A 54835-nucleotide genomic window follows, 5' to 3' on the forward strand; every position below is an offset into this window, starting at 1 on the left:
ACTGGTCGCGCGCCTCCGATACGCCGATCCGAAGTCAGGTGAGCCTGTCCGCGTCTGTCGACGCCTCGGTCACCGCCAATGAGCCAGCGCTGCAAAAGCTTGCGGCGGCATATACGATGCTCAGCGATCTCGGGACCGGAAATCTCGCCAAGGACAGTTACGGCGCGCTGCTGAAATCAGCGATGGTGACGATCGACTCCGGCATTCGCGCCCTGACGAAAACCCAGGCCAGGCTCGGCGTCATCCAGAGCACGGTCAAAAGCGCGAGTGAAACGATGACGATTCAGTCGAGCACGCTGGAGTCGCAGTTGAATGGTCTCGAATCCGTCGATCCCGCCGAAGCCAGCACGCGCGTTCATGGTCTCATGACGCAGATCGAAACCGCCTATGCGCTGACAGCGAGGATCAGCCAGTTGAGCCTGATCAAATATCTGTGAGATCGAGCCTGATGTATCATCAACGTTACGCACAAATCGCCAGCGATTCCTCTCAGTCCGCAAGGGTGCGGGAAAAGGAGGCGCTCGAGAAAGCCATCTCGAAACTCGCGACGGCGAAGTTGAAGGGCCCGCTGACCGCTGAGTCCTTCGAGGCGACGGATTTCGTTCGTCGCCTGTGGTCGGTCTTCATCTCGGATCTGTGCAATGAGGAGAATGGGCTCCCCGCGGAACTGCGCGCCTCGCTGATCTCGATCGGCTTCTGGGTGCGGCGCGAGGCGGACGCGATCGATCGCGGCGATTCCGCCAATTTCGACGGCATCATCGACATCAACCGGATCATCGCCGACGGGCTGGCATGAAATGAACATTTCCCTGCGGCGCGGCGAGCGCATCTTCATCAACGGCGCGGTTCTCAAGGTTGACCGCAAGGTCTGCCTGGAGCTTCTCAACGACGTGACGTTCCTTCTGGAAAGCCATGTCATGCAGGCGGAGGCGGCGACGACGCCGCTCAAGCGCCTCTACTTCGTCATCCAGACGATGCTCATGTCGCCGCAGGATTGCGAGACGGCCCTTCAGCTTTGCCGGGAGATGTTCATCTCGCTCAGCGGCTCGGCGCGTGACCCCCGCGTGATGGACGGCCTTCGCGCCGCCGTGCGCAACATCGAAGACAAGAAAATGTTCGAAGCGCTGAAGAGCGTGCGCGCGCTTTTTCCAATCGAAGCGGAATTGATGGCCGCCGAAACCGAAGGCGCGCGCGAAGTCGCCTGAAGGAGGTGCTATGACCGTGACCCCCGTGCAAGCGAGCCTTCTGAGCTCGAAGACGACCGCAAGCGCCGACGCGACCAAAGCCGCTGGCGATTACAAGATGTTTCTCCAGCTCCTCCTGACCGAGCTGAAGAATCAGGACCCGACCAAACCCGTCGATCCGACCCAGACGGTCACCCAACTCGCGACGTTCTCCTCGCTGGAGCAGGCGGTCAAGACAAACGATCTGCTGACCTCGCTGAACATGGCGGAAAGCCTGACGCAGGGAAGCGCCTTGATCGGAAGAACAATCGTCTCGGCGGACGGCGCCACGAGCGGCGCGGTGACGTCCGTCAAACTCACCGACAGCGGCCTCGTCGCCAATCTCTCCGACGGCCGCCAATTGCCGCTCGGCTCCGGCGTGTCCATCGCCTGACCATGAATGAAGCCGACGCGCTCGAGATTGTCCAGCGCACCATTCTGACAATTCTGATGGTTTCCGGCCCGCTTGTCGGCGCCGCCATGGCGGTCGGCGTCATCGTCGCGCTGCTGCAGGCGCTGACGCAAGTGCAGGAAATGACTCTCACCTTCGTTCCCAAGATCGTGGCGATGATCGCCGTCCTCGGCCTGGCTGCGCCTTACATCGGGTCGAGAATCAACATGCTTGCGCAGTTCGCCTATTCGAAGATCGAAAAAGGCTACTGAAAGCCGCGAGGGAGCGCGTGAATGACGGACGTCGCCGGCGCCAGGTCGAAGCCGCAGGCGGAAGGGAGCTCGAAAGACATCGGCTTCGCCATGTCGATCGTCTTCATCCTCTGCGTTTTTTTCCTGCCGATTCCGCCCTTCCTGCTCGACGCCGGACTGGCCTTCTCCATCGGCCTCTCCGTCCTCATTCTCATGGTGGCGCTCTGGATTCAGAAGCCGCTCGAATTCTCATCCTTCCCGACGGTCCTCCTCGTCGCGACCATTCTGCGCCTGTCGCTCAACATCGCCACGACGCGTCTCATTCTCTCGCACGGTTCCGAAGGGTCGACCGCGGCCGGTTACATCATCAGCGGCTTTTCGCGTCTGGTGATGAGCGGCGACTTCGTCATTGGTCTCACGGTCTTCGCCATCATCGTCACCGTGAATTTTCTGGTGATCACCAAGGGCGCCACGCGTATCGCCGAAGTGGGCGCGCGCTTCACGCTCGACGCGATCCCCGGCAAGCAGATGGCCATCGACGCCGACCTTTCGGCCGGATTGATCGACGAGCGTGAAGCGCAGGTGCGCCGGCGCGAGCTCGAAGAAGAGAGCGCCTTTTTCGGCTCCATGGACGGCGCGTCGAAATTCGTGCGCGGCGACGCCATCGCGGGTTTGATCATTCTCGCCGTCAACATCTTCGGCGGCATCATCATTGGCGTCACGCGCCATGGCATGACTCTGTCCGCGGCCGCCGACGTTTACACCAAACTGTCCGTCGGCGACGGCCTCGTGTCGCAGATCCCGGCGCTCATTGTCTCGCTGTCGGCCGGCCTTCTCGTCTCGAAGGGCGGCATGCGCGGTTCGGCGGAGCAGAATATCCTCCGCCAGCTGGGCATGTATCCGCGAGCGCTTTTCGTCGCCGCCTCGCTCATGTTCGTTCTGGCGTTGATGCCCGGCCTTCCGCTCACGCCCTTCGGCGCGCTGGGCGGCGTGATGGCCTTTGTCGCCTGGCTGATCCCGAAACAAGCCGAAAAGGCGCGCCTGCTCAAGGATGAGAGCGATCGCTCCGCCGAGCGCCAAGCCAAGCAGGACGGCAAGGATTCCGCGCGCGAGCTGCTGCGCATTCCGCCCGTCGAACTGTCGCTGGGCAAGCAGCTCTGGGCGGGTCTTCTCCCCTATCAGGCCGAACTCGGGCAGCGCGTTCTGAGAATGCGGCGAAACTTCGCGCGGGATTACGGCTTCGTCTTCCCGGACATCAAATTGTCCGACGATCTCGACGTGCGGCCGAAACATTATCAAATTCGCATCCAGGGCGCGCTGGTCGCGACCAATGAAGTTCAGTTGAAGCGCCATCTCGTCATTCTCGGGCGAGGATCGGCTCCCAATCTCGCGGGCGAGGAAACGACCGATCCCGCCTTCGGCATGCGCGCCATGTGGATTCCGGACGCAATGATCGAGGAGGCCAAGCGTCTGGGCTATATGCCGATCGACCCTGTCTCGGCCCTGCTCACCCATCTTTCCGAAACGCTGCGAAACAATCTCGCGCAGCTCCTCACCTACAAGGACATGCGTGCGCTGATCGAACGGCTGGAGCCGGAATATCGGCGGTTGGTCGACGACATGGCGCCCAGTCTCATCACGCACTCGACCCTGCAGAGAGTTCTCAAGCTGCTGCTGACCGAACGCGTATCCATCCGCAATCTGGAGCTCATCCTCGAAGCGGTCGCCGAGATCGCGCCTTTCGCCAGACGCGCGGAGGCGATCGTCGAACATGTGCGCATGCGGCTCGGCTCGCAAATCTGCAGCGACCTCGCCGTTGAAGGCGTGCTCGGCGTGCTGCGGCTCGGTCCGCGCTGGGACTTGTTTTTTCATGAAAGGATGAAGCGCGACGCGAAAGGCGAGATCATCGGCTTCGACGCCGATCCGGCGCAGATCGAAAAATTCTCGCAGGAGGCCGGCGCCTCCATCCGGGAGCGCATGGAGCGCGGTGAGGCCTTCGTGGTGCTGACAACGCCGGAAGCGCGGCCCTATGTGCGGCTGCTGCTGAGCAGACCCTTTCCCTCGCAGGCGGTTCTCTCGCACATGGAGGTCGGCGGCGGCGTGCAGGTGAAATCCGTGGGCTCGATTTCCTGAATGGATATCCCCAATCCCGTCTTTCCCACAGCCATTCTGTTCTGCCGCGTCGGCGGCTGTCTGATGACGGCGCCAGGCTTTTCGAGCGAACGTGTTCCCGTGCAGTTCCGCCTTTATCTCGCGCTCGCCGTCACGCTCGTGCTGGCGCCGGCGTTTCTGGAGGCGTTCAACGGCGCGTTCGCGGCCGCGCAGCCTTATCGGCTTATCACGGCGATTTTCGGCGAACTCCTGATCGGCGTTTCGCTTGGGCTCCTGGCGCGCTTCTATTTTTTCGCGCTGGAGACGCTCGCCACAAGCGTCGCGATGACGACCGGGCTCGGCAACGTCTTCGGGGCCGTGGTGACCGAAGAGGAGCCGACGACGACCTTCTCGGCCTTCGTGACCCTCGCCGCGCTCGCGCTGATCTTCGCGACGGATTTGCATCTGGAAATCATCCGGGCGATCTCTCTTTCTTACGAAACGGCGCCCGTCTTCGCCGATCCCCGCATCGATGCGCTGATGGAGGAAATCGCGCGGGTCCTGACGCAATCGCATCTGCTCGCGCTGCGCATCTGCAGTCCTTTCCTGCTGTTTGGGCTTGTCGTGAACGTCGCGCTCGGCGTTCTCGCGCGCCTCACGCCGCAATTGCAGATTTTCTTCGTTTCCGGCCCGCTCGTCATCTTCCTCGGCCTTTCAGCCTTTTTCGCGCTGGGCTGGGACTTCTTCGCCGCGTTCGTTTCTGCTTTCGGCGCCTGGCTGCAGAAGGGCTAGAACATGACGAACCGTCGCGACCGGCTCGCGCGCGCGCTCGAGATCAACGATCAGCTCTGGCGGCTCCAGCAGACGCGCCTTGCGCAGGCCGAGAACGCGGTCTCCGCGCTGCGCGAGGCCGAAGCGGCGGCGTTCCGCTCGCTCGGAGACATAGAGCCGACGATCGTGCTGCCCTACATCGCCAATCTCCTCAGAGACCGTCTCGCCGCGGAGACCGCTCTCGCACAGGCGCGCGCGCGCGCGAGCGAATCCGGCCGGCGCATGAAGCTCACCGAGAAATTGCACACGACAGCGGCCGACCTGGCGAGGCGCGATGAACAGGCAAAGGAACTGCGGGCGACTCTCGCGATCGGCGACGTCAGCGCCCGGTAAGTTCGTCGCATTAGCATTTCGACGTTCCAAGGAGACGCCATGTCGATCTTTCCTGCAACCGACATTGTTTCGGACGTCGCGCGCGCCGCTGATCCCGGGAAGGTCAGGGTGGCGATCCAGCGTCTCGAGGCGCTCAGCGGAGACAAGGTTGGAGAACCCGCAGGGACCTTCGCGCTCGCCAGGGCGGCGTTGGCGCCGATGCGGCCACAGGCGCCGGCGATCATGAGCGACTCGGCGGCGCCCACGGGGGCGCGCATGACGCCGATCGAACCGACGCAAAAGTTTGAAGCGTTTCTGCTCCAAAGCTGGCTCGAGGTTCTGCTGCCGAAACAGGAGAGCGGCGTCTTCGGCGCCGGCCCGGGCGCGGACATCTGGAGATCCATGATGGCCGAACATCTCGCGACGGATGTCGTCCGCGCCGGCGGCGTCGGCCTGCAAAAGCTGCTGGATCACAAGAACAGCTCCGTCTCCGTCCAAAGAAGCTGAAGAGCCCTGACGTGATGAATTTTTTCCGAGTGGCGACCCCCGCGGGTCCGGTCGCCGGGGCGGAAGAGTCGCAGGACGCCCTCACCCGCTGCATCGACCGGCTGCGCGAGATCATCGAGGCGGAGACGCGCATCCTGAAGCAGGGCGGGCATGTCGATTTCGACGCGCTCAATCAGCGCAAGACGCACGCGCTCCTGGAGTTCCTCCAGGTTTCGAGAACCGCGCCGCCACAGAGCGCTTCCCTTGTGGCGGAGCGCGTGCAGTCTCTCAGACGGCTGTTGTCCGAAAACGCGCAACTGCTCGAGCGCCGGTTGCAAGCCACGCAGGAAATCACGGATCTCATCGTCCATCATATTCGCGAGAGCGAGTCGGACGGCACCTATTCCGTCCGCTCATCCGGAGTGACGCGCAAATGAACCAGACGCTCATCGTGGGAATTTGGGCCTGCGTCGTCACGCTCGCCGGCGCCTATGGCGGCGTCTACTTTCGTCAGCAGTCCAGCGCCAGCGCCAATGTCGCGCATGAGGAGAAGCTGGAGGCGCGCAAGATCAAACCGATCACTGTGCCGATCATCGCCGACGGCATGCTGAGGGGTTATATCTCGGCCGAGTTCAGCCTGATGACTCCCAAGAGCGACCCGCATGGCCACGGGCCGAGCCTCGATCCCGAGGGATATGTCATGGATGAAGCGTTTCGGCTGATCTACAGCGAGAACAAGGTCGATTTTTCCAACATGCAGAAATCCGATCTTGCCCAGCTCACGAGCCAGATCACCGCCAACGTCAACAAGCGGCTCGGCTCGGACCTCATCAGGGAAACGCTCGTCAAGAACTTCGCCTTCATTCCGCGTGAAGAGCTTCCCAAATGAGCGCGCGCGGCTGAGGGCCGCGCGCCGCTCTCTCACGCCACGCGATGGACTGGCAGATAGCTCGCGTTTTTCACGATGGACGCGGGCGCCGTCTCGCCCTTCAGGTGATTTTCGATCGCCTGGGCGATTTTCCGGTTGGGTTCGTCGATCTCGACGCCGAGCGCAGCTTCGGGCGCGTTTTCATAGATCGACGATATATCCGCGATGAAGCGCTCCATGGCTTTCAACGCGCGGTATTGCGGATTATGCGTGAGCTCCTCCGCCATCTGGCGACGAAGCTGGTCGAGTTGCGGGATGGGATTCATCGGATCGCCTCTTCACATTCAATGAACGAAGCCTAGGACGTCAAGCTGTCTCCCGACTTGCGCCAATTAAATGTTTCTTTACCGCGCACGCCCGTAAATTCAGTCTCGCGCAAAATGATCTGGCTACTCTGTCGCAGTCATGTCGAGTTGCGGAGACATCATGCGCGCGCCGCAGTTGCCAAAGATCGATCTTTCGGACGCAGGACTGAAGCTGACCGGCGTTGCGCTGGCGGGCGGCAGCGTCGCGCTCGCCGCGCATATGATGTCGCGGTCCGGCGATCCGCCCCGCATCACCGGCCTCGAACACCTCGCCATCTACGCCCGGCCGTCCAACCACATGCGCGGAGCGCCGTCGTCCTCCGCGCCGTCGGCGCCGCGCCAGGGCATCGACGACATGCCTGTCGGCTCCATCGGAAAGAGTTCGACGAGCGCCGTGCTGGCCGGCTATGAAATTCTCGACGCGGCGCCGGAATGGGCGCTGCTGCGCCTTCCCGGGGGGCGGATTGCGCGCGTGCCCCGCGGCGGCCGCATCGTGGGGCTGGGCGCCGTTCTCGATATTGAAAGAAGAAGCGGCAAATGGACGCTCGTGACGCAGAATGGCGTTATCCGCGCCCCTTAGACGACCGCCCCAGGGCCGCGTCGATCGCGGCGTTGACTTCGGCCATCGCGCCGGAATCGCGGTCCGGATCCCGGTCGGGATGCAGCCGCCAGGCAAGCTGGCGGCGAAGCGCTTTCAACCGCTGCGGCGATTGCATGGCGCCGGCGACGAGACTGGAAACGGGCGCGGGTGTTGGCTTCTGCGGTGGAGGCGGCTGTTCGGCGCGCGCCTCGCGTTGAAAGAGCCTGTAAGCGGCGACGGCATGCGCCGTCGTCACGCTGTCTTCCGCCGGGTGATCATAGGCCTGCGCGAGGCCGATCGTGAACGGCTTCGCGCTCCGCCCGGCCTCCCGGGCGCGGACTTGCACTTCATCGAGGACTTTTACAAACGCAGACATGACGAGCTTCGCGACTGACAGCTTCAAGCAGCCTAAGCCCGCGACGCTAAGAAGACGTTATGATCCGCAGCGTCACCCTGCGGCGCGTAAATCCGTCCGCTCCATCTCGTCGGACGACGGCGCGACGAGGAGGTAACCCAGAAAACGCTGTGAATCGATTGGGTCGTATCCCAGACGGGCGCGCAGCTTCTTGCGCAGCTTGCTGATGTGACTCTCGATGACGTTCTCTTCGACGTCATCGTCGAAAAGACCATAGACCGCGTTGAAGATCTGCGACTTCGTCAGGCGGCGGCCGCGATTGACGAGGAGATATTCGAGGATGCGCCGCTCGCGGCGCGGCAAGGCCAGCACTTCTCCGTTCACGATCGGATCGCTGCCGTTGAAGAACACCTGAATGCCGCCGACCGTGGCCCAATCCTGCCGCGCCTCGGCCCGGCGGCGAATCGCGTGAACGCGCGCCAGGATCTCGCGCACATGCACCGGCTTGCGCACCACGTCGTCGACGCCCGCGCTGAACAGGCCGAGCGTCTGCTCAAGCGACGGCGTATCGTTCATCGCGATCACGGGCGCCTGCGACCGCCGGCGAATGAGACGCGGGATTTCCTCGCGCTCCGGGCACTCGCCGATCAGGAACGCCTCGATCGCCTGCACGTCGCCCTCGACGGCGGTGGCGACCCAGTCCCGGAACTGACCGGGCCGGAATCCGGTGGACGCAATGCCCTCCTGACCAAATCGACAGGCGTATCCATTCGTTACGAGATCACGCTCGTCGACGATAATGAACATCTTCTGCCTCCTGAGTGGAATTGCGCGTCACGGCGTCGATTCGCCCTATGAATCCAGTTAAAGTCCAGGAGTCGTTTGGGTCAACTGAATAGTAATAGTAAACCTTGATGCGTTTGTCTGTTGTTCCTTATTTAGAACAGTCGATTGTCAACGTTTAACGCTTTATTAACCGTTCAAAACCTCGCGCGCGTCTGTAAAAGACAGATGATGCGTGGCGGCGACCGGCGCGGAAACAACGACGCCCGCAGCCATCTCGAGCCCCGCGCGCAGATACGGATCATCGCGCAAGGCGGCGCGCCAGCCCTTGTTGGCGAGCGCGAGAACGAAGGGCAGCGTGGCGTTGTTGAGCGCGAAAGTGGACGTGCGCGGCACGACCCCCGGCATGTTGGTGACGCAATAGTGAACGACGCCGTCGATAGTGTAGACCGGGTCGGAGTGGCTCGTCGGCCGCGACGTTTCGCAGCAGCCGCCCTGGTCGATGGCGACGTCGACGATCACCGCGCCGCGCTTCATCGTCGCCAGCATGTCGCGCGTGATGAGGATGGGCGCGCGCGCGCCGGGCGTCAGCGCCGCGCAGATGACGAGATCGGCGCGGCGCACGCATTCGGCGATTGCGGCGCGCGTCGCATAGATCGTCCGCACCGACGGGCCGAGCGTGGCGGAGAGTCGGCGCAGCGCGTCTGTATTGCGGTCCGCGACGAGCACATTCGCGCCCATGCCCATCGCGATCGCCGCCGCCTGCTGGCCGACGCTGCCGGCGCCCAGGATCAGCACATCGGCCGGCGGCACGCCGGGGGCGCCGGACAGCAGCACGCCCATGCCGCCTTCCTGCCGCTCGAGAAAGCGCGCGCCCATTTGCGGCGCGAGGCGACCGGCGATCTCCGACATGGGCGCCAGCAGCGGCAGGCCGCCGCCCGGCGACGTCACGGTCTCATAGGCGATGCAGCAGGCCCCCGACGCCATCAGCGCGCGCGTCAGATTGGCGTCCGCCGCGAGGTGAAGATAGGTGAAGAGAATCTGCGACGGCCGCAGCAGGGCGACTTCACGCGGCTGCGGCTCCTTGACCTTCACGATGAGATCGGCGCTGGCGAAGAGTTCGTCGGCTGTCTCCACGAGTCGCGCGCCCGCGGCCGCATAGCGCTCGTCCGTCAGTCCCGCGCCCTGACCCGCTCCGGCTTCGATCAGAACTTCATGACCGTCCTGCGCCAGTTCGGCGACCGACGAGGGCGTGAGGCCGACGCGATATTCATTGTCCTTGATTTCCCTTGGCGCGCCGACCCGCATGTGCCGCTCCGAATTTGTCGCTCCTGCGATGTGTCGAACACTTCGCAAGCTGTCCGTTCCAGATATATGAAAAGAGCGGCCACGCCGGACAAGGCGCGCGGCGCAGCCAAAGATCGCAGCGAGGACACGCCCATGCCGACCATCAATACGGACAAGGTTTGTTTCATCGTCGTGAAAGCGCGCGAGCTCGAGAGCGAGGACGAAGGCGTCGACGCCGACGCCTCCAATCCGACCGACGACCGCTTCGTCAGTGTGCTGACGGAGGACGCCTTCGACACGGTCCGCGCGGAAATCACGGCCTTCATCGAGGCCATGGATGAAGAAGAGCAGGCGGAACTCGTCGCGCTGGCCTGGCTCGGTCGCGGCGACTTCGAGGCCGATGAATGGGACACGGCATTGACCGAAGCGCGAGCGCGACATGAAGGGCCAACGTCAGCCTATCTGCTCGGCATGCCCCTGCTCGCCTCCCATCTCGAGAGCGGTCTCGGCGAGTTTGGCGAAAGCTGCGCGCTTTACGCGTCGGATCGGCAGTAAATCAGCGACACGCGCAGCCGTGGCTCTGGAATCCATGTTCACCGCGCACCATATGGCATCTGCGGCTACTTTCTTCGAGGAGATTGACCCATGAACCGCCGAGTTGTCGCTCTCGCCCTTTCCCTGGGCGTCGGCCTTCTTTTCGCTCCCGGGCTGGCGCTTGCGGAAAACCACGTTTCCGAAGCGATTGCGCATACGAAACAGGCCATTGAACATGGCAAGATGGGCCATGCCGACGTGCTGGTGACCCACGCCGAAGAGGCCCTCAAACACGCCAAGGCCGCGGAAGCGGAAAAGGCCAATCCGCACGTCAAGGAAGGCATCACGCATCTCGATGCGGCGATCGAGCATGGCAAGATGAAACATGCCGACGTCGCGACGCAACACGCCGAAGAGGCGCTCAAGCATCTCGAGATGGCCAAGTAAGACTTACATCCTCGCGCTCCCGCGCGGCAGCGATCCAGAGCCTCCAGCGGCTCTGGATCGCTTTGTTCCGGCTACACGGACTGCGCGCGAAGCAACCCACGCGCGACGTCGAGCCAGACGTCCTCCGCCTTGGAGGAGAAATGCAGGCCGTCCGGCGTCATGTCCGGCTTGCGGACGCCTTCGCGCGCGATGGCTGGATTGAGGTCGATCACCGCATAGCCGCGCTCGGCGCAAAGCTGTGAGAGGATGGCGTTCGCGGCCGAGATCCGCCCACTCTGCTCGGGGTCCGCGACGTAAGGCATCAGCGTGACGGCCACCTTGCGGCCCGTGTCCACGCGGCGAAACAGGGCGCGATAATCGGCTTCGATCCGCTCGGGCGTCGCCGCGTCGAACAGAAGATCATTCAGACCACCGTTGATCAGCAGCCAGGGCGCCGGAATGGCGCGCGCGCGATAGACCTGCCCGGCGATTTCCTTGATGGTCGCGCCGCCCTCCGCGAGATTGAGCGTCGCGAAGGGGCTGCGAAACAGTTTCCTCCATGGACAGGCGGCGGCGAGGCTGTCGCCGACGACAATGGCGTCAGGCGTGAAAGGCGCGCCGAAACGTTTGGCCAGCGCGACCCGAAAGGCGCGTCGTATTCCACCGTCCGTCAAAGAAAGACCGATCGCCGCGCAGGCAGGGACGGCAAGGACGGCAAGGGCGAGAGCGAGCGCGCACAGAACCATTCAGGATCATTCCCAAGATCAGGCTGGCCTCATGACATTTTGCTTCGGCGGCTTCATGCCGTCGGCGAAGGATGATCTTAGCTCTGGCGAAGGTTGAGACAACTGGAGCAAAGATCATGAAGACCTTTCAACGCGCTGTCTTGTTGAGCCTCGCGGCGTCGGCGGCGCTGGCGGGCTTTGGCGCGGCGCCGGCGGCCGCCTTCACTCATGAGGGCCACGGCACGGGCTGCTTCGTCACCACCTCGCCGACGCACAACACAAAAGGCGTCCGGCATTGGCGCAGCCCCTGCCCGCATCACGAGCGCAAACATCTCAACCCCTACCATCCGGGCCACCACCGGCCGGATGTCCCGCACCCCGCGCCGCACTGACGGAAGAGGAGCGCCGCGGCGCCGTTAATGTTTTGTATACCATCACAGCCAAAGCTCGGCCATACGTACACAACGGCATGATTCGGGGCGCCTGGCGATGACGGAAGCAGCAAGACGGCTTTGGGAGGACGCGGACCACACGGACATTTCGCCAAACCGATTCACGGACCATTTCGCCCGCCGCACGCCGGCGCAGGCGCGGCTCGACATGATGCTGATCTCGGGCGGCGACGAGCGCATCTGGCTGGATCCGGTGACGCGCCGGGACCGCTATGGCGCGCCCGCGTCGCCCGCGCCGGAGGAGCTGTGGTTCTCCCATGGCGCGGTGGCCGCCATCTCGCCGCGCGGCTATGCCGCCGCGACACGGGCGTTCTACGCCCATGCGCGCATGGGCGCCGATCCGGCGGCCCTCTTCGACGACATCCGAACGCGGATCGCGCGCCTGATCGGCCTGCCCGGGATCGAGGTGGCGCTCACCCCGTCCGGCGCCGACGCGGAATATGCGGCGCTCGCCATTGCGACGACGCTGCTCGGCCCCTCGATCGTCAACATCGTCATCGCCCCGGACGAGATCAGCGAGGGGGCCGCGACCGCCGCGTCCGGCGCCCATTTCGGCGACACGGCGGCCTTCGCGCCCCATGTCGAACGCGGCGCGCCGCTGGCCGGCTGGCCGGCGGATACGGCGCTGCTGCGCCGCGTCGCCATCCGCGACGCAAGGGGGCGGCCGCTGTCGTCCTTCGAGATCGACCGCGCGGCGGCGCGCGAGGCGGCGGCGGCGTTGCAGACCGGCCGCGCGCCCCTGCTGCATGTGCTCGACGCCTCGAAGACCGGCCGCGCCGGGCTGAGCCGGAAGACCGCGCGCGATATTCTGGAGTGCACGGGCGATCGCGCGCTGGCGGTCGTCGACGCCTGTCAGCTCCGTTGCTCCTTCGAGCAGATTCGCGCCGACCTCGAGGCCGGCTTCCTCGTGATGATCACCGGCTCCAAATTCGTCGGCGGACCGGCCTTCTGCGGCGCCCTGCTGATTCCGCCCGCCATCGCCGGCCGGCTGCGGGGCATGACGCTTCCCGCCGGGCTCGCCGCCTATATGGCCCGGCTCGATTGGCCGGCGGACCTCGCGGGGGCCTTTTCGTCTGGTTCTTTCGTGGCCGCCAATCTGGGCCTCGCGCTGCGCTGGACGGCCGCGCTGGCGGAGATGGAGGCCTATGCGGGGACGCCGCCGTCGCTGCGCGACGCCATTCACGCCCGCTTCGCCGAGACCGTGCGGCGCGCCGTCGCGGGCAATGCGGAGCTCGATTTCCTGGACGCCGAGTGCTGGGGCCTCGGCGCGCCCGCCACGCTCTATCCGATCATCACCCGCGACGGCGATCCGGCGCAGGCGCGGCGCCTGCATGATTTGCTGGCCGCGCCGATCGGCGCGTACGACGCCCCCGATCTCGACCGCGCCTGCCATCTCGGCCAGCCGATCGTCATCGGCGGCCGGGCGGCCCTCTCGGTCAGTCTGGGCATGCCGCATATCAACGCGGTGGCGGAGCGCGTGGCGCAGAACAGGGATCTCGACGCCGCCTTCCTGCCCCTGCAAAGGGACCTCGAACTTCTGTTCCGCAAGTGGAGCGTCCTCGCGCGCCGCATCGGTCCGGCGCAACAGCCGGCGGCGAACGCGAACGACAGGGTCGTTGCGCCCGCGCTGGCCTTGCGGGCGCGGCTGGGCCTGCGCTGAGCGCCTACCCCTCGCCCTCATTGCCGTCTTGCGCCAGACGGCTGTGGCGCCGGCCGTAGAGGAAATAGACGGCGAAGCCGATCGCCAGCCAGACGACGAAACGCGCCCAGGCGATGGCCGGGAGGCGCGACAGCAGCCAGAGCGAAAAGGCGACGCCGATGAGCGGCGTCGCCGGCACGAAAGGCGTGCGGAAACTGCGAGGCGCATCCGGCCGCGCCCGGCGCAGGACGATCACCGCGAGGCAGATCACCACGAAAGCCGAGAGCGTGCCGATGTTCACGAGCTCGGCGACTTCCTTGATCGGATAGAGCGCGGCGACGACCGCCGTCAGCGCGCCCGCGATCAGAGTCGGCCGGTGCGGGGTGCGGAAGCGCGGATGCAGGACCGAGAACCACGCCGGCAGCAGGCCGTCGCGGCTCATGGCGAACCAGATGCGCGCGCAGCCGAGCAGGAAGGCCAGCATGACGCTGGTGATGCCGGCGACGGCGGCGACCGAGACGATGAAGGCGACCCAGGGCAGGCCCAGTGACGCGAAGGCCGTGACCACCGGCGCCGGATTGTCGAGCGTGGGGTAAGGCGCGATCCCCGTGAGGACGAGCGCCATGGCGACATAGAGGGTCAGCGAAACCGCAAGCGACAGCAGAACGGCGCGCGGCAGGTCGCGCTGCGGATCGCGCGCCTCCTCGGCGGCGGTGGTCAGCGTGTCGTAGCCGAAGACGGCGAAGAAGACGACCGCCGCGCCCTCCGCGACGCCCGAGAAGCCGAAGGGCATGAACGGCCGCCAGTTCTCGACGCGCACATAGGGCAGGCCGACGATGATCACGAAGATCACCGCCGCGATCTTGAGGATCACCATCGCCGTGTTGAACCGCGCGCCCCATTCGATGCGCAGGGTCAGGAGCCCCGCGACCCCGAGCGCGCCGAGCGCCGCCATCAGATCGACGACATGGCCCTGGCCCGTGCCCGGCGCGCCCGCGGCCCAATCCGGCAGCGGCAGGCCGAGCTGGGCCAGAAGCGCCTGAAAATAGGCCGACCAGCCGATGGAGACGACGGCGACGACCAAGGCATATTCGAGCAGCAGGTCCCAGCCGATGATCCAGGCGACCAGCTCGCCGAGCACCGCATAGGCGTAAGTATAGGCGCTGCCCGCGACCGGGATGAGGCCGGCGAATTCCGCATAGGACAACGCCGCGGCGCCGCTGGCGACGCCCGCGATCAGGAAGGAGAGCGCCACCGCCGGCCCCGCCTGGGTCGCCGCGACGACGCCGGTGAGCACGAAAATGCCCACGCCGATGAGGCCGCCGAGGCCGATGCTGGTCAATTGCCAGACGCCCAGCACCCGGCGGAAGCCCGTCGATGTGGCGGCTTGCGATCTCAGCGCGTCGATGGATTTGACGCGCCCGAACATGCGCAGACTCATACTGTCGCCCCCCTGATCGTCCGCGCGCAGATAAAGCCATTTCGCGGGAGCTGTCATGCCGGTGGAGGGAGGATTGGTGCGGGCGGCCCGTAAACAGCCTCAGCCCGATATCCCTCTTTGCCCCTCTGTAATTATTGAAGGGGCTAAGTTTCTTCCCAAGGCCGATCAACCCGCTTACTCACCCTCGCTCTCACGTCGGCAAGGTTGGGGCGTAAATCACTCCTGCTCGACGGTCGAAACATGTTTTGAAGGGTCTTGCTCTACAAGTTGGGCATCCTGATAGTCTTTCAGCGTTTGCCCCGTGGAAGCGACCTTCCATGCAGTCCGCCCGTTCGAGTTCCTGTTGAATATCACACCCGCCGCAGCACTGGGGCTCGGGAACTGAACATCCTTTATAAACTGCAGAACCTCTTGATCAGCCGTAGGTTTCAGGCGCCCCTCCTTGATCAGGGAATCACGGAGGGCCTGGTAGTCGTTAGAGACAAACTCCCTCTTGGCGGTCGCTGTAGAGCCTTTCAATACCGTCACCTCGCCATCCTGCTCGACAGCTTTGGCCTCAATCTTGTGTTTCCTGCTTGAAAGGACGAGTTCTAGAGCCGACGGTTGCGGGACCGGCCTTCCAGCTTCGCTCAGAGGCGCTGTAATTTTTGGACGCAGGAAGTCATACCCGACCACAGGCAGAATAACCTGCATTTGCGAGAGAAAATACTCCATGTCGGCTACGTCGGACTCCGGCAATAGCTTCGGGGTCGGTTCATTCCCGTTCGCAATGTTTGCCCGATCAGCCTCTTGAACCAACTCGACCAGCCGGCTCTCCAAATAACGGACGTGAGCCTTCGTGAGATTTTGGTCCTTTGAGGAAACAAGACAAACATGGGACCAAAACTCTTTTTTGGGATCCTTTGCGTGCATGCGTAATCGGTCGGCGACACTGTCGCCTTCGCCCACATAGACCCGGTTACGACTTGGCTGATCTGGATCGTTTCCAACAAGGAAGTAGATCCCAGTTCTACTGGCTTCCTCACGCATGAGCGCATCAGCCAGTCGCGACCGGGAGGAGACGAGAACGTGACCGGTCCAATTCATAATCTCCGCCGTCATCAAACCGGTCGGGGTTCCGTCCACCAAGAACAACCGGACCGTGCGGCCGTGAGTCGCCATTCTTCAAGCCTCCGTGGCCAGCAAATGAAAAAGGAAACGCGCCCTGACCCAATAGAGCACCATAGGGGCATAGAAGCGGCGCTCAAAGCCTGTGGTTTTCAAAGGCATGAACCGCGCCGGGCTTGCCAGAGGCGATTTTCATTCGAGTCAGACCGCCATGGCTGGCTCGTCAGTTTGCGCCGCTGGGAATTGGGGCCCATTACCCCACACGGCACGCGCAGACCTTGACGAAAACTTGCGGATTTTTTCAAACAGACTTGGTGCGGGCGGCCGGAATCGAACCGGCACAGGCCTTGCGGCCCTACGGATTTTCGTACCCGCCACGGCTTTCGCCGCCCCGCTGACGCGGGTTTGGGGTCTGGACTATCCCTTCGCCCTGGCGCTTTCGCGCTTTAGGCGCCGCCCGTCTAGTCTCTACACCTTCCCGCCGAAACGGCGGGCTTGGCTCGGGATCGCCACTTTCGAGGGTTCCCCGACTTTGAGCGGTTCTACTTCGGCGGTTTCCCGCGCAAAGCACTCAAATTGCTTCAAGTCCGTTGCGTCTACCAGTTTCGCCACGCCCGCATGTCCGTGACCCTGCCCTTATAGGGCCCGCCACGAAGGGGCGCCAAGCGAATTTGACGCGAATGGCGCCCGCCTGTCCAGCTAACCGCGACGGACGCGCCGCTCCTGCGGGCGAATCGGCGCCTGAAAGGTCAGGCCCGTGTCCCAGGGGAAGTAGATCCAGGTGTCCTGAGAGACTTCCGTGACGAATGTGTCGACCATCGGCAGGCCCTGCGGCTTGGCGTAAACGGTGGCGAAATGTGCTTTCGGCAGCATCTCCCGGACGGCTTTCGCCGTCGCCCCCGTGTCCACCAGATCGTCGATGATCAGCACTTCCGCGCTGGGGCGCGCGAGGATCGTGTCCGTCAGCGGCTTGAGGACCTCGATCGACTCGCGCTCCGTCTCCTCGTGATAACTGGCGACGCAGACCGTCTCGATGACGCGGATGCCCAGTTCGCGCGCGACGATCCCCGCTGGCACCAGCCCGCCGCGCGTGACCGCGACGATCGCCGAAAAGCCGCCGATCGAGGCGAGCCGCCAGGCGAGCGCGCGGGCGTCGCGATGAAACATGTCCCAGGAGACGGGGAAGAATTTTTCCGGCTGCATCTCTCTCCGCTCCTTGTCAAAGCGCCGCGGCGAGGTCCGCGAGCAAAGCGCGCACGGCCTCCGCGGCCAGGGCCAGCGCCCCGGCGTCGCGGCTGCGCAGGACGATCTGGTTGCGCACGCCCTGGCCCGTGAAGTTGGGATAGGAGCCGATGCTCACCCCCGCATGGGCCTTGGCGATGGCCTCGAGACGCATCGCATAGCCGCCCTCGGGAATCGAGCCCGCCTCGATGGTCTCGACCAGAACCGGCGCGCCGGCGCGCAGGCGCGGCCCGACCGTGTCCATCATCGACTGCATGATGGCGGGCACGCCCGCCATGACGATGACATTGCCGATCCAGAAGCCCGGCGCCCTGGAGAGGGCGTTGCGGATCAGCTCGGCGCCCTCGGGGATCCGCGCCATGCGGCGGCGCGCGGGATTCAGCTCCTCCTCGGAGAAGCGCTCGCGCAGCATGGACAGGGCGCGCGGGTCCTCGCCGACCGGGACGCCGAAGGCCTTGCCGATCGCGTCGGCGGTGATGTCGTCATGGGTGGGGCCGATTCCGCCCGTGGTGAAAACATAATCGTAGCGGGCGCGCAGCGCGTTGACCGCCGCGACGATCTCGTCCTCGGCGTCCGGCACGACGCGGACCTCGCGCAGGTCGACGCCGGTCTGCGCCAGATAGGTGGCGATGTAGCGCGTGTTCGTGTCCTGCGTGCGTCCCGACAGGATTTCGTCGCCGATGACGAGAACCGCCGCCGTCGCCGGCGCCTCGCCCGATTCGGGTTCATTCATTCCGCGCGCCTCCCTGGAGGCATGATTATGGCGAGCGCCAGCCGGAACGCCAAGCCCGACGCGCCGATGCGTCGACAGGGCCGGATCGTCGGGCGGCCGGGTCGCCGTCAGGCCTTGCCGGCCGCCGGCGCGGCGAGACGCGGCCGGGCGCTCGGCGCGCGCTGCGGCGGCCGCGCCTGCTCGATCCAGCGCGTCAGGCTGTCGAGCAGAAACAGCGCCGCCGCGACGAACAGCACATCCGCCAGCGGCGTCGCGAGCCCATTGGCGTCCAGCGCCGCGCGAAGCGCCTGGCCGGCCGCGCTCAGCAGACTGCCCGCGCAGAAGGTCGTCAGCGCATGACGCCCCAGCCGGCAGAAGAAGTCATAAACCCGCCCGCCCTTCAGCCAGCGCGTGACGCCCGAGAAGGCGACCGCATAGGCCAGCGCGAAAAAATCGACAATCCGGGCGACGCCCAATTCGCTCTTGTCCCAATCGAGGTAACGGCCCGCCTCGTCGACGAGGCCGGGAAGCAAATCCAGGCAATTGGAGACGATGGCGGCCACGCCAATGGACACCCCCAGCGCCAGCCCATGCGCCGGGGCGGAATAGGGAACGCCCCGATCCCGCGACAGGGCGGCGCAGGCGACGCCCAGCGAGAACATGAGCTGCCAGGCGAAGGGATTGAAATACCAGCCGTTGTGACCGGGCCAGGCCGGCAGAACGAGCCCGGCGCGCGCCGCCGCGTAGAGGGCGGCGGAGAGCGCCAGAAGCAGGCGGATGTCGCGGACTGCGAGCGAAAGCAGCAGCGGCGCCGCGACGATGAGCAGCACATAGAGCGGCAGGATATTGAAGAAGGCGAGCTGATGGGTCAGCGCGACGAGTCCCAGCAGCCCGGCCGCCGGGTTCAGGAACGGCTCGATCCGGCCGCCGCCCTCCTCCGCCATCAGCAGGTCGTAGGGCGAGAAGAAAGTGACGAGGCCGAAGAACAGCAGCGCCGTCGCGCTCAAGGCGAGATGCGCTCCGTAGAGCTGACCCGCCCGTCGCAGCAAGGCGGCCGTGGCCTCGCGCGCCCGTCCCGTCGCGAAACGGCGGCCATAGGCGAGCCAGACGGAAACCCCGGAGAGAAAGACGAAGATCTCCGCCGAGTCGGAAAAGGCGAAGTTGCGCGGGGTGAAGGCCCCCAGCACATTGCCGGGGATGTGGTTGATGAGGATGGCGGCGAGGGCGACGCCGCGCCAGAAGTCGATGGAGTCGATGCGATCTTTCTGCACGATCAGCGATTCTTCCCGTTCCCGCCCGCGGCGGTCCCCAGCCTTGCCGCAGCGACAGCATATACAAATCCGGCGCCGAAAGCGCTGCCGTTCGCCAATCTTGCTTTGGCTGTTGAAATCACTACCTTGTCGATAATTCCCCGCGTCCCTGGAGCCTGTGAGCGCGCATGACCTTCATCGAATCCCACCTCGCCCCCGCCGGCCGCAAGAACGGACACATCAAGCTGCACGGGCCACAGGATTTCGAGGGCATGCGCAAGGTCGGCCGGCTCGCGGCCGAGGCGCTCGACATGCTCGTGCCGGAGGTCAAGCCGGGGGTGACGACCCAGCGCCTCGACGATCTGGTCTTCGATTTCGCCCTGGCCCATGGCGCCTATCCGGCGCCCCTCGACTATCGCGGCTACCGCAAGTCGATCTGCACCTCGATCAACCATGTCGTCTGCCACGGCGTGCCGGACCCCAAGCCGCTGCGCGACGGCGACATCGTCAATATCGACGTGACCTTCATTCTCGACGGCTGGCACGGCGACGCGAGCCGCATGTTCGGCGTGGGCGAAATCCCGCGCAAGGCGCAGCGGCTGATCGACGTCACCTATGAATCGCTGCTGCGCGGCATTGCGGCGGTCAGGCCGGGCGCGACGACGGGCGACATTGGCGCGGCGATCCAGCAATATGCCGAAAGCGAGCGCTGCTCCGTCGTGCGCGATTTCTGCGGCCATGGGCTGGGCCGGGTGTTCCACGACGAGCCGAACATCCTGCATTACGGCGCCGCCGGCCAGGGCGTGGAGCTGCGCCCCGGCATGTTCTTCACGATCGAGCCGATGATCAACCTGGGCAAGCCTCAGGTGAAAATCCTGTCCGACGGCTGGACCGCCGTGACCCGCGACCGCTCGCTGTCGGCGCAGTTCGAGCATTCGATCGGCGTCACCGAGACAGGCGCGGAGATCTTCACGCTCTCGCCCAGAGGGCTCGACAATCCCGCCGCGGCCACGCCCGCGGCATGAAGACGCGCGGTGACCTCAAGGCGGGTGGACCGGCCTCCGGCATGGAAGAGGCCCCCGCTCCCCATTACCACGGTCATCGCCAGCGTCTTCGCGAACGTTTCATGGAGGCGGGCGGAAATGCGCTCGCCGATTACGAGTTGATGGAGCTGCTGCTCTTTCGCGCCATCCCGCGCCGCGACGTGAAACCGCTCGCCAAGGCGCTGCTCGAACGTTTCGGCTCCTTCGCGGAAGCCGTCGCCGCGCGGCCGGAGCGGCTGCGCGAAATCCCCGGCCTGACCGAAGGCGCCATTGTCGATCTGAAGGTGACGGAGGCGGCGGCGCGGCGACTCGCGCGCGGCGCGCTGGAAAAGCGCACGGTGCTGTCCTCCTTCTCGGCGGTCACGGATTATTGCCGCACCGCCATGGCCTACGCCGAGCGCGAGGAGTTCCGCATCCTGTTTCTCGACAAGCGCAACGCCCTCATCGCCGACGAGGTGCAGGGCGTCGGCACGGTCGATCATACGCCGGTCTATCCGCGCGAGGTGGTCCGGCGCGCGCTGGAGCTTGGCGCGAGCGCGCTGATCCTCGCCCATAACCATCCTTCCGGCGACCCGACCCCCTCGGCGGCGGACATCAGCATGACCCCTGATCGTCGGGCGCAACGGCCAGACGAGTTTCCGGGGGCTCAAGCTGATTTGACGCCGCTCGCCGTCCTTGCGAGGAGCCGCCCCTCCAATATCGTCACGCCTCTGATCGTCGCCACCGCGCTGTTCATGGAGCAGCTCGACGGCACGGTGCTGGCCACCGCGCTCCCGGCGATGGCCGCTGATCTTCACGAAGACCCGGTGGCTCTCAAGCTCGCGCTGACCTCCTATCTTCTGTCGCTCGCGGTCTTCATCCCGCTCTCGGGCTGGGCGGCCGACACATTCGGCGCCAGGCGCGTGTTTCGCGCGGCCATCGCGGTCTTCACGGCCGGCTCGATTCTCTCGGGCTTCTCTCACACGCTTCTGGAGATCGTGCTCGCGCGGGTGGCGCAGGGGCTCGGCGGCGCCATGATGGTGCCGGTCGGGCGGCTCGTGCTGCTGCGCACCGCCCCGCGCCATGAACTCGTGCGCGCCATGGCCTGGCTGACCGTGCCCGCGCTCATCGGCCCGCTGATCGGCCCGCCGCTCGGCGGCTTTCTGGCCACGCAATTCGACTGGCGTTATATTTTCTGGATCAACGTGCCCATCGGGGTTCTGGGCGTCGCGCTGTCGACGCGCTTCATTCCCAATCTGCGCGAGGAACAGGTGCGTCCGCTCGATGTCAGGGGCGCGATCCTCTCGGGCGTGGGCCTCTCCTGCATCGTCTTCGGTTTCACGCTGGTGGGACGCGGCTTCGTCTCCGCTCCGGTCGTCGCGCTGATCATCGGCGTCGGCGCCGCCTCGCTTGTCGCCTATGTCCTTCACGCCCGCCGCACGGAGCATCCGATCGTCGATCTGGCGCTTTTGCGCATTCCGACTTTTCAGGCGGCCATCTATGGAGGGTTCCTGTTCCGCATCGGGCTCGGCGCCGTGCCCTTTCTGCTGCCGCTCATGTTGCAGGTGGGCTTCGGGCTCAGCGCCCATGAATCGGGGCTTCTGACCTTCGTCGCGGCGGCGGGGGCGATGGTGATGAAGACGACGGCGCAGCCGATCCTCAAACGCTTCGGCTTCCGCCGCGCGCTCATCGCCAATACGCTCATCTGCTCGGGCTTTCTCACCATCAACGCGCTATTCACGCCGACGACGCCGCATTGGTTGATCATGGCGGTCCTGCTTGTGGGCGGCTTCTTCCGTTCGCTTCAGTTCACGGCGCTGAACACGATCTGCTACGCCGACATTCCGCGCGAGTCGATGAGCAACGCCACGAGCTTCGCCGCGGTGGGGCAGCAATTGTCCATCTCCACCGGCGTCGCGATCGGCGCGGCGGCGCTGGAGGCCGCGCGCGCGCTGCATGAGGGGCATGATCTGCGCGCGGATGATTTCGCCCCGGCCTTTTACGCCGTCGCCGCGATTTCCGCGCTGTCGCTCGTCAGCTTCGTTCGCCTCGCCCCCAACGCCGGGGACGAACTGACCGGGCGCGGCGCGCGCCAGCCGGCGGGCGGCTAGGGAAGCGTTTCAGCAAAATGCGGCAATCTGCGTGTTCGCATCCCTCCCCCTTGCGGGGAGGGTGGCGCGCGAAGCGCGACGGGTGGGGTTCTCTCGGTGATATGGCCGTTGCGGTTGACCCCACCCGACCCCGCCTAACGACGGGGCCACCCTCCCCGTAAAGGGGAGGGATTGCTCACGATCCGCGTCGGCGCCGGCTTCATTGGAACCGCGCGCCACTTCGGCGGAGAGCGCTCTATTTATTCAATTGGCGGACAGGCGCGGGAGAGACGCTCATGCAACAAGCCGAATTCATCGCCGGCCTTCCCAAATCCGAACTGCATCTGCATATCGAGGGGACGCTCGAACCCGAGATGGTGTTCCGTCTCGCGGCGCGCAATCGCCTGGAGCTTCCCTTCCCGACGGTGGAGGCGCTGCGCAGCGCCTATGCGTTCGACGATCTCCAAAGCTTTCTGGATCTCTATTACCACGCGACGCAGGTGCTCGTCCGCGCGCAGGATTTCCATGATCTCGCGGGCGCCTATCTCGCCCGCGCGCGGGCCGACAACGTGCGTCATGCGGAGATCTTCTTCGATCCACAGGCGCATCTGCGGCGCGGCGTGGCGCTCGCCGCCGTCATGGACGGACTGACCGCCGCGCTCGACGCCGCCGCCCGCGACGGCGGACCGACGTCGCGGCTCATCATGTGCTTCTTGCGCGATCTCGATGAAGCCGACGCGCTGGCGACGCTCGACGCCATCTATCCCTGGCTCAATCGCGTGACTGGCGTCGGGCTCGATTCCGCCGAGGCCGGCCATCCGCCGGAAAAATTCGCCCGCGTCTTCACCCGCGCCCGGGCCATGGGCCTGCGCACGGTCGCCCATGCCGGCGAGGAAGGCCCGGCCGCCTATGTCACGCAGGCGCTCGATGTGCTGAAAGCCGAACGCATCGACCATGGCGTGCGCGCCATCGACGACGCGGCGCTCGTCGCGCGCCTGGCGCGGGAGCGCACGCCGCTCACCGTCTGCCCGCTCTCCAACATCAGGCTGCGCGTCTATCCGCGCCTGTCGGCGCATCCGATCAAACGGCTCATGGACGCGGGCGTGGTCGTCACCATAAACTCCGACGATCCCGCCTATTTCGGCGGCTATGTGAATGAAAATTACCGCGCCGTCGCCGAGGCGTTTTCGATCGGGCGGGCGGAGCTGGCGCAACTCGCCAGAAACAGCTTCGAGGCCTCTTTTCTCTCCGCGTCCGAAAAAGAGGCGCGGATCGCCGAAGTCGAGGCTTACGTCTCGGCGTCCGGCGCAGACTGATCGCGACGACCGCGAAAGCCCGTCGCCAGCACGTAAAGCTCGGCGGAATCGGCGCGGCTCGCGGCGGGCTTCACATGGCGCACCGTCGCGAAATCGCGCTTGAGTTTCGCCAGCAACTGCCCCTCGGTGCCGCCCTGCAACACCTTGGCGACGAAGAAGCCGCCCGGCGCCAGAATATCCATGGCGAATTCCGCCGCCAGCTCCGCGAGCGCCACGATGCGCAGATGATCGGTCTGCTTGTGGCCGGTGGCGTTGGCGGCCATGTCGGACATGACGCCGTCCGCCTCGCCGCCGAGCATGGCCTTGATGACATCCGGCGCGTCGTCGTCGTTGAAGTCCTTCACGGCGAATGTGACGCCGGCGATCGGCTCCATGTCGAGAAGATCGACGCCGACGACCTTGCCCCTGCCGTCCTTCGCCTTCACCCGGTCGGCGGCGATCTGCGACCAGCCGCCGGGCGCGGCGCCGAGATCGACGATGCGCCCGCCGGGTTTGAAGAGATGATGGCGGTCGTCCATCTCCATGAGCTTATAGGCGGCGCGCGAGCGATAGCCCTCGCGTTTCGCGCGCGCGACATAAGGGTCGTTGAGCTGGCGCGACAGCCAGAGCGTCGAGGAGAGCGACCGCTTGCGCGCGGTCTTCACCCGCGTCTTCAGCGACCGCCCGCCCTCGCGCCCCGAGCCCTTGCCGTCGCTCATGCCAGCACCTTGTCGCGCGGCGCGAAGAGGCCATCGGGCTGCGCCTCCATCTCGATGTGGCGGTCGTGATAGTCGTGCAGCGTCGAGCGATGGCCGATGGAGACGATCGTCGTCGCGGGCAGACGTTCGCGCAGCATGCCGTAAATCTCGCCCTCGAGCTTCTCGTCCAGCGCGGAGGTCGACTCGTCGAGGAACAGCCAGTCGGGCCGCGCGAGCAGGGCGCGCGCGATCGCGACGCGCTGCTGCTCGCCGCCGGACAGGCGCTGGCCCCAGTTGTTGTCCTCATCGAGCCGCTCGACGAAGGGCGCGAGCCGCGCGGCGACCAGAGCGGATTCGATATCGCTGCGGGTGAAATCCTCGACCGCCGCCGGATAGACCACCGCCTCGGCGAGCGTGCCCATCGGAATATAGGGGCGCTGCGGCGCCAGCATCACCCGCGCGGTCTGCGGCATCGAGATCGCGCCCGTCACATGCGGCCAGACGCCGGCGATGGCGCGAAACAGCGTGGATTTGCCCGAGCCGGAGGGACCGGTGAGCAGCACGGACTGTCCCGGCTCCAGCGCGAGTTGATCGACATGCACGATGCGCCGCCCATCCGGCAGCGACAAGGTGAGATCGCTGAGCGCCAGCTCGGGCGTCCGGGCGCGGGAGACGATCTGCGCGCCTTCGCTCGTCGCCCTTGCGCCGTCGATCGCCTTGTCGAAGGAGGCAAGACGGTCGAGCACGGATTTGAACTGCGCCAGCGAGGTGTAATAGTTGATAAAGAAGGTGAGCGCGCTCTCCACCCGCCCGAAGGAGCTCGCCGTCTGCGTCATCACGCCGAGCTGGATGCGGCCCGCGAAATAGAAGGGCGCGGTGATGACATAGGGGATGATCGGCGACAGCTGGCCATAGGTCGCCGTGAACATCATGAGCTGCTTGCGCGTGCGCACGATCGACAGATAGTTGAACACGATTCCCGCGAAGCGCTGGATCAGGCTCCCCTGCTCCGCCTTTTCGCCCGACAGCAGCGCGATCTGCTCGCTGTATTCGCGCAGGCGCGCCAACGAGAAGCGGAAATCCGCCTCGCGCCGCTGCTTGTCGAAATAGAGCACGGTGAGCTTGCGGCCGATCAGATGAGTGACGAGCGTGCCGAGCGTGGCATAGGCCAGCACGACCCAGAACAGGAAGCCGGGGAGGTAGATGTTGGTGCCCGGCAGCGGATAGTTGCCGGACAGCTCCCACAGCACGAAGGAGAAGGAGACGAGGGAGCTGACGGTCGAGATCAGCAGGATCGAATAGGAGTAGATGCCGTAGCCGTCGTCCGCGCCGTTGATGAAACGGTTGACGTCCTCGGCGATGCGCTGGTCGGGGTTGTCGGCGGCGCCGCCAGCGAGCGTCATGCCGTAATGCGTGTGGCTGCCGAGCCAGCGGCGGACATAATGCTCGGTGAGCCAGCGGCGCCAGCGGATGACGAGCATCGACTGCACCACATATTCGATCACCGCGATCGCGACATAGACGAAGGCCCAGGGCGTGAAGACGAACAGCAGCTGACGCCAGAACTCCGCCGCGTTCTTCTCCTGAATGGCGTTGAACCAGTCGCGGTTGAAGAAGGACAAGCGGACAGTGATGCCCACCTGCCCCTGGTTGATCAGCACCAGCACGACGACCATGGCGACGGCGATGGCGCTCTCGCGGGCGCCGAAGCGCGGAAAGGGCCAGACGCGCCCCTCGCCGCGGTCACTCGAGTCGAAGTAAAGATCGGCGATGCGGGTCATCTCCCGCACGACGCGAATGCGGGAGATGGCGAAGACGAGAATGGAGAAGACCGCGACCGTCACGGCCATGCTCTCGGGCGGCGTCCAGGTGGCGAGCCCCTGCGGCCAGAGCCCCTCCGCCTGAATGAGCCGCACCAGCCCGAAGACGATCGTCTCGGTCGAGAAGATCGCCGCGAAAATCTTCATGAAGCTGGACATCGCCGCGCCGCGCCATGTGGTGTAGGCGCAAAGACCAGCGGCGGCGGCGAGGACGAAGAGGTCAGCGTCCGCCCGATGCGCGCCGATCAGCGCGGCAAGAACGGCAAAGGCGGCGACGGCCGCGCTCAGTTTTCGCATTTCTGGCCCTTTGAAAGGATGGGAGGCGTCAGCGCTCGCGGCGCCGACGCGATAGCGCTCCCCTCACCTTTGCACGGCCGGCGGTCCGAGCTCAATCATCCTCTGTCGGAATGATCGCGTCGCCGTTGACATGCGCGACAAGCACGGGAGACGCCTTGAACGTGAGGACACGACGCGGCGTAATTGTGGCCTCGACGCCCGTTTTTGGATTTCGTCCAATGCGTTCCCGCTTGCTTCGCACGTTGAACGTGCCGAAGGAGCGTAATTTCACGGACTCGCCGCGCAAAAGCGCCTCTGTGATCTCCTCGAAGGCGGAATCGAGGATCTTGCGGGCTTCCGCCCGCGAGAGGGTCGGGCAGCAGCTGTAAACAGCCTCCCGCAGCGCAGCGCGCGTCAAAGTGTTTCCAGGCGCGTTCTTTCTTACCATGCGGGGCAAACACAAACTTGAGGGACTGCCACAACCGACCAGGAAACCGGACATGATTTCGCCCAACTTCCCCGGCGGCGCGACAAAAACAGATTATGTACGCAAGCACAATAGCTTACGAGACGCATAGTAACCAGAAATCATGGATTTGCAAGGCTATGGCGCAGCTTCGCCAAATAATTGACGCAGCCGCGCCTCACTTTTAATGTAAAGTCTACGCTTAGACCGTGAGCTTTACCTTATGCTGCGCCACCGGGATCATGGCGCGGACCTTCCGAATGCGGTCGATGTCGACATAGGACGACACCAGCCCCGGCCCCTCGGACGCCTTGGCGACGACATGGCCCCACGGGTCGGCGATCAGCGAATTGCCGTAGGTGAAGCGCGTCTCATGCCCGGCCTTGTGCGCTCCGGTCTGCGCGGGGGCGCAGAAATAGGCCTGCATCTCGATGGCGCGGGCGCGGCAGAGCACCTCCCAGTGATCCTTGCCGGTGACGAGGGTGAAGGCGGCCGGCAGGGCCACAATGTCCACGCCCTTGTCGGCGAGCGCCTGAAACAGATAGGAGAAGCGCAGGTCGTAGCAGATGGCGCAGCCGACCTTGAGCCCCTCGACGTCATAGGTCACGACCGCGTCGCCCGGCTTGAAGGCGGCGCTCTCGTGATATTTCGCGCCGTCCGGGGCCGTGATGTCGAACATGTGAATCTTGCGGTAGCGCGCGACTTCCTTGCCTTCGCGGTTGAAGGCGACGCTGGTGTTGTAGAGGCGCTCCTCGCCGGGAATCTTCTCGAGAATCGAGCCGGCGTGAATGAAAACCTTGTGCTGGCGCGCCAGCGCGCTGCACATCTCATAGGCCGGCCCGCCCGGCAGCTCCTCGGCCGCCGCCATTTTTTCGGCGCGGGATCCGCCAATGAAATCGAACACCTCGGGGAGGCAGATCCAGTCCGGCTTCTCCTGGGCGACCGCCCGTTCGATCAGGGCGCGGGCGTTGGCGAGATTGACGTCCTTGTCGCCAATCGAATTCATCTGAACCAGTGTGACCTTCATGGCGGCTCTGCTGTTCCCCTGGGCCGCGCGGATGCGCGCTCGTTCTTCAAGCGCGTTATCATACACAAGCGTTGCGGGCGGCGTAAGAGGCGCTTTTGGAGAGCAGTGCGACACGCCTCGCGATGGCTCGAAGCCGGAGGCGCGTCAGGCCTCCACGCCGGCGCGCAGGGCGGCGAGACAGAACTCGATCATTTGCGCGCTCGTGGGCTCCGGGCGGTCGGCATATTCGACCATCAGCCGGGGATGACAGAAGCGGATGCAGGACAGGTGCACGAGCCGGGCGGCCAGCCGGGGATCGCCCTTGGCGAATTCGCCCGACTCCATGCCCGACGCGACGACGCTTTCATAGATCGCGTCGAGACGGTCGATATGCTCCGAAATCACCGGCCAGTGCTGCTCCAGCGCCGCCTCGACCATTTCGTGCATCTTGCGGTCGGCGAGGTAGCGACTGGCGTTCATCTGCTCATTGCCGAGCACGAGCGCGCGCAGCCGGTCCGAGGCCGAGCCGGGACCCGACGCGATCGCCTGCGCCGCCGCCTCCGCCTCGCCCATCAGATGCCGCGCGACGGCCACGTGAATCTCGGCCTTGGAGCCGAAGAAGCGATAGACGTTCGCGGGAGACATGCGCAGGTCCCGCGCGATGTCGGCCACCGTCGTCTTCTGGAAGCCGATCTCGCGGAACAGGCGTTCCGCCGTCGCGACGATTCTGGCGCGCGTATCCGTGTCCCGCGCGCGCGCATCGGCGTCGCGCGTCGCAACCGCCTCGGTCGCCCCACTCATTCCGCTGCCTCCCCGGCCAGGCCCTCGCCAAGCGCGACGGTCTGCGGCGCGGCGACTGGCAGTCTGTCATCGAGATGCTTGCGAAACCAGAGGGCGTACAGCGCCGGCAGAAACAGCACCGTCAGGAAGGTGGCGACGAACAGGCCGCCCATGATGGTGAGCGCCATGGGCCCCCAGAAGGCGGAGCGCGACAGCGGGATCATCGCCAGGATCGCCGCGAGCGCTGTCAGCGCGACGGGCCGGGCGCGGCGCACCGTGGCGCCGATGATCGCCTCCCGGTAATTGGCGCCGCCTTCGAGATCCTGTCGCACCTGATCGACGAGGATGATGGAGTTGCGCATATCCATGCCCGACAGCGCGAACAGGCCGAGAAGCGCGACGAAGCCGAACGGCGCGTGGGCGGCGTTGAGCGCCAGCGACGCGCCGATCAGCCCGAGCGGCGCGCTCATCATCACAAGTCCCACGCGCGTGAAATCCTGCAACTGGAACATGGCGATGGACAGCATGAAGAGAATCACCACCGGGAACACGACGAAGATCGAGCTGTTGCCCTTGGCCGATTCCTCGATGGCGCCGCCCATCTCGACGCGATAGCCCGGCGGCAGATGCTCGCGAATGTCGGCGAGCTGAGCCCAGACGCGCTGGGAGACGTCCGGCGCCTGGACGCCGTCCTTGACGCCGGCGCGCACGGTGATTGTCATGTTGCGGTTTCGCCGCCAGATAATCGGCTCTTCATGCTCGTAGACGATCTTGGCGACCTGCGAGACCGTCACGGGCCTGCCGTCGCGCGAATAAAGCACCATGTCGCCGAGCGCGCCAAGCGCCGCCCGCTCCTCCGGAACGGCGCGCGCCACGACGTCGATCTGGTCGGTCCCGTCGCGCAGCGTGGTCACGGTGACGCCCGAGACCGCCATGCGAATGCGATTGGAGACGTCCTGCGGCGTCACGCCCATGAGGCGGGCGCGGTCCTGGTCGATGACCAGCCGGACGCTCGGCGTCTGCTCGTTCCACGAGAGATGCGGGTCGTCCGCGCCAGGGTCCTGCTCGACGACATCGCGAATCTGATGGGCGATCTCGCGCACCTTCTGGGGATCCGCGCCGATGACCCGGAACTGAACCGCAAAGCCCACGGGCGGGCCGTAAGAGAAGCGGTCGACGCGCACGCGCGCCTGTGGCAGCGCGCCATTGGCGACCGCCGCCTCGATCTTCTTCTTCAGCCGCTCGCGCGCCGGAACGTCCTTCGAGACGATGACCGTCTCGGCATAGGCCTCGTTCGGCAGTTGCGGATTGAGCCCCAGCCAGAAGCGCGGCGGCCCCTGCCCGACATAGGTCGTGAAGAAGTTGATGTCCGGATCGTCGGCGAGCAGCGCCTCCGCCTGTTTCGCGGTTTCGAGCGTCGCGCCGATCGACGAGCCCTCGGGCATGCGCATTTGGAGAAAGAGCTCCAGCCGCTCCGCATAGGGGAAGAACTGTTTCTGAACGACGACCATGCCGAGAATGGCGAGGCAGAAGACGCCCACGGTCGAGGCGATCACCTTGATCCGGTTGTCCACGGCCCAGGCGATGACCGCGCGCAGGCGCCTGTAGGAGGGCGTCTGGTAAATCTCGTCGGGATCGTGGTGGGGATGCAGCTTGCCGAAATCGGGCAGAAGCTTCACGCCGAGATAGGGCGTGAACATCACCGCCACGAACCACGACGCCACCAGCGCCACCAGCAGCACCCAGAACATGGAGCCGGTGTATTCGCCCACGCCCGAGGCCGCGAAGCCGACCGGCAGAAAGCCCGCCGCGGTGATCAGCGTGCCGGTGAGCATGGGAAAGGCGGTCGAGTCCCAGGCGAAGGTCGCGGCCTTGATGCGATCGTAGCCCTGCTCCATCTTCACCATCATCATCTCGACCGCGATGATGGCGTCGTCGACGAGGAGACCCAGCGCGATAATGAGCGCCCCGAGCGAAATGCGCTGCAGGTCGATGCCCATCAGATACATGAGGATGAACACGACGGCGAGGACGAAGGGCACGGAGAGCGCCACCACGACGCCGGTGCGAAAGCCCAGCGACACGAAGCTCACGCCCAGAACGATGATCAGCGCCTCGATGAAGGAGCGCGTGAATTCGCCGACCGCTTCCTCGACGACCTTCGGCTGGTCGGCGATCTGATCGATCTCGATTCCAACCGGAGTCGTCGCGCGCACCTCGGCCACCGCATCGGCCACGGCCTTGCCGAAATTGAAGACGTTGCCGCCCTTCGCCAGAACCGCGCCGATGACGACGGCGGGCTGGCCCTTGTAGCGCACAAGGAAGGAGGGCGGGTCCTCAAAGCCCATATGCACCTCGGCGATGTCGCCGAGCCGGAAGACCTTGCCATTCGCCGGAACCGGAATGGCGGCGATGGCGTCGGCTCCTTTCAGCTCCTCCGTGACCTGTATGCGCACCCTGTTGGCGGACGTTTCAAACGCGCCAGCGTTGGTGACGGCGTTCTGCTTGGCGATCGAGTCGAACAGAGCTTGCGGCTCAACGCCGAGATTGGCGATCTTCTCCTGGCTGAACTCGAGATAGACGCGGCGGGGCTGCTCGCCGTAAACATCCACCTTCATCACCTCCGGCGTCTCCACGAGACGCTGGCGCAGGGCTTCGACGACCTTGTGCAGCATATGGTAATCGGCGCCGTCGCCGGTCACGGCGTAGAGCACCGAGTCGACGTCGCCATATTCGTCGTTGATCTGCGGCCCGCGCACGCCGGCCGGCAGATCTCCCTGTATATCGCTGAGCTTCTTTCGGAGTTGATAGAAGAGCTGGGGAATCTCCCGCGGCGGCGTTGTGTCCTTGAAGCTCACCTGCATCGCCAGGAAGCCAGGCTTCGTATAGGTCTCGATCTTGTGGAGATGGGGCAGCGTCTGAAGCTTCTTCTCGTAGAGATCAGCCACCTGGTCGCGCATCTCCTGCGCCGTCGCGCCCGGCCAGGTCGCGATGACATTCGCCACCTTGATGGTGAAGGACGGGTCCTCCGCGCGTCCGAGGCGCAGATAGGAATAGAGGCCCGAAGCCGCGATCGCGATCATCAGGAACAGCATGAGCTGCGGGCGCTGCACCGCCCATCTGGAAAGATTGAAGCGCATCGGCGCGGCTCCCGTCAGAGCGTCTGGCGCGTCATCACGCGCACCTTGCGGCCGGCCTCCAGCTTGTGGACGCCCAGCACCACGATCTGGTCGGCCGGCGAGAGCCCGCCGGTGACCAGCGCCGCGTCGGAGTCGAGACGCACGAGCTTGACCGGCGCGAGCTCGAGACGTCCGTCGGCGCCGACCTTCCAGACCGAAGGTCCGTCGCCCTGATTGTAAAGCGCCGAGAGCGGCACGCTCATCACCTGCTCGGGTCCGGCCGCTGCAATGCTGAGCGTCGCGCTCATCCCGAGCGCCAGCGCGGCGTCCGCATCCAGAATGGCGTAGCGGGCGGCGAACGTTCGGGTCGCGACGTCGGCGGAGGGGCTGAGCTCGCGCAGCCTGGCGTGATAGACCTTGCCGCGGTTCGACCACAGCGTCAGCGTCGCCGCGCCCTTGTCCGCATAGGGCGCGAAATCCTCCGGCAGCGAGACGGCGGCGTCCAGCGCGCCGGAATGGGCCAGCCGGATCGCCGTCTGGCCCGAGCCCAAAACCTGCCCCGGCTCGACCAGCGTCTGGGTGACGACGCCGTCGCCATCCGCTCGCAGGGTCGCGTAATCGAGCGAGTTTCGGGCGAGCTCGAGGGCCCGCTCGGCCCGCTGCTGGCGCCCCCGCGCCTCCTGCGCCGACGCGCGGATGCGGTCGAGCGTGGCGTCGGTCGTCCAGCCGTTCTTGCGCAGCGCCAGCGCGCGCTTCTCGTCGCCCAGCGCCTGCGCCACCACCATCCTCGCCGCCGAGAGCTCGGCCTCGGCCTGTTCCCGCTGGAGACGGAAATCATTCTCGTCGAGCGCCGCCAGGGGCTCGCCCGCCTTCACCTTCTGCCCGGCCTGGACGAAGCGCTTGACGACCTTGCCCGTCACGCGGAAGCCGAGATCGGATTCGACGCGCGGCCGGATCGTCGCCGCGAACTCCCGTCCCTGCGACTGCGCCGCTACACGGGGCTGGGCGACCAGGACGGGGCGCTCGGAGAGCGCGTCCCTGTTCTCCTCCTCCCGCTTGCCGCAGGCTGAGAGGCCAAGAGCGGCGACCAGCGCCACGCAGACGAGGACGGGCGGAAAAGAAATATGGCTGCAAGACTTGGTCATGGGCCGCGCGGCGCCTCCTGCGTGGCAACGACTGACGAATTTCAATATTTATCATTCATCACAAAACGGTCAAGGTCCACCCGCTCCGACCGACGGCCCTTCGCTTGCCAGAAGCTTGATCGCGGGAAGGCGGCGGCTTGTCGCGGGGGTTTCCTTCTTCTATATGCGGCCTGCCCTTGCGGCAGGCTGGGGCAAACCCAATCTTGGGGAGCGAACACCGCCTCTGGATCGCGCGGCGGGCTCATGGCGAGCCGCCGTCCGGAGGTGTTGAAGGAACCGCTTCGGGGTTCCGGATTGAGAGCGAAAGGAAAACGATATGGCCAAAATCATCGGCATCGACCTCGGCACGACCAATTCCTGCGTGGCCGTCATGGAAGGGTCGACCCCCAAAGTCATTGAGAATGCGGAAGGCGCGCGCACGACGCCCTCGATCGTCGCCTTCACGAACGACGGCGAGCGCCTCGTCGGCCAGCCGGCGAAGCGTCAGGCGGTGACGAACCCCGACAAGACCTTCTTCGCCATCAAGCGCCTGATCGGCCGCACCTTCGAAGACCCGATGACCAAGAAGGACATCGGTCTCGTCCCCTATCACATCGTCAAGGCCAACAATGGCGACGCCTGGGTCGAGGCGGCGGGCAAGCAGTATTCGCCCTCGCAGATCTCGGCCTTCATCCTCCAGAAGATGAAGGAGACGGCGGAGGCCTATCTCGGCCAGACCGTGACGCAGGCGGTCATCACCGTTCCGGCCTACTTCAACGACGCCCAGCGTCAGGCGACCAAGGACGCCGGCAAGATCGCCGGCCTCGAGGTCCTGCGCATCATCAACGAGCCGACGGCGGCGGCGCTGGCCTATTGCCTCGACAAGAAGCAGTCCGGCGTCATCGCGGTCTATGACCTCGGCGGCGGCACCTTCGACGTCTCGATCCTCGAGATCGGCGACGGCGTCTTCGAGGTGAAATCGACAAACGGCGACACCTTCCTGGGCGGCGAGGACTTCGACAACCGGATCGTCGAATATCTGGCGGCCGAGTTCAAGAAGGAGCAGGGCATCGACCTGACGAAGGACAAGCTCGCCCTCCAGCGCCTGAAGGAAGCGGCCGAGAAGGCGAAGATCGAACTGTCCTCCGCGACGCAGACCGAGATCAACCTGCCTTACATCACCGCCGACGCCACGGGTCCGAAGCATCTGACCCTGAAGCTGACGCGCGCCAAGTTCGAGGCGCTGGTCGACGACCTGATCCAGCGCACGGTCGAGCCCTGCCGCAAGGCGCTCAAGGACGCGGGCCTCTCCGCGGCCGAGATCGACGAAGTGGTGCTCGTCGGCGGCATGACCCGCATGCCGAAGGTGCAGGAGGTCGTGAAGCAGTTCTTCGGCAAGGAGCCGCACAAGGGCGTCAACCCGGATGAAGTCGTCGCCATCGGCGCGGCTGTCCAGGCCGGCGTTCTCCAGGGCGACGTCAAGGACGTGCTGCTGCTCGACGTGACCCCGCTGTCGCTGGGCATCGAGACGCTCGGCGGCGTGTTCACGCGCCTGATCGACCGCAACACGACGATCCCGACCAAGAAGAGCCAGGTGTTCTCGACCGCCGAAGACAATCAGCAGGCCGTGACCATCCGCGTCTTCCAGGGCGAGCGCGAAATGGCGGCGGACAACAAGCTGCTCGGCCAGTTCGACCTGATGGGCATTCCGCCGGCCCCGCGCGGCGTGCCGCAGGTCGAGGTGACTTTCGACATCGACGCCAACGGCATCGTCAACGTCACCGCGAAGGACAAGGCCACCAACAAGGAGCAGCAAATCCGCATCCAGGCGTCCGGCGGCCTGTCGGACACCGACATCGAGAAGATGGTCAAGGACGCGGAGGTTCACGCGGCCGAGGACAAGGCGCGGCGCGAGCTGGTCGACGCCAAAAACCACGGCGAGGCCTCGATCCACGCGGCCGAGAAATCGGTCGCCGAATTCGGCGACAAGGTCTCGGGCGCCGACAAGAGCGCCATCGAGTCGGCGATCGCCGCGCTGAAGACCGCGCTCGAGGGCGACAATGTCGAGACCATCAAGGCCAGGACCAATGAACTGGCCCAGGCCTCGATGAAGCTCGGCGAGGCGATGTACAAGGCCCAGCAGTCCGGCGCTTCGGACGCCGGCGCCAGCGAGGCGCCCAAGGACGACGTGATCGACGCCGAGTTCAAGGACGTCGGCGACGACAAGAAGTAAGGCGGGCTGGCCTTGAGCGGTCGGATGCGCTAGCCAACGGAAGCCCGGCGTGAAAGCGCCGGGTTTCCTTGCGTTTCGAAGCCGGTTCGAGATTTGCACCATCGCGAAGCGCCGGGCCGCTCCTCCGGGCGAGCAGCTTGCGACTGACGACGACGACACACATGTCCAAACGCGATTACTACGAAATCCTCGGCGTCAGCCGCACGGTGACGGAAACCGAGCTCAAGATCGCCTTCCGCAAGGCGGCGATGCAGTGCCATCCCGACCGCCATCCGGGCGATCCGGAGGCGGAGGCGCGCTTCAAGGAGGTTAACGAGGCCTATCAATGCCTCTGTGATCCGCAGAAGCGCTCCGCCTATGATCGTTTCGGCCACGCCGCCTTCGAGCAGGGCGGCGGCGGCTTCGGGGGCTTTGGCGCGTCGGAGGGCTTCGGCGCCTCCATGGCCGATATTTTCGAGGATCTCTTCGGCGACGTCATGGGCCGGCGCAGCCGCTCGGGAGGACGCGAACGCGGTTCGGACCTGCGCTACAACATGGAGATCACCCTCGAGGAGGCCTATGTCGGCAAGACCGCGTCGCTGAAAATCCCGACCTCGGCGACCTGCGAGGCCTGCTCCGGCACGGGGGCGAAGAAAGGCTCCAAGCCCAAGACCTGCACGACCTGCGCCGGGCACGGCCGCGTGCGCGCGCAACAGGGGTTCTTCGCGATCGAGCGCACCTGTCCCGCCTGCCAGGGCCGTGGCGAACTCATCGACAACCCGTGCACGTCCTGCTCTGGCTCCGGCCGCAAGACAGTCGAGCGGTCGCTCTCGGTGAATGTGCCGCCGGGGGTGGAGGACGGCACCCGCATCCGCCTCGCCGGGGAAGGCGAGGCCGGCGTGCGCGGCGGCCCGCCGGGCGATCTTTACATCTTCCTGTCCGTGAAGCCCCATCCCATGTTCCAGCGGGACGGCGCCGATCTTTACTGCCGCGTGCCGATCTCCATGGTCCGCGCCGCGCTCGGCGGCGACATCAGGGTCCACGGCATCGACGGCTCGGAAATCAAGCTGAAGGTTCCGGAGGGCTCGCAGACCGGCCGGCAGATCAAGGCCAAGGGCAAGGGCATGCCGGTGCTGCGCACCCGGGACTTCGGCGACCTGCACGTTCAGCTCAGCGTCGAGACGCCGCAGAAACTCACCAAGCGGCAGAAGGAACTGCTGGCCGAGTTCGAGAAGGAGTCCTCGCACGAGACTCATCCGGAGGAGCATGGCTTCTTCGCCCGGATGAAGGATTTGTTCGGCGGTTAGTCCCCTCTCCCCGCTCGCGGGGAGAGGGAGCCAGGCTGCCCCTAGGTGCGGCCAGCTGTCTTGAGCGCGATATTCTCGTCGTGCCATCCCTTCTCGAAGACGATCATCGCGTCGTAGAAATGCATGGACAAGGTGGATCGCGTGAAGGCGTCCGGCGGCAGGACGCCTCGCGAATGATCCGCATTGAGGGCGTCGATGAGATTTTTGGCGGTCTCCATGAAGGACTCGGGGCGCCTCACGCCGCCGCCGAATTCCGGCCAGTAGGCCGTTTGCATGTCCTCCACCACATAAACCCCGCTGCGCGCGATCCTCGGATAGAGGAAGTCGAAGGAGGCGCGCACATCCGACATGAGATGGCTCCCATCGTCGAGCACGATGTCCGGCGGGCCGAATTCCTCGCACACCGCGTTCAGGAACTCCGTGTTCGACTGATCCCCGATCCGGACCGAAATCTGGCTCTCCTCATATGTCTTGCAGGCTTCCTCGATATCGATGCCGATGATGCGGGCGTGCGGCCCGAAAAAGCGCTTCCACATCTGCAAGGAGCCGCCCCTGCCGCAGCCAATCTCGACAAAGGTGACGCCGGTGTTCACGAATCTGGCGAAGTGCCGCTCATAGGCGGGAAAATAGGCTCTGCATTTATGGATCAGGCGCTGATCGTTCGTCAGAAAATCAGACCATAAGCTCATCTGCGGCGCTCCGGCGACTGAATCGAAGAAAACACGTTGCGATTGCACAGCTTAAGGTTTGCAATTTTTAGTGCAAGCCGGCTCTTTGCAAAAGTCTCCCTGCCCCGAATGACGACGCGCCGCCCTGCTGCGTTGTCTTTCTCGCAAGCCTCCCCTATTCTCGCGCCCACGGCCCCGACAGCGGGGCCGTTTGGCGTATAACTGGCCGACAGAAGCCGAATTCAGGGAAGACGCCCTTGCCGAACAGCCAGAAAAGCTCGCTTGCCGACAACGCCCGTTTCATCAAGCAGTGGATCGAAAATCCGCGCCTGATCGGCGCCGTTTCCCCTTCCGGCCCCGCGCTCGCCAAGGCCATGGCGGGCTTCGTCGACCTCTCGCGCGAGGGCCCCATCGTGGAGCTCGGACCGGGCACCGGACCGGTCACCAAGGCCCTTCTCGCCCGTGGCATTCCCGCCGAGCGTCTCGTGCTCGTCGAATATGAGCAGCGTTTCTGCAAGATGCTGGCCGACCGTTATCCGGGCGTGCAGATCGTGCAGGGCGACGCCTATGGGCTGAAAAAGACGCTGGACGGCAAGCTCGGCGGCAGGGTCGCGACCGTCGTGTCGAGCCTGCCGTTGCTGGTGCGGCCCGAGCGCGACCGGGTCGAGCTGCTGCATCAGGCGTTCGAGCTGATGGGCGACGACGGGCTCTTCATCCAGTTCACCTACGGGCTGACGAAATCGCCCATGCCGCTCCACGCGCGCGACGTCAGCGGCGCCTATGTGGGCAAGGGCTCGGCGCCCATCATCATGAACATCCCGCCCGCGCGTGTCTGGCGCTACCGCAAGGCCGGGCACGGCGGCAAGCCGTGACGGACGCCGCGGCCCGCGACCGGCTGATTGTCGCCCTCGACGTCGAGAGCGTCGAGGCGGCGCGCGCGCTGGTCTCGACGCTCGGCGACGCCGCCTCTTTCTACAAGATCGGCATGGAGCTCGCCTATGGCGGCGGGCTGACGCTGGCGCAGGAGCTCAAGGACGCCGGTAAGCGCGTCTTCATCGATCTCAAGCTGCATGACATCGGCGCCACGGTGGAGCGCGCGACGCGGCAGATTGCGCGTCTGGGCATGGACTTCCTCACCATCCACGCCTATCCGCAGACCATGGCCGCCGCCCGCGCCGGAGCAGGAGACCTGAAGCTTCTCGCCGTCACGGTGATGACCTCCTACGACGACGCGGATCTCAGGGACGCGGGCTACGCCCTCGGCGTCGCCGACCTCGTCGCCCGGCGCGCGCGTCAGGCGCAGGCGGCGGGGATCGACGGCCTGATCCTCTCGCCGCTGGAGCTTTCGACGATCCGAACGCTCATCGGCCCCGGCATGCTGCTGGTCACCCCCGGCGTGCGCCCGGCGGGCGCCGACGCCGGCGACCAGAAGCGAATCATGACGCCCGCACAGGCGATCGCGGCCAGCGCCGACCACATCGTCGTCGGGCGGCCGATCACCCGCGCCGCCGACCCGCGCGCGGCCGCCGAGGGGATTGTCGCGGAGATCGCCAGCGTCGGCTGAGAAGCCCGTTCCCCAACCCTCCCCCGCTTTCGCGGGAGAGGGAGCAGATTGGCGCCTTCATCAAGCGTGTGGATCGGACTCGGAGTGGCCCCTAGGCCCCACCCCGGCGCAGCACCAGCGTGGCCCAGCCGTCGATTTCCGTCTGCTCGGCGAGCGAAAACCCTTGCGCCCGATAGGCGGAGAGCACGCCCGGCACGTCGCGCAGCAGGAGCCCCGAGAGCACCAGCTCCGCGCCCGGCGCCGCCGCGCGGGCGATGGCGGGGGCGAGCAGGCGCAGCGGCTTGGCCAGGATATTCGCGAAGATCAGATCATGGCGCCCGGCCATGGCCTCGTGGCGCAGGCCCGTGGCGACGACCGGCCGCACGAAGGCGACCGCGCCATTGTGAACCGCATTGGCGCGCGCCGTCTCCACCGCGACCGGGTCGATGTCGCCGCAGGCGACCGTCTGGCGCAGCAGCTTCGCCGCCGCGATGGCGAGAACGCCCGTTCCCGTGCCGACGTCCAGCACCCGGCGCGGGCGGCGACGCTTGGTGATCCTGTCCAGCGCCCGCAGGCAGCCGAGCGTGGTGCCGTGATGCCCCGTGCCGAAGGCGAGCGCAGCCTCGATCTCGACGCCGATGTCGTTGGGCTTCAGCCGGGCGCGGTCGTGGGAGCCGTGCACCACCACGCGGCCGGCGCGCACCGGCTCCAGACCGGCGAGCGATTTCTGCACCCAGTCTTCCTTGGCGATCTCGGCGAATTCGGCGCGGGCGGCGGTCTCGGCGTCGCTGACCGCCTCGATCAGCGCGCGGATTTCATCCTCGTCCGGCGCCTCCGCGAAATAGACCTCGACCGACCAGACGGGGCCGTCGTCCACCTCAAAGGCGGCGGCGGCGGTTTCCGTGGGGTCGAATGTCTCGACGATGATGTCGGCGACGGCGCGGGCGCGGCCTTCGTCGGTGGAGAGGCGCAGCACATGGCTGGCGCCATTGGGGGGCAAACCTTCGAGCATGACGCGCGCTTAGCATAGGCGACCGCCGCGCGTCACCTTCCGGCGCCACATCCGCGCCTTTCCCGCGCCGCTTGCGCCCTGTATGGTCGCGCCGTCGCAATGGAGCGGAAATGACGGAAAAGCTTGCCATCTGTCTCGTGGGGCCGAAGAAGGGCGGCAAGTCCTCGCTTCTCGCCTCGCTGGCCGATTGCGTGGCGCAGAGCGCCTTCGGCTATTCGCCGCGCCTGCGGCCGGCGTTGCAGCCCATCAGCCAGGCCGAATACGCCGCCGATCCGCAAGACCCGCGCCGCGCCGATCTGTTCTCCGCCGAGCAGGGCGATTATGAGCGCCTCAAGCAGGATTTCGCCGAGGGCGGCGTCGCCACCGACACGCTCAACACCTACGAGTATTATTTCCGCCTCTCGGTGAATGGCGAGGCGCCTCCGGAGGTCGTCACGCGCGGGCCGTGGCTGCTCGAAATCGTCGACTCGGCCGGCGAGATCGCCGTGCCCCCGGACGGCGCCGCGGTCGCGATCCTCAACGACGTGAAGGCGAAGCTGGCCTCACAGATGCTCGGCGCCGACGCGCTGGTGATCGTCCTGCCGCTCGTGCGGCTGGAGGATTCCGCCTGGACCGGCACGCTGTCGCGGCTTCTCGACCGTCTGGCGCTCACGCGCGACCGGCGGCTCAAGCGCGTCGTCGTGGTCTTCTCGCAATATGAGCGGCTGTTCACCCGGCTCGGCCCGAGCGCCTTCACCTACGCCTGCGATCCGGCCGTCGCGCTGCATGTGTTGCGCAAATCGCTGCGCGCGGCGCCCTGGCTCGATCGCCTGCGCGCGCTGGAGCAACCTGGCGGCGGCGGCGTCTCCGTGCGCTATACGGTCTGCTCGGCCTATGGATTCACCAAGCGGTTTCAGAATCCGAACATGGACCCCCACCAGCCCGGCGAGCGGCGGTTCCGTCGCGCGCGCATCGAGGGCGCCCGCGCCTTCAGCGAATATTGGCGGCCGTTCCTGACGGCCGAGCCGATTCTCTATGCGGCGCTGGGCCTCGACAGCGCTTTCACCTTCTCCCACGCGCAACTCGACGCGCGCGTCGAAGAAAATCGCGCCGCCTCAATTCTTGGTTAATAAAGCGAACTTATCTTCATCGGGCGGGCGGCTTGATGAGGACAGGCTCATGACGGCGGGCGACGAGGCGAGCGTCATCTCATTCCATCGCCTGCACTACGGCAAACTGGCGGCGGGCGAGGATCGCCGCGTCACGCCGTCGTCCGGCTACGCCATCACCCGCCGCTCGGCCGGTCTCGATCCGGCCTGGGACAATTTCCTCTCCCCGCCCCGCCTCGCCGGACTGCGTCGCTTCGAGCCCGACGCCATCGACATTGACGCGCGCGCGGCGGGCTGTTTCCTGGCGCGGACCGTCGGCGAGGGCGTCGTCTTCATGCGCGCGCGGTTCCGGCCCGAGGATGGCGAGCGCGGCGCCGGGCGGCTGCATCAGCAGGCGGCCATGTGGCTGTGCGGGCTCGACGCCTGGACGCGCAATCCGGCGGCCTGCCTCTCCATCGCCGCGCATGAACTTCACGCGACGCCCGATCTCGTCAGCGAGGCGGAAGCCGCGCGCATGAATGACGCGCCGCTGCGCTGGCGCGCCGCGCGGCCGGACCCGGAGGCCGTGCGCCGCGTCGTCGGTCGCGCGCGCTGGGCGGTTCCCATGATGGAGACGCTGCTCGACGGCGTCGAATGGGGCCGGCAGACGGTCTGCGAATTCGGCGCCCATGATTTCGCGACGGAAGCGGAATTTCTCTCCGCCGTCGGCTTCGCGCTGCAAATGCTGCCGCAAAATTTCCCGAGCTGGCGGGACATCAGCATCGTGTCGGGGCTCGCGACGCCCTTGCAGGGCCTGTGCCTGCGCTACACGCCGTCATGGAGCCGGGCGCAGGCGGCGGCGTAAGGCCGAGGGGGGCGGATCACCCCACCCCGCCGCCATCCTCCCCGCCGCGCGGCTCCGGCGCCAGATAGCGCTCCAAGGCCGTCGGCCGCCGCCGCCGCCCGCTCGCCAGCACGGCGTCGCTGTAATAGGCGCGCGGGCCGCCGCTCGCGTCGAGCCCATAGCGCGCCGCCCGCGCGCGCGGCCTCAGCGCCGCCAGCAGACGCGCCTCGACCTGCGACACCGTGACATTGTCCACCACATAGCAGCCGCGCCGGTCGACATGGGCGATCTCGTCGCGCACCAGACGGTTGAGGATCGCCACGAGCGTGTCACGGACATTCTGCGACAGCAGGAGAAGCGGCGCATCCTGCGGATCGATCTCGCTCATGTCGCCGTGCACCGGCCGGGCCACGCGCAGCATCGCCTTCATGGCGCGAATCTCCACCGGCTCGGCCTCGTCGTCGGTGAGGTCGATCGGCGCTGTGAACTGGCGGCGCTCGCGCGCCTCGAAGCCTCTTTTGAAGATCTCCGACAGGAACTTCATGATGAAGAGGAAGGCGTCCTGAGCCATGGCCACGCAGATCGCCATGGTGGAGTCGGGCGTGAAGCTCCAGAAGGCTTCGCGCGCGAGTTCGAACTTGTTGCGCTCGGTCGAATGGGCGCGCAGGAAATCGTCGCTCTTCTTGAGCAGCGCGCGCACCTCGTCCTCGCTGAGACCGACGGTCTTGCCGGCGACGACGCAGGCGTCGACGAGCGCCTTCGCCTCGTTGAAGCCATTGGCCGCCGCCGCCCTGTCGGAGGCCGGCGCGGCGCGAATCCTCGCCACCACGGCGTTCAGCTCGTCGCGCAGGCCGGCGTCGAGGCTGCATTTCCTGTCGAAGGCCGCGCGGGCCGCGATGGTGTCGTCCCGCGCCGAGAGCAGATCGCGCGCCTCGCCCTGCGGTTCGCAGGCGAAGTCGCGCGGCACGGCGGCGGGCAGGGCGCCGGATTGGCGCGCGGCGGCGAGAATCGGTTCGCACAGCGGCTTGGCGTCGCGGGCTCTGGCCCAGGTCGGGTCCATGCGGAGCTGGTCGCGCAGCGCGGTGAGGTCGCGCAGGGTCGCGTCGAGATCGAGGGCGGCTTCGCCCTTGGGGATGGGGCGCCGGGCCGCGGCGCCAGCGAGGTCGGCCTTCTGCCTGAGGGCGAGGGTCTGGGCGGCGAGCGCGTCGCGCTTCTTGTGCGCGCTCGCGCGCTCCGTCACCGGGCCGGCGAGCGTCTGGCGGATCGTGGCGGCGCGGTGGTGGGCCTCCTCGGCCTTGAGCCGATGCGTCCGGCAATTCGGCCCGCAAGTCGCGCCGCGGTTGTCGAGCCCGTGTTCGGCGTCGACCGCGAGCTGCTCCTCGCGCTGCGCGGCGGCGTCGAGCGCGGCGATTTCCTCCTGCTTGGATTTGATGATGGCGTCGAGATTGGCGGCGGCTTTTTCGAGCGTCGCCATCTCGACGGGGGCCTCGTCGATCTGGCGGGTCGCGGCCTGGGCGCTTTCGAGTTCGGCCGCCGCCTCCCGCGCGGCCCTGGCGAGGGCGGCCTGCTGCCCCTCCTGGCTCTTGCGGATCGCGTCGCGCAGGGCGGGGCCGGCGGCGCGGGCCGTGTCGATCAGCCCGTCGAGCGCGCCGAGATAGGCGGCGAAGGAGGAGGTCGCCACGATCCTGGCGGAGGCCGCCTCATAGGCCGCGCTTATCTCCTTCGTGGCCGGCAGAACGACCTCGGCGGCGAGTTCCATCGGTTGCAGCTCGGCGACGATCTTGCGCGAGCTGAGCTTGAAGATGTTGTTGTAGTAGTAGGTGAAGGAGAAGAAGGCGGAGATCGAGAAGACGAACACGAACACCGCCGCCGTCACGATGGTCTTCATCACCATGCGTTCGCGGGCCATGTGGCGGCGCGCGATCAGCGCGGCGAGATCGGCGCCGAGCGACCAGGAGGTCGAGGCCAGCATCACCAGAACGGCCGTGGTGGCCACGAAGGCGCCGGCGAGGCCGATGAGGTCGCCCTGCTCCTTCTGCATGATGTCGATCATGCCGGAGGAGGTTGTGTAGAAGACCCAGGCGAGCACCGGCAGCGTCACCGCCATGCCGACGCGGCCGAGATTGACGTCGCCGGCCCAGAAGCGGCGCAGCGGCGCGAACAGCGCATGCAGCGGGAGCGTCCGGCGCGGGGCGGTGGACTCGGGGCGGGCAGGCGGGCTCGCGACTGTCATGGAAATGAAAAGCTCCTCGATCCTCGCCCCGCCGCCAAAGCGGCTTCATTGATGAGAGGCAAATGAGACCTATTTTTGCCTTTGCGCAAGCAACCCGGGCGGGACAGGGACGCAGGCGGCCGGGAGGCTGGGTTTTCCTTCCGGAACTTTCGTGTTAGAGGGCCGAGAGGCTCCATGATCGCGCCGGCGCGACGTCGCGGGGGAGCGCCGGGGCGCCTCTTGTCTCGCGGCCCCTTGAAGGTCGCGCAACACAACAGGAACAAGCCGTGTCCATACCTTTCCGTTACGTTGCGAAGATCGGCTCCTATCTCGTCAAGCAGCATCTCCTCGGCAGAAAACGCTATCCCCTCGTCCTGATGCTGGAGCCGCTGTTCCGCTGCAATCTCGCCTGTTCGGGCTGCGGCAAGATCGATTATCCGGACCATATTCTCAACAAGCGCCTGTCCGTCGAGGAGTGTCTCGCCTCGGTCGACGAATGCGGCGCGCCGGTGGTGGTCATCGCGGGCGGCGAGCCGCTGCTGCACAAGGACCTGCCGCAGATCGTCGAGGGCATCACGAAGCGCGGCAAATTCGCCATCGTCTGCACCAACGCCCTGCTGCTGGCCAAGAAGATCGACCAGTACAAGCCCTCGCCCTATTTCACCTGGTCGATCCATCTCGACGGCGACAAGGAGATGCACGACCGCGCCGTGAGCCAGGACGGCGTCTACGAGCGCGCCGTCGAGGCGATCAAGCTGGCGAAATCGAAGGGTTTCCGCGTCACCACGAACAGCACTTTCTTCGCCGACGCCGATCCGGAGAAGGTCGCGAAATTCCTCGACGACACCACGGCCATGGGCATCGACGGCATGACCGTGTCGCCGGGCTACGCCTATGAGCGCGCCCCGGACCAGACCCACTTCCTCAACCGGCAGAAGACGAAGGAGCTGTTCCGCGCCATTCTGCGCCGCGGCCGCGGCGGCCGGAGCTGGGCCTTCCAGCAGTCCGGCCTGTTCATGAACTTCCTCGCCGGCAATGAGAGCTACGCCTGCACGCCCTGGGGCAATCCGCTTCGCACCGTGTTCGGCTGGCAGCGTCCCTGCTATCTTCTCGGCGAAGGCTATGTGCCGACGTTCAAGCAGTTGATGGAAGAGACCAATTGGGATGCCTACGGCGTCGGCAACTATGAGAAATGCGCCGACTGCATGGTCCATTGCGGCTTCGAGCCGACGGCCGTGGCGGATACGGTGAAGCGGCCGTGGAAGGCGGCGGCGGTGGCGCTGTTCGGGGTGCGCACGGAAGGGCCGATGGCGCCGGACATCTCGCTCGAGAATCAGCGCCCTGCCGAATATGTCTACGACGAGAACATCGCCAGGCTCTCAGAGATCCGAGAGCACGAGGCGAAGAAGCGGTCCGAGGAGCGGCCCACAGCGGCCTAGCGTCCCGAAGGCCGCGCGGGACTCGAGACCCGCGAGAATCAGTCCGCCGATCTGACCTGGCGCGCGAAGCAGTTCGCGCGCCACAATTTTTCCATCCACGTCGCCCGAGGGCATCAGCGCCTTGGCGGCGAGCGGCGGCAGGGCGCGATGCGCCGGGTCGCTGATGGCGCGCAGGACGGCGAAGGGAATGCCCCTGTCCAGGGCGAAGTCCGCCGCGAGATGCGACTCCATATCGACCGCCGCGGCCCCCGCGGCTTCGCGCAGGCGGATTTTGGCGGCGCGGTCCATGGCCGGCTGATCGACGCCGACGATGGCGCCGGGGACGGCCCGGCAGCCCCTCGCGCCGGCCCCTTCCGCGAGCGCGTCGGAAAGGCGGCCGTGGGTCTCGTGGCGCGTGTCGCCGGAGACGACCGTATCGGCGATGAGGAGGTCGCCCGGCCGCAACGCATGATCGAGCGCCCCGGCAAGTCCGAAGCTCACCACGGCGGCGAAGCGCTTGTCCTGGAGCTGGTCGAGATCGGCGCGCAGCTTGATGACATTGGCGCCGCTGCACAGCGCCACCACGCCCTCGCCCGCGACGCAGGCCGCTTCACGCTTCATGCCGGTGACGACGAGGATGGGGCCGGGCGCCGAAACTCTCGCCGCCTCGCGCCGGCGGCTCTGAATCAGCGTCATAAGCGCCCCCCTGTTCGTGACCGTTGCGATAAGTTTCCGTGTTTGAGAGCAAAGTCAACGGTCGACAGGGACGCGGGCGGGGGATCGGCGAAGACAGGCGGAGAAGAATGGCAACCTCTCCGCTCGATTCCCTCCCCCTTGCGGGGAGGGTGGCGCGCGAAGCGCGACGGGTGGGGGGCGGCCATGACTGTCGTTGCTGCCTGACCCCACCCGACCCGGCTTCGCCGGGCCACCCTCCCCGTGAAGGGGAGGGAGAGCCCGCGCCCGGCGTGCGTCACAGCCCCACGGTCACCAGTTTGCTGTTCGTGTTCAGCAGGTTGCGATAACGGGCCAGCGCCCACAGCGGGAAGAATTTCGCATAGCCGTGGTAGCGCAGGTAGAAGACGCGCGGGAAGCCCGTGGCGGTGAAGCGCGCCTCGTTCCACAGTCCGTGCTCGGCCTGCGTCGCCTGAAGCCAGGCCACGCCGCGCGCGACGGCCGGATGACCGACGTCGCCGGACGCCATCAGCGCCAGCACCGCCCAGGCGGTCTGCGAGGCGGTGGAGGGGGCGGGCTCATAGCCCTTGTAGTCGAGCTTGTAGCTCGAGAGATCCTCTCCCCAGCCGCCGTCGGGATTCTGGATGGAGACGACCCAGTTCACGGCGCGGCGGTAGGCGTCGTGCTCATGCGGCAGGGCGGCGGCGTTGAGCGCGCAGAGCGCCGACCACGTCCCGTAAATGTAATTGGCGCCCCAGCGGCCGAACCACGACCCGTCCTTCTCCTGATCCTTGATGATGTAATCGACGCCGCGCCTGAGGCAGTCGCTCGTCTCCACCGTGTCGCCGAGCTGGGCGAGGAGGGAGACGCAGCGGGCCGAGACGTCCACCGTCGGCGGATCGAGCAGCGCGCCGTGATCGGCGAAGGGGATGTGGTTGAGATAGTGGTAGCAGTTGTCGGCGTCGAAGGCGCCCCAGCCGCCGTTCTTCGACTGCATGCCCTCGATCCACTCTTTGGCGCGGGCGATGCGCTCGTCATAGGGCCTGGCGCTCTCATTCGCCGTCAGACGATCCATGGCGGTGGCGACGACCGCCGTGTCGTCGACGTCCGGATAATAGGCGTTGGCGTATTGGAAGGCCCAGCCGCCGGGGCGCAGGTCCGGGCGCTGCGCGGCCCAGTCGCCCTTCACGTCGAGCACCTGAAGCGGCGCGAGCCAGTCGAGCGCCTGACGGGCGCGCGCGCGGGCGTCGTCGTCGCCGGTTTCGAGCAACGCATGGGCGACGAGCGAGGTGTCCCACACCGGCGAGACGCAGGGCTGGCAATAGGCTTCGGTCTCATTGACGACGAGCAGACGTTCGATGGAGTCGCGCGCGTCCTTCACGCGCTGGTCTGTCGCGGGAACGCCGAGCGCGTCATACATGAGCAGGCTGTTCACCATCGCCGGGAAGATCGCGCCGAGCCCGTCGACGCCATTGAGGCGCTCGGTCGTCCAGCGTTCGGCGCGCTCTATGGAAAGCTCGCGCGAGCGCTTGGGCATATAGGGCTCGATCAGGCGCAGAAGCTTGTCGATCTCGCCGAACACATGCGCCCAGGGCCAGGTCTGATGCTCGCCCTTCGGCCACACCTTCACCTCCTCCGGCGGCGTCGTGAACAGCTCCTGAATGCGCACGCCCTTGGGATTCTTCGCCTGCGGCTTCTTCGTCATCAGCACGAGAAGCGGCACCAGAACGGTGCGGCCCCAATAGGAAATCTTGTCGAGATGAAAGGGAAACCATCTCGGCAGCAGCATGATTTCGACGGGCATCACCGGCACGCCGCGCCACGGAATCTCGCCATAGAGGGCGAGCAGCGAACGGGTGAACACATTCGACGTCGCCGCGCCGCCATGGGCGAGGATCGCCTCACGCGCGCGGGCCATGTGCGGCGCGTCGATGTCGTCGCCGATCATCTTCAGCGCGAAATAGGCCTTGACGCTGGCGCTGATGTTGAATGCGCCGTCCTGAAACAGCGGCCAGCCGCCATGATCGCCCTGGGTCCGGCGCAGATAGACGCCGATCTTGCGTTCGAGCTCCGCGTCGACTGGCTCGGCGCGGAAATGGCGCATCAGCACATATTCCGCCGGAATGGTCGTGTCGGCTTCGAGCTCGAAGCACCAGTGGCCGTCGGTCTTGCCGAGCGCGAGCAGCGCGCGCTTGGCGCTCTGAATGCTCGCCTCCAGCGCCTCGGCGCCGTTCGGCGCGAGGGTCGTGTCAATGCGCACGGCTGCGGTCATGGCGAATCCTTCTTCGAATGCTTCGGGTTCATGAGATGCGGAGGGTCGCGGCTTGCGGGCCGCCGGCGTGGGGCTTCACGACGATTTCAACGTCCTGTCCCAGCGCGACAAGGAAGCGCAGCAGCCGCTCCACGGAGAATTGCCTGAAGTCGCCATGCAGCAGCTTCGAGACATCGGGTTGTTTCACGCCAAAGAGCCGCGCGGCCTCCACCTGCTTGAGGCCGCGCTCCTTCAGCAGCGCGTCGATCTTGTGCACGAGCTGCACCTTGAGGCGATCCTCGCCGCCCGGCGCCTTTGGACAGGAAAGCTCTTCGCGCATCTTCTCACAACGGGTCGGCCCCGCCGACGAACGCGCCGTTGGATATAGTGATTTAACCATATGGTCAAGCCCGGCGCGGCGGCGCTGGCGCGCTGATTGCTTCGCCTTGCCCCAGAGACAGCGTGTCTGAGCCCTTGCGGGCGATTGTTCGAAAGAGGCAGGCCCATGGACGAGCTTTTTGTGATTTGTCGAACAGTCGAGATCGAGGACGGCGAAGCCACAGGCTTCGTGCTGATGAAGGCGGAGGAGAGCGGCGAGACCTCGCCCTGGCCGATTCTCGTCACGCGCAAGGGCAGTCACTTCTACGGCTTCGAGAACAGCTGCCCGCATGAGGGGATGCGGCTCGACACCCATCCCGGCTCCTTCATGGACGAGGAGGGGAATTTCATCGAGTGCGGGCGTCATCACGCGAAATTCGACATCGACACGGGCGAATGTTTCATCGGCCCCTGTCAGGGCGCAAGGCTCACACCGATCCGTCTGATCATCGACGACGGCGACGTCTGCGTGACGGGCGTCCTGCTGGCGGATGCGTGAGGGAGGACGCGATGACCGACATGGCGGAACTGCAAAGGCGCAAGAAGCTCATCAATCTCGCGATCGTTCATGTCGACCCGGACGCCTTCGTCGCGCATTACCTGGGTTGGCTGGAGATCACGCATTTCATCACGGCCTTGCGCGCCGGCGAGGCGCAAGCGCCCTCCGATGGTGTCACGCCGCCGCTCACGCCGCAGCAGATGAAGGGCGGCGTCGCGGCCAAATATGGCGGCGACGCGGTGTTCGCCTTCTGCATGACGGCGGCGCTGAAGGGCGACAAGGCGGCCGTCGAAACGGTGGAGGCGGCGCTCACGGAGCGACTCGGCAAGGAGTTTCCCGGCTCTGTCGCCTTCTGGAGTTTCCGCTCCGGCAATGAGGCGCCGATGAGCCTGGAGGATCACGTCGGCGCGGCGGCCTTCAAGATGCTCGCCGGCGACATCCCCCCGCCGCCGATGCGCGCGCGGGAAAACTGGACGGCGGGGCTGCGCTTTTTCGAAAAGGCGCGGCAATCCAATTTCGTCCAGGAAATCATGTATCCGCTGGCGCTCTGGACCCGCGCCAAATGGAGCGAGACGCTGGAGAAGGGAGTGGCCTTTCTGGCCCATATCGAGGACAGCGTGCCCGAGTTGCAGCAATGTCTCGCCGAGACGCGCAACGATCAGGCCTTCATCGCCAATGTGCTGCTGAAGATGGCCCCGGCCATCGAGCAGGATTTGAGCGACGACACGCAGGGGTTTTTGAGGTCGCTGGCGCGGCGGGGATAGAGAAAGGCGCTTCAGCGCGTTGGGGCTATCGGGATAGCGTCACCCCGCCAGTTCCGCGGCCCTGTACCCCGACCGGATCGACCCCTCGATGGTCGCGGGCAGGCCCGTCGCCGTCCAGTCTCCAGCGAGAAACAGATTGTCCCATTGCGTCGCCGCGCCGGGGCGCCGCGCTTCCTGCGCCGGCGTCGCGGCGAAGGTGGCGCGTTTTTCCTTCACGATCTGCCAGGGCGGAAGATCGTCGGGCAGGCCGGTGGCGTTCGCCACCTCCCGCCAGATTTTCTCCGCCAGCGCCTCGCGCGGCGCGTCCATCAGCCGGTCGGCGCCGCTGATCGTGACGGAGAGCCTGTCGTCGAAGGCGAAAAGCCATTCCGAGAGCCCGCCCACCATGCCGAGCAGCAGCGGCTGATCCGGCGGCGGCTGGATTTTGAAATGGACGTTGAGAATGGCCCGGAAATCATCCGGCGCGATCAGGCCCGGCACGAGTTCGGCAGCGATCCACGGCGGCGCGGCGAGAACCAGCCTGTCGTCGGCGCCCAGCGCGATCTCCTCATCGCCGAAGCGCAAGGCCCGCGCGCGCCCGTCGTCGAAAACGATCTCCCGCAGCCGCGCGCCGAAACGTGGCGCGACGCCCTTCGCCTGCAATGTCGCGAGCGCCGGCCCGATGAAGGCGTGGCCCAGTCCTCCCTTGGCGACCAGCGGGCGACAGGCGGCGCCGCCGGCCGCGAGCGTTTCGCGCAGCACGGCGCCGGCGAGCGTCGCGGAGGCCTCCTTCGGCTCGGTGTTGAGCGCCGAGAGCATCACCGGCCGCCACAGCTTTTCATAGAGCGCGCCTTCGCAGCGCATGGTCTCGCCGATGGTCGCGCCCTTCCTGGCGAAGAGCAGTCTGGCCGCGTCGAGATAATCGAGCGGGCCCGTGCCCGGCACGCGGCGGCTGGCGAGGAAAATCCACCAGGGGAGCTTCGAGGCGTTGGGCCGCAGGCGCCAGCGCTCACCGTTCTCGCAATCGAGGAAATCGAACACGCAATCCGCCGGGCCGACGAGCGCGTCGCTCGCGCCGATGCGGGCGCCATAATCGCGCGCCGCCCAATTGCCCGAAAGCAGCAGGTGGTTGCCGTTGTCGATCGTCAGACCGAGCGTCGCGTCGAAATAGGAGCGGCACCGCCCGCCGGCCATGCGGGCGGCCTCGTAGAGCGCGACGCGCTTGCCGTCGTCCGTCAGGCGCACGGCGCAGGAGAGCCCGGCGAGGCCCGCCCCGACGATATGGGTGGTTCCGGTCACAGGAAAGCGTGTTTCAGCAGCGCGCCGACGAGCTTGGCGCGCGACATGCGCACGGGCGCGCGGGGCGGCGAGAAGCCGCGCGTGGCGAGGCGGTCGAGAATCGAGCGATAGCCGGCGGCCATCAGATAGGGCGCCTTCACGCCGGATTTGGGCAGGCCCGTCATGACGAGATCGGACTGTTCGAAATGTTCGCGCGCGCGCTGCATCACCGGCGCGCAGACGGCGTCGAGCGCCGGGTTGGACAGCACGGCGTGCGGCGCATGGTTCGAGACGCCCGCCTCCTCCAGCGCCTCCAGCGGAAGATAGAGCCGCCCGCGCGCCGCGTCCTCGTCGAGGTCGCGCAGAATATTGGTGAGTTGCAGCGCCCGGCCGAGGTGATAGGCGAGGAGCTTGGGCGCCGTGGACAATTCGGGGCTGTCATCGTCGACGAGGCCGAAGGCCCGCACGGAGAGACGGCCCACGGCGCTCGCCACGCGATCGCAATACAGTTCCAGTTTCTCCCAGCCCGGGGCGCAGATGTCCTCCTCGACGTCCATCATCATGCCGTCGATGATGGCCTCGAAATCCTCGCGGTCGAGACCGAAGCGGCGCACGGGTTCGGCCAGGAAGGCCGTCTTCGGCCGAATGCGCCCGGCGTAGAGCTCGTCCAGATCGCGGCGCCAGTCGTCGAGCGCCACACGGCGCGCGGCGCGTTCGCCTTCGTCGTCGGCGATGTCGTCCACCGCGCGGCAGAAGGCATAGATCGCATACATGGCGTCGCGGCGCGCGGGCTCCAGAATGCGCATCGCCAGATAAAAGGAGCTTTTGACCGCGACGGTCTGCGTTTGCAGCGGCGCGAGTTGGGTCGTTTCCATCGTCATTGGCGTGAGCCCGCAATTCTGCGCAAGGGGCGCAGCGCCCGCCGCGTCAGCGCGCCGAGCGCGCCCTGCGTTCCGGCAAGGGCGAAGCCGAGCTTGCCGGCGTGCACATTGTCCGAGAGCGGATCGGCGACGTCGAGGCGCGCCACGAGTTTTTCGGCCAGCGCCTGAATGGCGCCGACTTCCATGGCGAGCCGCGAGTCGTTGAGGAGTTCGGCGAAGACGCGCGACTGGTCGAGCAGCGCCCGGGTCCTGCGGTTGAGATCGCGGATCGCGGCGAGCAGCGGGGCCGGGGCGCGCGCCTCGCCGAGCATGTCGACGCTGGCGCCATGGGCGTCGAGGGCCTGAGCTGTGACATAGACGCGATCGAGATCGCGATAGTCCTTGCCGCAGTCCTGGAGGTGGTTGATCACCTGCAGGGCCGCGCAGAGCGCGTCATTCGCCGCCCAGACCTTTTCAGGGGTCTCGCCATGCACGTCGCAGACGAAGCGGCCGACCGGCATGGCCGAATAGCGGCAGTAATAAATGAGATCGTCCCAGTCGCGATAGCGCAGATAGGTCACGTCGCGCATGAAGGCGGTGATCAGGTCGCGCGCATGTTGCGGATCGAGCTTTCGCGCCCGGCATTCGTCGCGCAGGCGGGCCGCGACGGGCTCTTCGGGGCCGCGGTCCATCAGCGCCTGATCGAGCCGCTCCAGAAGGTCGAGCTTCTCCTGCGCCTTCAGCGTGGGATGGTCCGAGATGTCGTCGGCGGCGCGCACGAAATCGTAGAAGGCCATGATCGGCGCGCGATGCTGCGGCGCGATGAGCACCGAGGCGACGGGGAAATTCTCGTCGCGGTGCGTCTTGCCGGAGCTGGTGTCGGCGATGTCGATCATGTGTCGTGCAATATCCTCGCGCCGGCCTTTGCCTCAGGCGGGCGCCTGGTAACGGCCTTTCCATTCGCCGCCGCGGCCGCGCATGTGCCGCCAGGCCGAGACGGCGGTAAACCACGTATAGCACGCCGCGATCAACGGCAAAGCAAAGGCGCGCGCGCGCGACAGCCCGTAGAACCGCAGGCTGGGCATATAGGCCTGCGCCATGATCAGCCAGGCGACAAGGGCGATGTCGGGCGCCGGCGATTCGGCGAAGACGAGAAGGGGCGGCGCCAGATAGACGAGACACATGCCGGCGACGGCGCCCGCGAGCTTCGCCGGGGAATAGTCGAGCTGGGCGTAGGCCGAGCGCGTCACCATGCGCTCGATGTCCGTCAGACGCGGATAGGGACGCAGGCTGTAGACGTCGTCGGTGAGGCCCAGCCAGATCGGCCCCTGCTTCTTCATCAGCGCGCCAAGCGCGCAGTCGTCGATGAGCGCGTCCCGGATCGCGGGCAGGCCCCCGGCGTCCGCGAGCGCCTGCGGCCGAACCAGCATCACCCCGCCGGCCGCGCCCGCCACCTTGCTGCGCGGATCATTGACCGCGCGGAAGGGATAGAGCTTCTGGAAAAAGAAGACGAAGGCCGGAACGAACCATTTCTCGGCCGCGCTCTCGCAGCGCAGCTTGACCATCAGCGACGACAGCACCGAGCCCCGCGCCGCCGCGCCCGCGACCAGCCGGGCGAGCACATGCGATTCGAAAGCGATGTCGGCGTCGCAGAACAGCACGAAATCGGGCTGCTGGGGCAGGCTGCGCACAGAGGTGAAGCCCCGGTGCATGGCCGCGATCTTGCCCGTCCAGCCGTCCGCCGGTCCGCCCGATTCGAGGACCATCAGCCGGTCGGCCGCCCCCAGTTCCGCGGCGCGGGCGCGGGCGACGTCGGCGGTGCCGTCCGTGCTGTCGTCGTCGACCAGCACGACCTCGAAACGGCCGGGGAAGTCCTGCTGGAGGAGCGAGGCGACGCTCGCCGCGATCACCTCGGCCTCGTCGCGGGCCGGGACAATGGCGACGACATGGGCGCCGGCGGGAACCGTCGCGCCGGGCGGCGCGAAGGTCTCGTCATGCTCCGTCAGCCGCCAGAAGCCCTTGTTGAAGATCAGCAAATAGAGCCAGGCGGCGAGAGCGATCGATGCGATGAGGGTCGAAACCATGGCGCTCGCTGTGAAAGACGGGGAACCCGCCGGGTTCTAGCATTTCGGGCGGGCGCTGGCCAAGCAGGTGGTCGTGGCGGTGTGGCCTGGTCCCCTCCCCCGCTTCCGCGGCGGCGGGGCCGACCCGCCGCCGCGACCCCGCGCGCCGCTCTCTCCGCTTTGACCTTTCCCCCGCCTTGGGGCTTAAATCCCCCATGCTTCCCTCCCGCTTCTGGTCCGAGCTTTCGATCCGCGACATTCGCGCCAACGACATGTCGGGCGTCATCGCGGTGTTGCCGGTCGCCGCCGTCGAGCAACACGGGCCGCATCTGCCGCTGGGCGTCGACGCCATGATCATGGAGGGCTGCGTCGAGCGCGTCGCCCTGCGCCTGCCGCCCGATCTCGACGTGGCGTTCCTGCCGACGCAGAGCATCGGCGTCTCGCTCGAGCATCGGGACTTTCCCGGCACGCTGTCGCTTTCCTTCGAAACCGCCGCGCGCGCGCTCGTCGAGATTGCGGAGGGCGTCGCGCGCGCGGGCGTGAAGAAAATCCTGCTGATGAATTCCCATGGCGGCAATTCGGCGCTCATCTCCACCGTGGCGCTCGATTTGCGCGCGCGTTTCGGCGTGCTCGCCGTCACCTGCTCCTGGGCCCGCTTCGGTTATCCGGACGGGCTGTTCGCCGAGGCCGAGCAGCGCCACGGCATCCATGGCGGGGAGATCGAGACCTCGCTGATGCTCGCCCTGCGGCCCGAGCTGGTC

General features: G+C 66.3%; 56 protein-coding genes and 1 pseudogene (2 of these 57 cut by a window edge). 30 read left to right on the forward strand and 27 right to left on the reverse strand.

The window, feature by feature from the left end; translation table 11 throughout:
* The 11 genes in view from ACR652_RS16715 to ACR652_RS16765 are tightly spaced (at most 39 nt apart) and all read left to right on the forward strand, a layout consistent with a single transcriptional unit that may run on beyond the window.
* Positions 1 to 437, forward strand: the end of a protein-coding gene (locus tag ACR652_RS16715; protein ID WP_434507612.1) for a flagellar hook-associated family protein. Its footprint begins 607 nt before the window's first position; the window shows 437 of its 1044 coding nt (coding positions 608-1044); its start codon lies off the left edge, out of view; the stop codon is at positions 435 to 437.
* An 11-nt stretch (positions 438 to 448) separates the two neighbouring features.
* Positions 449 to 796 (forward strand): flagellar biosynthesis regulator FlaF, encoded by a 348-nt coding sequence (gene flaF / locus ACR652_RS16720; RefSeq protein ID WP_434507613.1) that lies wholly within the window; start codon positions 449 to 451, stop codon positions 794 to 796.
* A 1-nt stretch (position 797) separates the two neighbouring features.
* Positions 798 to 1205 (forward strand): flagellar biosynthesis repressor FlbT, encoded by a 408-nt coding sequence (flbT, locus tag ACR652_RS16725; RefSeq protein ID WP_434507614.1) that lies wholly within the window; start codon positions 798 to 800, stop codon positions 1203 to 1205.
* Positions 1206 to 1215: 10 nt separating this feature from the next.
* Positions 1216 to 1617: a flagellar hook assembly protein FlgD gene (flgD, locus tag ACR652_RS16730; protein ID WP_434507615.1), complete on the forward strand. Its 402-nt coding sequence runs from the start codon at positions 1216 to 1218 to the stop codon at positions 1615 to 1617.
* 2 nt (positions 1618 to 1619) lie between these two features.
* The gene (locus tag ACR652_RS16735; protein ID WP_434507616.1) at positions 1620 to 1886 is read left to right on the forward strand and encodes a flagellar biosynthetic protein FliQ; all 267 of its coding nucleotides are present in this window, start codon (positions 1620 to 1622) and stop codon (positions 1884 to 1886) included.
* A gap of 21 nt (positions 1887 to 1907) precedes the next feature.
* Complete coding sequence (gene flhA, locus ACR652_RS16740; RefSeq protein ID WP_434507617.1) at positions 1908 to 3998, forward strand: flagellar biosynthesis protein FlhA; 2091 nt, start codon at positions 1908 to 1910, stop codon at positions 3996 to 3998.
* A complete protein-coding gene (locus ACR652_RS16745; RefSeq protein WP_434507618.1) occupies positions 3999 to 4748 on the forward strand; it encodes a flagellar biosynthetic protein FliR in 750 nt (249 codons plus the stop codon).
* Between the two features lie 3 nt (positions 4749 to 4751).
* Complete coding sequence (locus ACR652_RS16750; protein ID WP_434507619.1) at positions 4752 to 5120, forward strand: hypothetical protein; 369 nt, start codon at positions 4752 to 4754, stop codon at positions 5118 to 5120.
* A 39-nt stretch (positions 5121 to 5159) separates the two neighbouring features.
* Positions 5160 to 5606 (forward strand): rod-binding protein, encoded by a 447-nt coding sequence (locus ACR652_RS16755; RefSeq protein ID WP_434507620.1) that lies wholly within the window; start codon positions 5160 to 5162, stop codon positions 5604 to 5606.
* A gap of 11 nt (positions 5607 to 5617) precedes the next feature.
* Positions 5618 to 6022 (forward strand): hypothetical protein, encoded by a 405-nt coding sequence (locus ACR652_RS16760; protein WP_434507621.1) that lies wholly within the window; start codon positions 5618 to 5620, stop codon positions 6020 to 6022.
* Positions 6019 to 6474, forward strand: a complete 456-nt coding sequence (locus tag ACR652_RS16765; RefSeq protein ID WP_434507622.1) for a flagellar basal body-associated protein FliL — start codon at positions 6019 to 6021, stop codon at positions 6472 to 6474. The genes ACR652_RS16760 and ACR652_RS16765 overlap by 4 nt, the downstream gene beginning before the upstream one ends.
* A 32-nt stretch (positions 6475 to 6506) precedes the next feature.
* On the opposite strand, the gene ACR652_RS16770 is transcribed toward ACR652_RS16765, so the two are convergent.
* Positions 6507 to 6779, reverse strand: a complete 273-nt coding sequence (locus ACR652_RS16770) for a hypothetical protein (protein ID WP_434507623.1) — start codon at positions 6777 to 6779, stop codon at positions 6507 to 6509.
* 160 nt (positions 6780 to 6939) lie between these two features.
* Here ACR652_RS16770 and ACR652_RS16775 point away from each other — a divergent pair, with 160 nt between their 5' ends.
* Positions 6940 to 7398 (forward strand): hypothetical protein, encoded by a 459-nt coding sequence (locus ACR652_RS16775; protein ID WP_434507624.1) that lies wholly within the window; start codon positions 6940 to 6942, stop codon positions 7396 to 7398.
* Here ACR652_RS16775 and ACR652_RS16780 read toward each other — a convergent pair.
* The 3 genes from ACR652_RS16780 to ald all read right to left on the reverse strand — a co-directional run bounded on the left by ACR652_RS16780 (position 7382) and on the right by ald (position 9844).
* Positions 7382 to 7774, reverse strand: a complete 393-nt coding sequence (locus tag ACR652_RS16780; RefSeq protein WP_434507625.1) for a hypothetical protein — start codon at positions 7772 to 7774, stop codon at positions 7382 to 7384. The genes ACR652_RS16775 and ACR652_RS16780 overlap by 17 nt on opposite strands.
* 72 nt (positions 7775 to 7846) lie before the next feature.
* Positions 7847 to 8560: a response regulator transcription factor gene (locus tag ACR652_RS16785; RefSeq protein ID WP_434507626.1), complete on the reverse strand. Its 714-nt coding sequence runs from the start codon at positions 8558 to 8560 to the stop codon at positions 7847 to 7849.
* Positions 8561 to 8725: 165 nt separating this feature from the next.
* Entirely contained in the window at positions 8726 to 9844 is a 1119-nt protein-coding gene (gene ald, locus ACR652_RS16790) for an alanine dehydrogenase (protein ID WP_434507627.1), read from the reverse strand.
* 132 nt (positions 9845 to 9976) lie between these two features.
* Between ald and ACR652_RS16795 the strand changes: the two genes are divergently transcribed.
* On the forward strand, positions 9977 to 10378 hold the full coding sequence (locus ACR652_RS16795) for a DUF3775 domain-containing protein (RefSeq protein WP_434507628.1): 402 nt from the start codon (positions 9977 to 9979) through the stop codon (positions 10376 to 10378).
* Between the two features lie 90 nt (positions 10379 to 10468).
* Complete coding sequence (gene smbP / locus ACR652_RS16800; RefSeq protein WP_434507629.1) at positions 10469 to 10804, forward strand: small metal-binding protein SmbP; 336 nt, start codon at positions 10469 to 10471, stop codon at positions 10802 to 10804.
* 71 nt (positions 10805 to 10875) lie between these two features.
* Here the strand turns inward: smbP and ACR652_RS16805 are convergent, their stop codons facing one another.
* A complete protein-coding gene (locus tag ACR652_RS16805) occupies positions 10876 to 11529 on the reverse strand; it encodes an SGNH/GDSL hydrolase family protein (protein WP_434507630.1) in 654 nt (217 codons plus the stop codon).
* A 116-nt stretch (positions 11530 to 11645) separates the two neighbouring features.
* Between ACR652_RS16805 and ACR652_RS16810 the strand changes: the two genes are divergently transcribed.
* Entirely contained in the window at positions 11646 to 11900 is a 255-nt protein-coding gene (locus ACR652_RS16810; protein WP_434507631.1) for a hypothetical protein, read from the forward strand.
* A gap of 97 nt (positions 11901 to 11997) precedes the next feature.
* The gene (locus ACR652_RS16815) at positions 11998 to 13620 is read left to right on the forward strand and encodes a hypothetical protein (RefSeq protein ID WP_434507632.1); all 1623 of its coding nucleotides are present in this window, start codon (positions 11998 to 12000) and stop codon (positions 13618 to 13620) included.
* 4 nt (positions 13621 to 13624) lie between these two features.
* On the opposite strand, the gene ACR652_RS16820 is transcribed toward ACR652_RS16815, so the two are convergent.
* From ACR652_RS16820 to ACR652_RS16840, 5 genes are all read right to left on the reverse strand, one after another.
* Positions 13625 to 15040 carry an amino acid permease gene (locus ACR652_RS16820; protein WP_434507633.1) on the reverse strand — a complete coding sequence of 472 codons (1416 nt, stop codon included), beginning with the start codon at positions 15038 to 15040 and terminating at the stop codon, positions 13625 to 13627.
* A gap of 216 nt (positions 15041 to 15256) precedes the next feature.
* Positions 15257 to 16201 (reverse strand): GIY-YIG nuclease family protein, encoded by a 945-nt coding sequence (locus ACR652_RS16825; protein ID WP_434507634.1) that lies wholly within the window; start codon positions 16199 to 16201, stop codon positions 15257 to 15259.
* A 645-nt stretch (positions 16202 to 16846) separates the two neighbouring features.
* Positions 16847 to 17350, reverse strand: coding sequence for a xanthine phosphoribosyltransferase (gpt, locus tag ACR652_RS16830; RefSeq protein WP_434507635.1), 504 nt, complete (start codon positions 17348 to 17350; stop codon positions 16847 to 16849).
* Between the two features lie 16 nt (positions 17351 to 17366).
* Positions 17367 to 18122, reverse strand: a complete 756-nt coding sequence (locus tag ACR652_RS16835; RefSeq protein WP_434507636.1) for a competence/damage-inducible protein A — start codon at positions 18120 to 18122, stop codon at positions 17367 to 17369.
* Between the two features lie 107 nt (positions 18123 to 18229).
* Positions 18230 to 19372 carry an OpgC family protein gene (locus tag ACR652_RS16840; protein WP_434507637.1) on the reverse strand — a complete coding sequence of 381 codons (1143 nt, stop codon included), beginning with the start codon at positions 19370 to 19372 and terminating at the stop codon, positions 18230 to 18232.
* 167 nt (positions 19373 to 19539) lie between these two features.
* On the opposite strand from ACR652_RS16840, the gene map reads away from it, so the two are divergent.
* From map to ACR652_RS16860, 4 genes and pseudogenes are all read left to right on the forward strand, one after another.
* On the forward strand, positions 19540 to 20376 hold the full coding sequence (gene map, locus ACR652_RS16845) for a type I methionyl aminopeptidase (protein WP_434507638.1): 837 nt from the start codon (positions 19540 to 19542) through the stop codon (positions 20374 to 20376).
* 41 nt (positions 20377 to 20417) lie between these two features.
* Positions 20418 to 20987 (forward strand): annotated as a pseudogene (locus ACR652_RS16850) (JAB domain-containing protein); the annotation flags it as partial.
* A gap of 141 nt (positions 20988 to 21128) precedes the next feature.
* Positions 21129 to 22484 carry a DHA2 family efflux MFS transporter permease subunit gene (locus ACR652_RS16855; protein ID WP_434507739.1) on the forward strand — a complete coding sequence of 452 codons (1356 nt, stop codon included), beginning with the start codon at positions 21129 to 21131 and terminating at the stop codon, positions 22482 to 22484.
* 275 nt (positions 22485 to 22759) lie between these two features.
* Positions 22760 to 23779, forward strand: coding sequence for an adenosine deaminase (locus tag ACR652_RS16860; RefSeq protein WP_434507639.1), 1020 nt, complete (start codon positions 22760 to 22762; stop codon positions 23777 to 23779).
* Here ACR652_RS16860 and ACR652_RS16865 read toward each other — a convergent pair.
* The 7 genes from ACR652_RS16865 to ACR652_RS16895 all read right to left on the reverse strand — a co-directional run bounded on the left by ACR652_RS16865 (position 23752) and on the right by ACR652_RS16895 (position 33068).
* Positions 23752 to 24477, reverse strand: coding sequence for an RlmE family RNA methyltransferase (locus ACR652_RS16865; RefSeq protein WP_434507640.1), 726 nt, complete (start codon positions 24475 to 24477; stop codon positions 23752 to 23754). The two genes, ACR652_RS16860 and ACR652_RS16865, sit on opposite strands and share 28 nt — an antisense overlap.
* A complete protein-coding gene (locus ACR652_RS16870) occupies positions 24474 to 26573 on the reverse strand; it encodes an ABC transporter ATP-binding protein/permease (protein ID WP_434507641.1) in 2100 nt (699 codons plus the stop codon). The genes ACR652_RS16865 and ACR652_RS16870 overlap by 4 nt, the downstream gene beginning before the upstream one ends.
* A 91-nt stretch (positions 26574 to 26664) precedes the next feature.
* Positions 26665 to 27000 carry an integration host factor subunit alpha gene (locus ACR652_RS16875; RefSeq protein WP_434507740.1) on the reverse strand — a complete coding sequence of 112 codons (336 nt, stop codon included), beginning with the start codon at positions 26998 to 27000 and terminating at the stop codon, positions 26665 to 26667.
* Between the two features lie 220 nt (positions 27001 to 27220).
* A complete protein-coding gene (locus tag ACR652_RS16880) occupies positions 27221 to 28045 on the reverse strand; it encodes a carbon-nitrogen hydrolase family protein (protein ID WP_434507642.1) in 825 nt (274 codons plus the stop codon).
* A 144-nt stretch (positions 28046 to 28189) separates the two neighbouring features.
* Positions 28190 to 28825 (reverse strand): TetR/AcrR family transcriptional regulator, encoded by a 636-nt coding sequence (locus ACR652_RS16885; RefSeq protein WP_434507643.1) that lies wholly within the window; start codon positions 28823 to 28825, stop codon positions 28190 to 28192.
* Positions 28822 to 31944: an efflux RND transporter permease subunit gene (locus ACR652_RS16890; protein WP_434507644.1), complete on the reverse strand. Its 3123-nt coding sequence runs from the start codon at positions 31942 to 31944 to the stop codon at positions 28822 to 28824. The genes ACR652_RS16885 and ACR652_RS16890 overlap by 4 nt, the downstream gene beginning before the upstream one ends.
* 14 nt (positions 31945 to 31958) lie before the next feature.
* Positions 31959 to 33068 (reverse strand): efflux RND transporter periplasmic adaptor subunit, encoded by a 1110-nt coding sequence (locus tag ACR652_RS16895; RefSeq protein ID WP_434507645.1) that lies wholly within the window; start codon positions 33066 to 33068, stop codon positions 31959 to 31961.
* Positions 33069 to 33384: 316 nt separating this feature from the next.
* Between ACR652_RS16895 and dnaK the strand changes: the two genes are divergently transcribed.
* Both dnaK and dnaJ read left to right on the forward strand, forming a co-directional pair.
* Positions 33385 to 35280, forward strand: coding sequence for a molecular chaperone DnaK (gene dnaK, locus ACR652_RS16900; RefSeq protein WP_434507646.1), 1896 nt, complete (start codon positions 33385 to 33387; stop codon positions 35278 to 35280).
* A 161-nt stretch (positions 35281 to 35441) separates the two neighbouring features.
* Complete coding sequence (gene dnaJ / locus ACR652_RS16905; RefSeq protein WP_434507647.1) at positions 35442 to 36566, forward strand: molecular chaperone DnaJ; 1125 nt, start codon at positions 35442 to 35444, stop codon at positions 36564 to 36566.
* 41 nt (positions 36567 to 36607) lie between these two features.
* Here dnaJ and ACR652_RS16910 read toward each other — a convergent pair whose 3' ends face one another.
* On the reverse strand, positions 36608 to 37255 hold the full coding sequence (locus tag ACR652_RS16910) for an SAM-dependent methyltransferase (protein ID WP_434507648.1): 648 nt from the start codon (positions 37253 to 37255) through the stop codon (positions 36608 to 36610).
* A 236-nt stretch (positions 37256 to 37491) separates the two neighbouring features.
* Between ACR652_RS16910 and ACR652_RS16915 the strand changes: the two genes are divergently transcribed.
* A complete protein-coding gene (locus tag ACR652_RS16915) occupies positions 37492 to 38106 on the forward strand; it encodes a class I SAM-dependent methyltransferase (protein ID WP_434507649.1) in 615 nt (204 codons plus the stop codon).
* A complete protein-coding gene (pyrF, locus tag ACR652_RS16920; protein WP_434507650.1) occupies positions 38103 to 38798 on the forward strand; it encodes an orotidine-5'-phosphate decarboxylase in 696 nt (231 codons plus the stop codon). Before ACR652_RS16915 ends, pyrF begins: the two co-directional genes overlap by 4 nt.
* A 91-nt stretch (positions 38799 to 38889) precedes the next feature.
* On the opposite strand, the gene ACR652_RS16925 is transcribed toward pyrF, so the two are convergent.
* Entirely contained in the window at positions 38890 to 39789 is a 900-nt protein-coding gene (locus tag ACR652_RS16925; RefSeq protein WP_434507651.1) for a 50S ribosomal protein L11 methyltransferase, read from the reverse strand.
* Between the two features lie 110 nt (positions 39790 to 39899).
* Here ACR652_RS16925 and ACR652_RS16930 point away from each other — a divergent pair, with 110 nt between their 5' ends.
* Positions 39900 to 40898, forward strand: coding sequence for a hypothetical protein (locus ACR652_RS16930; RefSeq protein ID WP_434507652.1), 999 nt, complete (start codon positions 39900 to 39902; stop codon positions 40896 to 40898).
* Between the two features lie 49 nt (positions 40899 to 40947).
* Positions 40948 to 41721 (forward strand): hypothetical protein, encoded by a 774-nt coding sequence (locus tag ACR652_RS16935; protein ID WP_434507653.1) that lies wholly within the window; start codon positions 40948 to 40950, stop codon positions 41719 to 41721.
* Between the two features lie 16 nt (positions 41722 to 41737).
* On the opposite strand, the gene ACR652_RS16940 is transcribed toward ACR652_RS16935, so the two are convergent.
* A complete protein-coding gene (locus ACR652_RS16940; protein WP_434507654.1) occupies positions 41738 to 43933 on the reverse strand; it encodes a hypothetical protein in 2196 nt (731 codons plus the stop codon).
* 266 nt (positions 43934 to 44199) lie between these two features.
* Between ACR652_RS16940 and hpnH the strand changes: the two genes are divergently transcribed.
* A complete protein-coding gene (gene hpnH / locus ACR652_RS16945; protein ID WP_434507655.1) occupies positions 44200 to 45351 on the forward strand; it encodes an adenosyl-hopene transferase HpnH in 1152 nt (383 codons plus the stop codon).
* Here hpnH and ACR652_RS16950 read toward each other — a convergent pair.
* The 3 genes from ACR652_RS16950 to ACR652_RS16960 form a co-directional block, all read right to left on the reverse strand.
* Positions 45292 to 46026, reverse strand: coding sequence for a phosphorylase (locus ACR652_RS16950; RefSeq protein WP_434507656.1), 735 nt, complete (start codon positions 46024 to 46026; stop codon positions 45292 to 45294). The two genes, hpnH and ACR652_RS16950, sit on opposite strands and share 60 nt — an antisense overlap.
* 274 nt (positions 46027 to 46300) lie before the next feature.
* Complete coding sequence (gene shc, locus ACR652_RS16955; protein ID WP_434507657.1) at positions 46301 to 48274, reverse strand: squalene--hopene cyclase; 1974 nt, start codon at positions 48272 to 48274, stop codon at positions 46301 to 46303.
* Between the two features lie 28 nt (positions 48275 to 48302).
* Positions 48303 to 48593, reverse strand: coding sequence for a helix-turn-helix domain-containing protein (locus ACR652_RS16960; protein WP_434507658.1), 291 nt, complete (start codon positions 48591 to 48593; stop codon positions 48303 to 48305).
* A 165-nt stretch (positions 48594 to 48758) separates the two neighbouring features.
* Between ACR652_RS16960 and ACR652_RS16965 the strand changes: the two genes are divergently transcribed.
* Complete coding sequence (locus ACR652_RS16965) at positions 48759 to 49130, forward strand: Rieske (2Fe-2S) protein (protein ID WP_434507659.1); 372 nt, start codon at positions 48759 to 48761, stop codon at positions 49128 to 49130.
* An 11-nt stretch (positions 49131 to 49141) separates the two neighbouring features.
* Positions 49142 to 49894, forward strand: a complete 753-nt coding sequence (locus ACR652_RS16970; protein ID WP_434507660.1) for a hypothetical protein — start codon at positions 49142 to 49144, stop codon at positions 49892 to 49894.
* A gap of 39 nt (positions 49895 to 49933) precedes the next feature.
* Here the strand turns inward: ACR652_RS16970 and hpnE are convergent, their stop codons facing one another.
* From hpnE to ACR652_RS16990, 4 genes are read right to left on the reverse strand one after another with little or no spacing between them, the layout of a single operon-like run.
* Complete coding sequence (gene hpnE, locus ACR652_RS16975) at positions 49934 to 51172, reverse strand: hydroxysqualene dehydroxylase HpnE (protein ID WP_434507661.1); 1239 nt, start codon at positions 51170 to 51172, stop codon at positions 49934 to 49936.
* Complete coding sequence (hpnD, locus tag ACR652_RS16980) at positions 51169 to 52032, reverse strand: presqualene diphosphate synthase HpnD (protein ID WP_434507662.1); 864 nt, start codon at positions 52030 to 52032, stop codon at positions 51169 to 51171. The genes hpnE and hpnD overlap by 4 nt, the downstream gene beginning before the upstream one ends.
* Entirely contained in the window at positions 52029 to 52907 is an 879-nt protein-coding gene (gene hpnC, locus ACR652_RS16985; protein ID WP_434507663.1) for a squalene synthase HpnC, read from the reverse strand. The genes hpnD and hpnC overlap by 4 nt, the downstream gene beginning before the upstream one ends.
* A 33-nt stretch (positions 52908 to 52940) precedes the next feature.
* Positions 52941 to 54095 carry a glycosyltransferase gene (locus ACR652_RS16990; RefSeq protein ID WP_434507664.1) on the reverse strand — a complete coding sequence of 385 codons (1155 nt, stop codon included), beginning with the start codon at positions 54093 to 54095 and terminating at the stop codon, positions 52941 to 52943.
* Positions 54096 to 54289: 194 nt separating this feature from the next.
* On the opposite strand from ACR652_RS16990, the gene ACR652_RS16995 reads away from it, so the two are divergent.
* Positions 54290 to 54835, forward strand: partial view of a creatininase family protein gene (locus ACR652_RS16995; protein ID WP_434507665.1) — the 5' portion only. It continues 252 nt past the right edge of the window; only the first 546 of its 798 coding nucleotides appear in the window; the start codon lies at positions 54290 to 54292; its stop codon lies off the right edge, out of view.

Origin of the sequence: Methylocystis sp., from assembly GCF_051061225.1 — a bacterium.
Taxonomy (GTDB): domain Bacteria; phylum Pseudomonadota; class Alphaproteobacteria; order Rhizobiales; family Beijerinckiaceae; genus Methylocystis.

Bases quoted from the DNA above. Each gene is read 5' to 3' on its own strand.
- ACR652_RS16965 (WP_434507659.1), top strand. From the start codon at position 48,759: ATGGACGAGCTTTTTGTGATTTGTCGAACAGTCGAGATCGAGGACGGC.
- ACR652_RS16795 (WP_434507628.1), top strand. From the start codon at position 9,977: ATGCCGACCATCAATACGGACAAGGTTTGTTTCATCGTCGTGAAAGCG.
- ACR652_RS16940 (WP_434507654.1), bottom strand. From the start codon at position 43,933: ATGACAGTCGCGAGCCCGCCTGCCCGCCCCGAGTCCACCGCCCCGCGC.
- ACR652_RS16820 (WP_434507633.1), bottom strand. From the start codon at position 15,040: ATGAGTCTGCGCATGTTCGGGCGCGTCAAATCCATCGACGCGCTGAGA.
- ACR652_RS16770 (WP_434507623.1), bottom strand. From the start codon at position 6,779: ATGAATCCCATCCCGCAACTCGACCAGCTTCGTCGCCAGATGGCGGAG.
- ACR652_RS16735 (WP_434507616.1), top strand. From the start codon at position 1,620: ATGAATGAAGCCGACGCGCTCGAGATTGTCCAGCGCACCATTCTGACA.
- flhA (WP_434507617.1), top strand. From the start codon at position 1,908: ATGACGGACGTCGCCGGCGCCAGGTCGAAGCCGCAGGCGGAAGGGAGC.
- ACR652_RS16890 (WP_434507644.1), bottom strand. From the start codon at position 31,944: ATGCGCTTCAATCTTTCCAGATGGGCGGTGCAGCGCCCGCAGCTCATG.
- ACR652_RS16810 (WP_434507631.1), top strand. From the start codon at position 11,646: ATGAAGACCTTTCAACGCGCTGTCTTGTTGAGCCTCGCGGCGTCGGCG.
- ACR652_RS16875 (WP_434507740.1), bottom strand. From the start codon at position 27,000: ATGGTAAGAAAGAACGCGCCTGGAAACACTTTGACGCGCGCTGCGCTG.
- ACR652_RS16785 (WP_434507626.1), bottom strand. From the start codon at position 8,560: ATGTTCATTATCGTCGACGAGCGTGATCTCGTAACGAATGGATACGCC.
- ACR652_RS16765 (WP_434507622.1), top strand. From the start codon at position 6,019: ATGAACCAGACGCTCATCGTGGGAATTTGGGCCTGCGTCGTCACGCTC.
- ACR652_RS16930 (WP_434507652.1), top strand. From the start codon at position 39,900: ATGACGGAAAAGCTTGCCATCTGTCTCGTGGGGCCGAAGAAGGGCGGC.
- ACR652_RS16745 (WP_434507618.1), top strand. From the start codon at position 3,999: ATGGATATCCCCAATCCCGTCTTTCCCACAGCCATTCTGTTCTGCCGC.
- ACR652_RS16910 (WP_434507648.1), bottom strand. From the start codon at position 37,255: ATGAGCTTATGGTCTGATTTTCTGACGAACGATCAGCGCCTGATCCAT.
- flgD (WP_434507615.1), top strand. From the start codon at position 1,216: ATGACCGTGACCCCCGTGCAAGCGAGCCTTCTGAGCTCGAAGACGACC.
- ACR652_RS16855 (WP_434507739.1), top strand. From the start codon at position 21,129: ATGGAGCAGCTCGACGGCACGGTGCTGGCCACCGCGCTCCCGGCGATG.
- gpt (WP_434507635.1), bottom strand. From the start codon at position 17,350: ATGCAGCCGGAAAAATTCTTCCCCGTCTCCTGGGACATGTTTCATCGC.
- flaF (WP_434507613.1), top strand. From the start codon at position 449: ATGTATCATCAACGTTACGCACAAATCGCCAGCGATTCCTCTCAGTCC.
- ald (WP_434507627.1), bottom strand. From the start codon at position 9,844: ATGCGGGTCGGCGCGCCAAGGGAAATCAAGGACAATGAATATCGCGTC.
- ACR652_RS16805 (WP_434507630.1), bottom strand. From the start codon at position 11,529: ATGGTTCTGTGCGCGCTCGCTCTCGCCCTTGCCGTCCTTGCCGTCCCT.
- ACR652_RS16880 (WP_434507642.1), bottom strand. From the start codon at position 28,045: ATGAAGGTCACACTGGTTCAGATGAATTCGATTGGCGACAAGGACGTC.
- shc (WP_434507657.1), bottom strand. From the start codon at position 48,274: ATGACCGCAGCCGTGCGCATTGACACGACCCTCGCGCCGAACGGCGCC.
- ACR652_RS16925 (WP_434507651.1), bottom strand. From the start codon at position 39,789: ATGCTCGAAGGTTTGCCCCCCAATGGCGCCAGCCATGTGCTGCGCCTC.
- ACR652_RS16990 (WP_434507664.1), bottom strand. From the start codon at position 54,095: ATGGTTTCGACCCTCATCGCATCGATCGCTCTCGCCGCCTGGCTCTAT.
- ACR652_RS16755 (WP_434507620.1), top strand. From the start codon at position 5,160: ATGTCGATCTTTCCTGCAACCGACATTGTTTCGGACGTCGCGCGCGCC.
- flbT (WP_434507614.1), top strand. From the start codon at position 798: ATGAACATTTCCCTGCGGCGCGGCGAGCGCATCTTCATCAACGGCGCG.
- ACR652_RS16860 (WP_434507639.1), top strand. From the start codon at position 22,760: ATGCAACAAGCCGAATTCATCGCCGGCCTTCCCAAATCCGAACTGCAT.
- ACR652_RS16825 (WP_434507634.1), bottom strand. From the start codon at position 16,201: ATGGCGACTCACGGCCGCACGGTCCGGTTGTTCTTGGTGGACGGAACC.
- ACR652_RS16960 (WP_434507658.1), bottom strand. From the start codon at position 48,593: ATGCGCGAAGAGCTTTCCTGTCCAAAGGCGCCGGGCGGCGAGGATCGC.
- ACR652_RS16870 (WP_434507641.1), bottom strand. From the start codon at position 26,573: ATGCGAAAACTGAGCGCGGCCGTCGCCGCCTTTGCCGTTCTTGCCGCG.
- ACR652_RS16895 (WP_434507645.1), bottom strand. From the start codon at position 33,068: ATGACCAAGTCTTGCAGCCATATTTCTTTTCCGCCCGTCCTCGTCTGC.
- hpnD (WP_434507662.1), bottom strand. From the start codon at position 52,032: ATGACGATGGAAACGACCCAACTCGCGCCGCTGCAAACGCAGACCGTC.
- hpnC (WP_434507663.1), bottom strand. From the start codon at position 52,907: ATGATCGACATCGCCGACACCAGCTCCGGCAAGACGCACCGCGACGAG.
- ACR652_RS16865 (WP_434507640.1), bottom strand. From the start codon at position 24,477: ATGAGCGACGGCAAGGGCTCGGGGCGCGAGGGCGGGCGGTCGCTGAAG.
- dnaJ (WP_434507647.1), top strand. From the start codon at position 35,442: ATGTCCAAACGCGATTACTACGAAATCCTCGGCGTCAGCCGCACGGTG.
- ACR652_RS16775 (WP_434507624.1), top strand. From the start codon at position 6,940: ATGCGCGCGCCGCAGTTGCCAAAGATCGATCTTTCGGACGCAGGACTG.
- ACR652_RS16780 (WP_434507625.1), bottom strand. From the start codon at position 7,774: ATGTCTGCGTTTGTAAAAGTCCTCGATGAAGTGCAAGTCCGCGCCCGG.
- ACR652_RS16970 (WP_434507660.1), top strand. From the start codon at position 49,142: ATGACCGACATGGCGGAACTGCAAAGGCGCAAGAAGCTCATCAATCTC.
- ACR652_RS16815 (WP_434507632.1), top strand. From the start codon at position 11,998: ATGACGGAAGCAGCAAGACGGCTTTGGGAGGACGCGGACCACACGGAC.
- smbP (WP_434507629.1), top strand. From the start codon at position 10,469: ATGAACCGCCGAGTTGTCGCTCTCGCCCTTTCCCTGGGCGTCGGCCTT.
- ACR652_RS16885 (WP_434507643.1), bottom strand. From the start codon at position 28,825: ATGAGTGGGGCGACCGAGGCGGTTGCGACGCGCGACGCCGATGCGCGC.
- dnaK (WP_434507646.1), top strand. From the start codon at position 33,385: ATGGCCAAAATCATCGGCATCGACCTCGGCACGACCAATTCCTGCGTG.
- map (WP_434507638.1), top strand. From the start codon at position 19,540: ATGACCTTCATCGAATCCCACCTCGCCCCCGCCGGCCGCAAGAACGGA.
- ACR652_RS16750 (WP_434507619.1), top strand. From the start codon at position 4,752: ATGACGAACCGTCGCGACCGGCTCGCGCGCGCGCTCGAGATCAACGAT.
- ACR652_RS16950 (WP_434507656.1), bottom strand. From the start codon at position 46,026: ATGACGCTGATTCAGAGCCGCCGGCGCGAGGCGGCGAGAGTTTCGGCG.
- ACR652_RS16835 (WP_434507636.1), bottom strand. From the start codon at position 18,122: ATGAATGAACCCGAATCGGGCGAGGCGCCGGCGACGGCGGCGGTTCTC.
- ACR652_RS16935 (WP_434507653.1), top strand. From the start codon at position 40,948: ATGACGGCGGGCGACGAGGCGAGCGTCATCTCATTCCATCGCCTGCAC.